At 67.5% G+C, this 55,377-nt stretch carries 53 protein-coding genes and 1 riboswitch (2 of these 54 cut by a window edge); of the genes, 32 read left to right on the plus strand and 21 right to left on the minus strand.

Annotation, left to right across the window (positions count from 1 at the left end):
• Positions 1-509, minus strand: partial view of a sensor histidine kinase gene (locus tag ACTIEF_RS14220; RefSeq protein WP_439472795.1) — the 5' portion only. 1,003 nt of this gene lie to the left of the window's left edge; the window shows 509 of its 1,512 coding nt (coding positions 1-509); the start codon lies at positions 507-509; its stop codon lies off the left edge, out of view.
• A gap of 151 nt (positions 510-660) precedes the next feature.
• Here ACTIEF_RS14220 and ACTIEF_RS14225 point away from each other — a divergent pair, with 151 nt between their 5' ends.
• The 8 genes from ACTIEF_RS14225 to ACTIEF_RS14260 all read left to right on the plus strand — a co-directional run bounded on the left by ACTIEF_RS14225 (position 661) and on the right by ACTIEF_RS14260 (position 14,312).
• Positions 661-2,175, plus strand: coding sequence for a carboxylesterase/lipase family protein (locus ACTIEF_RS14225; protein ID WP_439472796.1), 1,515 nt, complete (start codon positions 661-663; stop codon positions 2,173-2,175).
• Between the two features lie 287 nt (positions 2,176-2,462).
• A complete protein-coding gene (locus tag ACTIEF_RS14230; RefSeq protein WP_439472797.1) occupies positions 2,463-3,524 on the plus strand; it encodes a LacI family DNA-binding transcriptional regulator in 1,062 nt (353 codons plus the stop codon).
• Complete coding sequence (locus ACTIEF_RS14235; protein ID WP_439472798.1) at positions 3,524-6,391, plus strand: TonB-dependent receptor; 2,868 nt, start codon at positions 3,524-3,526, stop codon at positions 6,389-6,391. The genes ACTIEF_RS14230 and ACTIEF_RS14235 overlap by 1 nt, the downstream gene beginning before the upstream one ends.
• 135 nt (positions 6,392-6,526) lie before the next feature.
• Entirely contained in the window at positions 6,527-7,969 is a 1,443-nt protein-coding gene (locus tag ACTIEF_RS14240) for a glucoamylase family protein (RefSeq protein WP_439472799.1), read from the plus strand.
• Positions 7,966-9,240 (plus strand): extracellular solute-binding protein, encoded by a 1,275-nt coding sequence (locus ACTIEF_RS14245; RefSeq protein WP_439472800.1) that lies wholly within the window; start codon positions 7,966-7,968, stop codon positions 9,238-9,240. Before ACTIEF_RS14240 ends, ACTIEF_RS14245 begins: the two co-directional genes overlap by 4 nt.
• Entirely contained in the window at positions 9,237-10,142 is a 906-nt protein-coding gene (locus tag ACTIEF_RS14250) for a carbohydrate ABC transporter permease (protein WP_439472801.1), read from the plus strand. The genes ACTIEF_RS14245 and ACTIEF_RS14250 overlap by 4 nt, the downstream gene beginning before the upstream one ends.
• Complete coding sequence (locus ACTIEF_RS14255) at positions 10,139-10,954, plus strand: carbohydrate ABC transporter permease (protein WP_439472802.1); 816 nt, start codon at positions 10,139-10,141, stop codon at positions 10,952-10,954. The genes ACTIEF_RS14250 and ACTIEF_RS14255 overlap by 4 nt, the downstream gene beginning before the upstream one ends.
• Positions 10,955-11,099: 145 nt before the next feature.
• Positions 11,100-14,312, plus strand: a complete 3,213-nt coding sequence (locus ACTIEF_RS14260) for a discoidin domain-containing protein (protein ID WP_439472803.1) — start codon at positions 11,100-11,102, stop codon at positions 14,310-14,312.
• Positions 14,313-14,497: 185 nt separating this feature from the next.
• Here ACTIEF_RS14260 and ACTIEF_RS14265 read toward each other — a convergent pair whose 3' ends face one another.
• From ACTIEF_RS14265 to ACTIEF_RS14300, 8 genes are all read right to left on the minus strand, one after another.
• Positions 14,498-15,979 carry a replicative DNA helicase gene (locus tag ACTIEF_RS14265; protein ID WP_439472804.1) on the minus strand — a complete coding sequence of 494 codons (1,482 nt, stop codon included), beginning with the start codon at positions 15,977-15,979 and terminating at the stop codon, positions 14,498-14,500.
• Positions 15,980-16,096: 117 nt separating this feature from the next.
• Complete coding sequence (locus tag ACTIEF_RS14270) at positions 16,097-16,474, minus strand: hypothetical protein (RefSeq protein WP_439472805.1); 378 nt, start codon at positions 16,472-16,474, stop codon at positions 16,097-16,099.
• A gap of 54 nt (positions 16,475-16,528) precedes the next feature.
• Positions 16,529-16,903, minus strand: a complete 375-nt coding sequence (locus tag ACTIEF_RS14275; protein ID WP_439472806.1) for a hypothetical protein — start codon at positions 16,901-16,903, stop codon at positions 16,529-16,531.
• 94 nt (positions 16,904-16,997) lie between these two features.
• On the minus strand, positions 16,998-19,460 hold the full coding sequence (locus ACTIEF_RS14280) for a TonB-dependent receptor plug domain-containing protein (protein WP_439472807.1): 2,463 nt from the start codon (positions 19,458-19,460) through the stop codon (positions 16,998-17,000).
• Between the two features lie 291 nt (positions 19,461-19,751).
• Positions 19,752-19,859: riboswitch (SAM riboswitch) on the minus strand.
• Positions 19,860-20,091: 232 nt separating this feature from the next.
• A complete protein-coding gene (gene rplI, locus ACTIEF_RS14285) occupies positions 20,092-20,676 on the minus strand; it encodes a 50S ribosomal protein L9 (RefSeq protein WP_439472808.1) in 585 nt (194 codons plus the stop codon).
• A 1-nt stretch (position 20,677) separates the two neighbouring features.
• Entirely contained in the window at positions 20,678-20,953 is a 276-nt protein-coding gene (gene rpsR, locus ACTIEF_RS14290) for a 30S ribosomal protein S18 (RefSeq protein WP_092311918.1), read from the minus strand.
• 12 nt (positions 20,954-20,965) lie between these two features.
• The gene (gene rpsF / locus ACTIEF_RS14295; RefSeq protein WP_439472809.1) at positions 20,966-21,349 is read right to left on the minus strand and encodes a 30S ribosomal protein S6; all 384 of its coding nucleotides are present in this window, start codon (positions 21,347-21,349) and stop codon (positions 20,966-20,968) included.
• A gap of 207 nt (positions 21,350-21,556) precedes the next feature.
• Entirely contained in the window at positions 21,557-22,939 is a 1,383-nt protein-coding gene (locus ACTIEF_RS14300; protein WP_439472810.1) for a D-alanyl-D-alanine carboxypeptidase, read from the minus strand.
• A gap of 322 nt (positions 22,940-23,261) precedes the next feature.
• On the opposite strand from ACTIEF_RS14300, the gene ACTIEF_RS14305 reads away from it, so the two are divergent.
• Positions 23,262-23,741 carry a phasin family protein gene (locus tag ACTIEF_RS14305; RefSeq protein ID WP_439472811.1) on the plus strand — a complete coding sequence of 160 codons (480 nt, stop codon included), beginning with the start codon at positions 23,262-23,264 and terminating at the stop codon, positions 23,739-23,741.
• 93 nt (positions 23,742-23,834) lie between these two features.
• On the opposite strand, the gene ACTIEF_RS14310 is transcribed toward ACTIEF_RS14305, so the two are convergent.
• Positions 23,835-24,320, minus strand: coding sequence for a nuclear transport factor 2 family protein (locus ACTIEF_RS14310; RefSeq protein WP_439472812.1), 486 nt, complete (start codon positions 24,318-24,320; stop codon positions 23,835-23,837).
• Between the two features lie 438 nt (positions 24,321-24,758).
• Here ACTIEF_RS14310 and clpS point away from each other — a divergent pair, with 438 nt between their 5' ends.
• The 4 genes from clpS to ACTIEF_RS14330 all read left to right on the plus strand — a co-directional run bounded on the left by clpS (position 24,759) and on the right by ACTIEF_RS14330 (position 28,972).
• The gene (gene clpS, locus ACTIEF_RS14315; protein WP_439472813.1) at positions 24,759-25,091 is read left to right on the plus strand and encodes an ATP-dependent Clp protease adapter ClpS; all 333 of its coding nucleotides are present in this window, start codon (positions 24,759-24,761) and stop codon (positions 25,089-25,091) included.
• Positions 25,092-25,104: 13 nt separating this feature from the next.
• The gene (gene clpA / locus ACTIEF_RS14320; protein WP_439472814.1) at positions 25,105-27,417 is read left to right on the plus strand and encodes an ATP-dependent Clp protease ATP-binding subunit ClpA; all 2,313 of its coding nucleotides are present in this window, start codon (positions 25,105-25,107) and stop codon (positions 27,415-27,417) included.
• Between the two features lie 132 nt (positions 27,418-27,549).
• Positions 27,550-28,389: a hypothetical protein gene (locus ACTIEF_RS14325; protein WP_439472815.1), complete on the plus strand. Its 840-nt coding sequence runs from the start codon at positions 27,550-27,552 to the stop codon at positions 28,387-28,389.
• Position 28,390: 1 nt separating this feature from the next.
• Entirely contained in the window at positions 28,391-28,972 is a 582-nt protein-coding gene (locus ACTIEF_RS14330; protein ID WP_439472816.1) for a DUF4287 domain-containing protein, read from the plus strand.
• Positions 28,973-28,986: 14 nt separating this feature from the next.
• Here ACTIEF_RS14330 and ACTIEF_RS14335 read toward each other — a convergent pair whose 3' ends face one another.
• Complete coding sequence (locus ACTIEF_RS14335) at positions 28,987-29,295, minus strand: CsbD family protein (RefSeq protein WP_439472817.1); 309 nt, start codon at positions 29,293-29,295, stop codon at positions 28,987-28,989.
• Positions 29,296-29,485: 190 nt separating this feature from the next.
• Here ACTIEF_RS14335 and ACTIEF_RS14340 point away from each other — a divergent pair, with 190 nt between their 5' ends.
• Positions 29,486-30,070: a DUF2239 family protein gene (locus ACTIEF_RS14340; protein WP_439472818.1), complete on the plus strand. Its 585-nt coding sequence runs from the start codon at positions 29,486-29,488 to the stop codon at positions 30,068-30,070.
• On the opposite strand, the gene ACTIEF_RS14345 is transcribed toward ACTIEF_RS14340, so the two are convergent.
• The 4 genes from ACTIEF_RS14345 to cobS form a co-directional block, all read right to left on the minus strand.
• The gene (locus ACTIEF_RS14345) at positions 30,067-31,812 is read right to left on the minus strand and encodes a response regulator (RefSeq protein WP_439472819.1); all 1,746 of its coding nucleotides are present in this window, start codon (positions 31,810-31,812) and stop codon (positions 30,067-30,069) included. The genes ACTIEF_RS14340 and ACTIEF_RS14345 overlap by 4 nt on opposite strands.
• A 97-nt stretch (positions 31,813-31,909) precedes the next feature.
• Positions 31,910-32,305, minus strand: a complete 396-nt coding sequence (locus ACTIEF_RS14350) for a hypothetical protein (protein WP_439472820.1) — start codon at positions 32,303-32,305, stop codon at positions 31,910-31,912.
• Complete coding sequence (locus ACTIEF_RS14355) at positions 32,302-32,688, minus strand: hypothetical protein (protein ID WP_439472821.1); 387 nt, start codon at positions 32,686-32,688, stop codon at positions 32,302-32,304. Before ACTIEF_RS14355 ends, ACTIEF_RS14350 begins: the two co-directional genes overlap by 4 nt.
• Positions 32,688-33,692, minus strand: coding sequence for a cobaltochelatase subunit CobS (gene cobS / locus ACTIEF_RS14360; RefSeq protein ID WP_439472822.1), 1,005 nt, complete (start codon positions 33,690-33,692; stop codon positions 32,688-32,690). The genes ACTIEF_RS14355 and cobS overlap by 1 nt, the downstream gene beginning before the upstream one ends.
• Positions 33,693-33,816: 124 nt before the next feature.
• Between cobS and ACTIEF_RS14365 the strand changes: the two genes are divergently transcribed.
• The 4 genes from ACTIEF_RS14365 to ACTIEF_RS14380 are packed head-to-tail and all read left to right on the plus strand — an operon-like array spanning position 33,817 to position 37,470.
• On the plus strand, positions 33,817-34,449 hold the full coding sequence (locus ACTIEF_RS14365) for a TetR family transcriptional regulator (protein ID WP_439472823.1): 633 nt from the start codon (positions 33,817-33,819) through the stop codon (positions 34,447-34,449).
• Positions 34,446-35,408: an HlyD family secretion protein gene (locus ACTIEF_RS14370; protein ID WP_439472824.1), complete on the plus strand. Its 963-nt coding sequence runs from the start codon at positions 34,446-34,448 to the stop codon at positions 35,406-35,408. The genes ACTIEF_RS14365 and ACTIEF_RS14370 overlap by 4 nt, the downstream gene beginning before the upstream one ends.
• Positions 35,405-36,343 carry an ABC transporter ATP-binding protein gene (locus ACTIEF_RS14375; protein WP_439472825.1) on the plus strand — a complete coding sequence of 313 codons (939 nt, stop codon included), beginning with the start codon at positions 35,405-35,407 and terminating at the stop codon, positions 36,341-36,343. The genes ACTIEF_RS14370 and ACTIEF_RS14375 overlap by 4 nt, the downstream gene beginning before the upstream one ends.
• A complete protein-coding gene (locus ACTIEF_RS14380; RefSeq protein ID WP_439472826.1) occupies positions 36,343-37,470 on the plus strand; it encodes an ABC transporter permease in 1,128 nt (375 codons plus the stop codon). The genes ACTIEF_RS14375 and ACTIEF_RS14380 overlap by 1 nt, the downstream gene beginning before the upstream one ends.
• Before the next feature lie 7 nt (positions 37,471-37,477).
• Here the strand turns inward: ACTIEF_RS14380 and ACTIEF_RS14385 are convergent, their stop codons facing one another.
• Positions 37,478-37,906, minus strand: a complete 429-nt coding sequence (locus ACTIEF_RS14385; RefSeq protein ID WP_376863815.1) for an organic hydroperoxide resistance protein — start codon at positions 37,904-37,906, stop codon at positions 37,478-37,480.
• 129 nt (positions 37,907-38,035) lie between these two features.
• Here ACTIEF_RS14385 and ACTIEF_RS14390 point away from each other — a divergent pair, with 129 nt between their 5' ends.
• Positions 38,036-38,488 (plus strand): MarR family winged helix-turn-helix transcriptional regulator, encoded by a 453-nt coding sequence (locus ACTIEF_RS14390; RefSeq protein WP_439472827.1) that lies wholly within the window; start codon positions 38,036-38,038, stop codon positions 38,486-38,488.
• On the opposite strand, the gene ACTIEF_RS14395 is transcribed toward ACTIEF_RS14390, so the two are convergent.
• Entirely contained in the window at positions 38,485-39,156 is a 672-nt protein-coding gene (locus ACTIEF_RS14395) for a J domain-containing protein (protein ID WP_439472828.1), read from the minus strand. The two genes, ACTIEF_RS14390 and ACTIEF_RS14395, sit on opposite strands and share 4 nt — an antisense overlap.
• Before the next feature lie 45 nt (positions 39,157-39,201).
• On the opposite strand from ACTIEF_RS14395, the gene ACTIEF_RS14400 reads away from it, so the two are divergent.
• From ACTIEF_RS14400 to egtB, 7 genes are all read left to right on the plus strand, one after another.
• On the plus strand, positions 39,202-39,498 hold the full coding sequence (locus ACTIEF_RS14400) for a BolA family protein (RefSeq protein WP_439472829.1): 297 nt from the start codon (positions 39,202-39,204) through the stop codon (positions 39,496-39,498).
• Between the two features lie 110 nt (positions 39,499-39,608).
• Positions 39,609-41,438, plus strand: a complete 1,830-nt coding sequence (locus tag ACTIEF_RS14405; RefSeq protein ID WP_439472830.1) for an ATP-binding protein — start codon at positions 39,609-39,611, stop codon at positions 41,436-41,438.
• Between the two features lie 154 nt (positions 41,439-41,592).
• Positions 41,593-42,036, plus strand: a complete 444-nt coding sequence (locus tag ACTIEF_RS14410) for an RcnB family protein (RefSeq protein ID WP_439472831.1) — start codon at positions 41,593-41,595, stop codon at positions 42,034-42,036.
• Between the two features lie 107 nt (positions 42,037-42,143).
• Positions 42,144-43,835: a cisplatin damage response ATP-dependent DNA ligase gene (locus tag ACTIEF_RS14415; RefSeq protein ID WP_439472832.1), complete on the plus strand. Its 1,692-nt coding sequence runs from the start codon at positions 42,144-42,146 to the stop codon at positions 43,833-43,835.
• 53 nt (positions 43,836-43,888) lie between these two features.
• Positions 43,889-44,866, plus strand: a complete 978-nt coding sequence (locus ACTIEF_RS14420) for a mechanosensitive ion channel family protein (protein WP_439472833.1) — start codon at positions 43,889-43,891, stop codon at positions 44,864-44,866.
• A 3-nt stretch (positions 44,867-44,869) separates the two neighbouring features.
• On the plus strand, positions 44,870-45,883 hold the full coding sequence (locus ACTIEF_RS14425) for a threonine aldolase family protein (protein WP_439472834.1): 1,014 nt from the start codon (positions 44,870-44,872) through the stop codon (positions 45,881-45,883).
• Between the two features lie 102 nt (positions 45,884-45,985).
• The gene (egtB, locus tag ACTIEF_RS14430; protein ID WP_439472835.1) at positions 45,986-48,142 is read left to right on the plus strand and encodes an ergothioneine biosynthesis protein EgtB; all 2,157 of its coding nucleotides are present in this window, start codon (positions 45,986-45,988) and stop codon (positions 48,140-48,142) included.
• A gap of 61 nt (positions 48,143-48,203) precedes the next feature.
• Here egtB and ACTIEF_RS14435 read toward each other — a convergent pair whose 3' ends face one another.
• Positions 48,204-48,440: a general stress protein gene (locus ACTIEF_RS14435; RefSeq protein WP_439472836.1), complete on the minus strand. Its 237-nt coding sequence runs from the start codon at positions 48,438-48,440 to the stop codon at positions 48,204-48,206.
• 118 nt (positions 48,441-48,558) lie between these two features.
• On the minus strand, positions 48,559-48,714 hold the full coding sequence (locus tag ACTIEF_RS14440) for a hypothetical protein (RefSeq protein ID WP_439472837.1): 156 nt from the start codon (positions 48,712-48,714) through the stop codon (positions 48,559-48,561).
• Between the two features lie 132 nt (positions 48,715-48,846).
• On the opposite strand from ACTIEF_RS14440, the gene ACTIEF_RS14445 reads away from it, so the two are divergent.
• Positions 48,847-49,137 carry a hypothetical protein gene (locus ACTIEF_RS14445; protein WP_439472838.1) on the plus strand — a complete coding sequence of 97 codons (291 nt, stop codon included), beginning with the start codon at positions 48,847-48,849 and terminating at the stop codon, positions 49,135-49,137.
• A 3-nt stretch (positions 49,138-49,140) separates the two neighbouring features.
• Here ACTIEF_RS14445 and ACTIEF_RS14450 read toward each other — a convergent pair whose 3' ends face one another.
• Positions 49,141-49,854 (minus strand): MBL fold metallo-hydrolase, encoded by a 714-nt coding sequence (locus ACTIEF_RS14450; RefSeq protein ID WP_439472839.1) that lies wholly within the window; start codon positions 49,852-49,854, stop codon positions 49,141-49,143.
• A 186-nt stretch (positions 49,855-50,040) separates the two neighbouring features.
• Here ACTIEF_RS14450 and tig point away from each other — a divergent pair, with 186 nt between their 5' ends.
• From tig to ACTIEF_RS14470, 4 genes are all read left to right on the plus strand, one after another.
• Positions 50,041-51,384, plus strand: a complete 1,344-nt coding sequence (gene tig, locus ACTIEF_RS14455; RefSeq protein WP_439472840.1) for a trigger factor — start codon at positions 50,041-50,043, stop codon at positions 51,382-51,384.
• 144 nt (positions 51,385-51,528) lie between these two features.
• Positions 51,529-52,461 (plus strand): hypothetical protein, encoded by a 933-nt coding sequence (locus ACTIEF_RS14460; RefSeq protein ID WP_439472841.1) that lies wholly within the window; start codon positions 51,529-51,531, stop codon positions 52,459-52,461.
• Positions 52,462-52,566: 105 nt separating this feature from the next.
• Positions 52,567-53,214 (plus strand): ATP-dependent Clp protease proteolytic subunit, encoded by a 648-nt coding sequence (locus tag ACTIEF_RS14465; RefSeq protein ID WP_439472842.1) that lies wholly within the window; start codon positions 52,567-52,569, stop codon positions 53,212-53,214.
• Between the two features lie 76 nt (positions 53,215-53,290).
• The gene (locus ACTIEF_RS14470; RefSeq protein ID WP_439472843.1) at positions 53,291-53,614 is read left to right on the plus strand and encodes a hypothetical protein; all 324 of its coding nucleotides are present in this window, start codon (positions 53,291-53,293) and stop codon (positions 53,612-53,614) included.
• 6 nt (positions 53,615-53,620) lie between these two features.
• On the opposite strand, the gene ACTIEF_RS14475 is transcribed toward ACTIEF_RS14470, so the two are convergent.
• Positions 53,621-54,268: an HAD-IB family hydrolase gene (locus tag ACTIEF_RS14475; protein ID WP_439472844.1), complete on the minus strand. Its 648-nt coding sequence runs from the start codon at positions 54,266-54,268 to the stop codon at positions 53,621-53,623.
• Between the two features lie 189 nt (positions 54,269-54,457).
• Here ACTIEF_RS14475 and clpX point away from each other — a divergent pair, with 189 nt between their 5' ends.
• Positions 54,458-55,377 carry the 5' portion of an ATP-dependent Clp protease ATP-binding subunit ClpX gene (gene clpX / locus ACTIEF_RS14480; RefSeq protein ID WP_141626406.1) on the plus strand. It continues 358 nt past the right edge of the window, so the window shows 920 of its 1,278 coding nt (coding positions 1-920); its start codon is at positions 54,458-54,460; its stop codon lies off the right edge, out of view.

The following is a 55,377-nucleotide window of genomic DNA, read 5'->3' on the forward strand; positions in this document are numbered from 1 at the left end:
TCCTCGGCGCGGCGCAGGATCTGTCCGCTGAGAATGGAGTCGAGAGCCGAAGGGCCTTCACCGCCGGCGCCGCGTCGCTCGCTGGCCTGTCGCCGCAGGGTCTGCAGTTCGGTGATGTCGCTGGTGTGCTGCAGGATGTAGCGAAGCTCTCCGGCTTCATCGAGCACGGGGCTGTGGGTGCAACTCCAATAGCGGTCCACATAGCCGAGGTCGGGCAGGGGAATCGCGTAGTGCAGCATCGGGATGTGATCGACCTGCCGGGTCGCCAGCACCTTCTCGAACGAGGCCAGAAGACGAGCGGCATTCGCTTCGTCGCCTCCGGCGTCGAAGGCCGCCATAACGTGCTGGCCCAGCAAGTCCTCGCGCGACCTCTGGGTGACGTCCAGATAGGCGCGGTTCATTCCGGCGTAACGCAGGTCAGGGGTCAGCAGCATATAGGGATTGGGCGAGGCGTCGAACGCGCTCGCCAGATCGACCGACAGGCCGCCCGATTTCGCCAATTCCTTCAATCTGATCCCCACACTCCGCTTACGGTAACGCTTTGGCCTCTCGGCGGTTCCTCAGGGCGCGGCGAGAAATACAAACCGTCATTTGAGCCTGTCAGGCCGCCAAGGCTAGGGTGGGCGGATGTTAGCTTCACTTTTCGCGGCGGCGGCCCTCATGGCGACTTCCCCGGACACCCAGACCCCCGACGTCGAGGCGCCCCGGCCGACGGCCCGGATCACCCATGGCGCCCTGCTGGGGCGGCGGGTCGACGGGATCGACAGCTTCAGGGGCATTCCCTACGCCGCGCCACCGGTGGGGGAGGGACGCTGGCGCGCGCCGCGTCCGGCCGAGGTGTGGAGCGGCACGCTGGACGCCGGTCAGGTCGGGGCGATCTGCATCCAGCCGCCCTCGAACGGCGACAACGGCGTCGGTCCCCTGCCGATGAGCGAGGACTGTCTGACGGTGAACGTCTGGACCCCGGCCGACCATGCGGGCGAACCCCTGCCGGTCATGGTCTGGATCCATGGCGGCGGGCTGAACAACGGCTCGGGCACCGCGGCGCTCTATGACGGCGCCAGCCTGGCCCGGCGCGGGGCGGTGGTGGTGACGCTGAACTATCGCCTCGGACGGCTGGGCTTCTTCGATCATCCGGCGCTGGCGGTGGAGCGGGAGCCGGTCGAGCCTGCGGCCAACTACGGCCTGATGGATGTGATCACGGCGCTTGGCTGGGTGCGCGACAATGCGGCGGCCTTCGGCGGTGATCCAGCCAATGTCACCATCTTCGGCGAGTCCGCCGGCGGCGCGCTGGTCACTCGGCTGATGATCGCCCCGCAGGCGCGTGGCCTGTTCCACCGCGCCGTCGTCCAGTCCGGGCTGGGCCGGGATCAGGGCACGCCCCTGACCGAGCTGCGCCCCAACGGCGATCCGTCGATGCAGGAGCGCGGCGTGGCCTTCGCCGCTGGTCTGGGCCTGATCGACGCCACGCCCGCCCAGCTGCGCGCCATTCCGGCGGAGCAGTTCCTGACCCCGGCGCCCAGCTTCTACGGCGGTGATCTGCTGGTTCGCGATGATGTCTATATCTCCGAGGACGTCGAGACCGCCTTCGCCGCCGGACGCGAGGCGCCGACGCCGCTGATCATCGGCTCCAACAGCGCCGAGTTCTGGTGGATGAAGCCGACCGACCTCAGCCCCTACGGCGCCATCGACGACGCCATGACCCCGGACGAGCGCGCCGCCTTCCTCGCCGCCTATGGGGGGGAGGACGGCTACAACGCCCATGTCCTCAGCGATCTGGTGTTCCACGAACCGGCGCGTCATCTGGCGCGGCTGCACGCCGCCAACGGCCATCCGGCCTTCATCTATCGCTTCGACGTGGTCTCCGCCGCCATGCCCGAACCGCACGGCGGCGCCACCCATGCGTCGGAGCGTCAGTACGTCTTCGACAACCTGTCCGCCTCGCCTTGGCCGACCGAGGAGATGGACCAGCGGCAGGCGACGGTCATGGCCGACTACTGGACCGCCTTCGCCCGCACCGGCAGTCCCAACGGCGCGGATCGACCGGTCTGGCCCGAGGTCGGCGCCGACGGCGACCACCTGCTGGAGTTCACCAATGACGGACCGGTGGCCAGGCCAATTCCGTTCAAGGACCGGCTGGATCTGATCGAGGCCTATTACAAGCGAGTGCGCTGAGACGGCCTGATCCGCCACTGCGGAATGGGGCATAATCGTCCGTGCGCCACGGAAAAATGGGTTCCCACTGACAGCCTCGGCGACCCCTGAAGCCTGCGACAGACTGCCCTGAACCGGTTGTGGCGAAAATCCGGCCCTTGCGGGGCACGTGAATCATATGTCATGTAATCGGTTACACGGTGCTTCGAACGGACTCGCGGAAAGCGGGCCGGGATCGGGCGACCGCCCCAGGGAGACAGGATTTTGCTTCGTTCAACCACGCAGCCTCACGGCGCGGACGGTCAGGCTTGAAGGCCGCGACCATCCGGGACGTCGCCGAACGCGCGGACGTGTCCGTCGCGTCGGTTTCGCGTGTCCTGAACGGCGCCGGACCGGTCACCGAGGCCACCCGCCAGCGGGTGCTCGAGGCGGTCGAGGCCCTGCAGTACGTACCCCACTCGGGCGCGCGCAGCCTGTCCACCAGCAAGACCAGCACCGTCGGCGTGATTCTGCCCGACCTGTATGGCGAGTTCTTCTCCGAGCTGATCCGCGGCATGGATGTGGCCGCGCGGTCGCTGGGCTACCACCTGATCGTCTCCTCGTCGCACGACGACGCCGATGAGGCCTCCTCGGCCATTCGCTCGATGCGCGGGCGGGTGGACGGCCTGATTGTCCTGTCGCCCCACCTCGGCGCCGCCAACCTGGCCTCGGGCCTGGCCGGGCGCACGCCGGTGCTGCTGATGAACGGCGGCGCGGCGGCGGACGGGCGTCCCTCCATCGTGGTCGACAACCATGGCGGCGCGGTCGCCGCCGTCGAGCATCTGATCGCCATTGGCCGCAAGCGCATAGCCCACATCGCCGGACCGGCGGGCAACCTCGAGGCCGAGGCCCGGCTGGCGGGCTATCTGGAGGCCATGGCCAAGGCCGGCCTGCCCACCACCATCGTGGACGGCGCCTTCACCCGGGGCTCGGGTCAGGCCGCTGGCGAGACGCTGGTCGGTCACGCCGACCGCCCGGACGCCGTCTTCGCCGCCAACGACAATATGGCCGTCGGCGCCCTGCTGGCCTTCCAGGACGCCGGTTTCCGCGTGCCGGAAGACATCGCCATGGTCGGCTTCGACGACATCCCGCTGGCCGGGCTGGTTCGTCCGGGCCTGACCACGCTGAAGATTAATATCGCCGAGACGGGCCGCAACGCGCTCGAACGGCTCGTGAGACTCATCGGATCCGCCGCCGACACCGCCTGCGAGGTCGTGCGCCCGGAACTGGTGGTGAGGGCTTCCAGTAACCCGTTGATTTCGCCGTCCGGGCTGTCCGGCGCGGCATCCGACAACAAACAAACACTGTCTCTTGAAGGGGAGAAACTGTGATGACGAGCAAGACCGGGAAATATTTGGGGGCGGCGTCCGCTCTCGCCGTCGCGATCGCGCTGGGGTCCGCCGGGGCGGCCTTCGCGCAGGCCTCGACCTCGACCATTCGCGGTGTCGTCACCGACGGCGCGGCTGTTGAAGCCGGCGCGACCGTGACCGCGCGCGAGGTCGGTTCGGGCTACACCACCCGCGCCACCGCCAACGCCAGCGGCGCCTACGTCCTGACCGGCCTGCGTCCCGGTTCGTACGAAATCACCGTCAGCACCACGGACGGCCAGTCGGCGACCGAAAGCGTCACCATCGGCGTCGGTCAGGTCGGTGAAGTCGATCTGTCGGTGGGCGGCCGCGTCGCCGCCGCTGATCCGGGCGCGACCGACCTGGGCGAAGTCGTCGTCACCGGCGGCCGTCGTCTGGTCGAGATGCGCACCTCGGAAGTCGCGACCAACGTCTCGACCGCCCAGATCGACAACCTGCCGCAAAACTCGCGCAACTTCCTGAACTTCGCCGCCCTCGCCCCCGGTGTCCGGGTGTCGGACGATCCCGAGCGCCGCAACTTCTCGTCGGGCGCGCTGGGCGCCTCGCAGACCAACGTCTTCATCGACGGCCAGAACCTGAAGAACAACGTCCTGCAGGGCGGCATCGCCGGTCAGGACTCCAGCCGCGGCAACCCGTTCCCGCAGGCGGCGATCCAGGAGTTCCGGGTCTCGACCCAGAACCACAAGGCTGAGTACGAGCAGGCCGGCGCTGCGATCATCACCGCCGTCACCCGTTCGGGCACCAACGACTTCCAGGGCGAGATCTTCGGCTATCTCCAGAACGAGAGCATGGTCGCCCGAGACTATTTCGACGTTCGCAACAACGCCCCGAAGCCGGACTACAAGCGTGAACAGTTCGGCGGCTGGGTCAGCGGCCCGATCATCCGCGACGAGCTGCACTACTTCCTGAGCTACGAGGCCAACAATCAGGACCGGGCCACCCGCGTCGACCTGAACGACGCCATCCCGCAGGCCATCCGGGACCAGTATGAAGGCGCCTTCGTCGTGCCGTTCCGCAGCGAGCTGTACTTCGGCAAGCTGAGCTGGACCCCGGCGACGAACCACCAGGTCGATCTGAGCGTGACCCGCCGGACCGAGGATGACGTGCGCGGCTTCGGCGGCGGCACCACCTTCGACCGCGCTGAGAACATCCAGGTCGACACCACCAGCGTGAACCTGCGCTGGAGCTGGTCGGGCGAGAACTTCCTGAACGAAGCCTCGATCGACTATCTGGACGCCTTCTGGGCTCCCAGCGCCATCGGTTCGGGCCGCACCGAGGCGACCGACAACGGCCAGTTGCAGGTCGGCCGTCGCCCTTACACCCAGGACAAGGGCCAAACCGGCTGGACCTTCCGCAACGACCTGACCCTGCTCGGCGTCGAGAACCACCTGATCAAGATGGGGATCAAGGTCGCCCAGCTTGAGTATGAGGCGGTCCAGTACGACGCCTTCGAGGGCGAATACATCTACGCCCCGACCGACTACGGCTTCGCCGGCGATCCGATCCGCGCGCGCATCGGCCTGGGCGATCCGCTGTCCACCGGCGACAACACCCAGATCGGTCTGTTCATCCAGGACGACTGGGACATCACCTCGAAGCTGCAGCTGAACCTGGGCCTGCGTTGGGACTATGAGTCCAACATGCTCAACAACGACTTCGTCACGGCGCCCGCCCTGGCGACGGCGCTGCGGGGCTGGACCAACAACCGCGAAGTGAACTGGGATGACTACATCTCGACCGGTTCGAATCGCGAAAGCTTCACGGGCGCCTTCCAGCCGCGCGTCGGCTTCAACTACGACCTGAACGACGACGGCAATACCGTCATCTTCGGCGGCTGGGGTCGCTACTACGACCGCGTGCTGTACGACTACGCCCAGGTCGAGAACGCCAAGGCCAACTACCGCACCTACACGGTCAACTTCGGCCCGGGCACGCCCTGGAACGACGCCTACTATGACCGCGACGCCCTGCTGGGCCTGGTCTCCGCGACGGGCGGTCAGGAGGTCTACCTCCTGTCGAACGAAGTCGAGATGCCCTACTCGGATCAGACGACCCTGGGCGTTCGTCATCAGATGGGCGACTGGACCGCGACGGTCACCTACAGCCACATCGAGAGCTACAACGGCTTCTCGTGGGTGCTGGCCAACCGCTTCGCGGACGGCAGCTTCCGCAGCCCGACCGGCGACCTGCCGTGGGGCCAGGCGCCCGCCGGCTACGGCAACATCATCATCAGCGAGTCCGGCGACCGGGCCCGCTACGACGCCCTCTACTTCACCCTCGACAAGCCTTACTCGTCCGCGTCGGGCTGGGGCGTGAACCTCGCCTACACCATCGCCGAGGCTGAAGAGTACGGCGCGCGCGATCCCTACGTCCTGGACGAGCCGAACGCGGCCGCCTGGGGCTGGCACCGCGCCGATGCGGCCGAGCGTCACCGCATCGTCCTGAGCGGCATCAAGGACCTGCCGTGGGGCATCACGGGCTCGACACTGATCACCCTGGGTTCGGGTCAGGCCTACACCCAGATCCGCGACAACCCGGGCGGCGGCGTGACCTTCCTGCCGGGCCGCGGCCAGCCGAACGACGTGTTCGGTCCGTTCGCCTTCGCCCAGATCGACATGCGCCTGTCCAAGGACTTCACCGTCTGGAACGGCCACAGGATCGGGGTGGTGCTGGACGCCATCAACGTCACCAACGAAACGAACTTCGGTTACGAGCAATGGGTCGGCGGCTTCATCCCGCGCCCGGGCAACACCAACCCCAACTTCGGTCAGCCGAGCCGCCTGATCTCGCCGCCGCGCAGCTTCCAGGTCGGCCTGCGCTACCGCTGGTAAGCGGTGCGACCCCGGGGCGGCTTGCGGGCCGCCCGTCAGGGGCGACTATCTCCTGAGCCTGAACGGCCGCTCCCAGCCCAACACCGGGGGCGGCCATTTTTTTGATTTCAGTATCCGAGTTAAGAGGTGATCCCGATGAACCGCAGACGCTTTCTGATGGGATCGACCTTCGTGGGCGCGGCCGTGGCCGTGACCGGCTGCGCCACCACGCCGTCGACCGCCGCCATGGCCCCGACCGGCCCGCGTCTCGACGCCGGTTTCGAGGACCTGCAGCGCAAGACCTTCGACTGGTTCGCCCATGTCACCAATCGCTCGAACGGCCTGACGCCGGACCGCTGGCCGACCGAGTCCTTCTCGTCCGTCGCCGCCGTCGGCTTCGCCCTGACCTGCTGGCCCATCGGAGTCGAGCGCGGCTGGATGAGCCGGGAAGAGGCGCGCGAGCGCACCCTGACCACCATCCGCTTCTTCCATGAGCTGCCGCAGGGCCCCGAGCCAACCGGCAACGGCGGCTACAAGGGCTTCTTCTACCATTTCCTCAACATGCAGACGGGCCACCGCTTCGGCACGACCGAACTGTCCACCGTCGACACCGCCCTGCTGATCGCGGGCATGCTGTTCGCCGCCCGCTGGTTCGACGGCGACCACCCGCAGGAGCGCGAAATCCGCGAGCGGGCGCAGGCCGTCTATGAGCGGGTCGAGTGGGACTGGGCCGTGGTCCGTCCGAACCGCATCACCATGGGCTGGCACCCCGAGACCGGCTACATCCCGGCCGACTGGAACGTCTACAACGAGGGCATGATCGTCCTGCTGCTGGCCATCGGCAGCCCGACCCATCCGGTCCCGACCACGGTCTGGGACGAGTGGTGCAGCGTCTACGACCACAGCTGGACGGACGTCTGGGGGCCCAAACACCTGCATTTCGCGCCCCTGTTCGGGCACGAGTTCAGCCACATGTACATCGACTTCCGCGGCATCCACGACGCCTGGATGCGCGAACAGCAGGCCGAAATGCCCGGCTTCGACTATTTCCAGAACAGCGTCCGCGCCGTGGAGGCGCAGCGGAAATACGCCGTCGACAATCCGATGGGCTGGGCCGGCTATTCACAGGACGTCTGGGGCCTGACCGCCTGTGACGGCCCGGGCGACTTCCGTCAGGTGATCGACGGCCGCGAGCGTGAGTTCTTCAGCTATTCGGCTCGTGGCCCCGGCGACCGCGACGACGGCACCATCGCCCCGACCGCGGCCCTGGCCTCGCTGCCCTTCGCGCCGGATCACGTCCTGACCTGGCTGAACACGGTCAAGGCCCGCTACGGCGCGGGCGTCTACACCCGCTACGGCTTCCTGGACTCGTTCAACCCGACCCTGACCCAGCGCGACGGTCCGCTGCAGCATGGCAAGATCCTGCCGGGCATCGGCTGGGTCGCCGACGACTATCTGGGCATCGACCAGGGCCCCATCGTCATCCAGATCGAGAACCATCGCTCCGAGATCGTCTGGAAGACCATGCACCGCGAGCCGAACCTGGTCCGCGGCCTGAAGCGCGCGGGCTTCACCGGCGGATGGCTGGATAACGCATGAGCACCTTCCGGCCGGATCGACGGACAGCGCTCGGCCTGATGGCCGGGGCGGCCGCGACCGGTCTGTCGGCCTGTGGCGGATCGAACGACGGCCGCACCCGCCTGCGCTTCTGGGCCATGGGCTCCGAGGCCACCAATGTCGGTCAGATCCTGCCGGAGTTCGAGCGGCTGAACCCGGACATCAAGGTCGAGGTCCAGGCCCTGCCGTGGACCGCCGCCCACCAGAAGCTGCTGACCGCCTACGCCGGCGCCTCGCTGCCGGACGTCAGCCAGGTGGGCAACACCTGGGTGTCGGAGATGACCGCCATCGGCGCCATCAGCCCCATGCCGGCCGAGGCCGCGGACCTGCTGACCGACCAGTTCCCGGCGGTGCTGGACACCAACCGGATCAACAACCGGCCCATGGCCACGCCCTGGTACGTCGACACCCGGCTGATCTTCTACCGCACCGACCTGCTGCGGCAGGCGGGCTATGAGGCCATGCCGGGCGACTGGGCCGAGTGGAAGCGGGCCATGCATGCGGTCAAGCGGGTGGTCGGGCCGGACAAATACGCCGTTCTGCTGCCGCTGAACGAATTCGAACAGCTACTGACCTTCGGCCTGCAAGGCGATGCGCCGCTGCTGAAGGACCGCGACACGCGCGGCAACTTCGCCAGCCCGTCCTTCATCGCGGCGCTGGAGTTCTACAAGAGCCTGTTCGACGAGGGGCTGGCCCCCATCGCCTCGGCGGCCCAGATCTCCAACGTCTGGACCGAGTTCGAGCGCGGCTGGTTCAGCTTCTACTTCTCCGGCCCGTGGACCATCGGCGACTTCAAGGATCGCCTGTCGCCCGGCGTCCAGTGGATGACCGCGGGCGTGCCTGGCCCGACCGGTCCCGGCGCCTCGGCCCCCGGCGGATCGTCACTGGTGGTCTACCGCTCGTCGCCGCATCAGGAGGCGGCGTGGAAGCTGGTCCGCTATCTGTCCGAGCCGCGGATACAGGCTGTCTTCAATGGCGTCACCGGCAACCTCCCGGCCCGCGAGAGCGCCTGGGCCGCGCCGACGGTGGCGAACGACCCCTACATCGCCGCGTTCAAGGGACAACTGGCCCGCGCCAAGGCTGTGCCCAAGGTCCCTGAATGGGAGCGGATCGTGACCGAGATGCAGATCGTCGCCGAACGCATGGTGCGCGGCGAGTTCGCGCCCGCCGCCGCCGCCGCCGAGATCGACCGCCGCGCCGACCGCCTGCTGGAGAAACGCCGCTGGATGATCGAGCAGGGGAGGGCGGAGTGACCGCGACCACCTCATCCCTCCGCAAGCGCGAGCGCGCCGCCTGGGGCTTCGTCGCCCCGGCCCTGATCGCCATCGGCGTCTTCTTCGCCATCCCGGTCTTCGCGGCCCTGTTGCTCAGCCTGACCGACTTCGACATCTACGCCCTGGCCGACATCGGCAACATGCGCTTCGTCGGCCTGCAGAACTATGAGCGGCTGTTCGCCAACCCCCTGTTCTGGGGCGCGATGAAGAACACCGGCCTGTTCGCCGTCATCGGCGTGCCCCTGTCCATCGCCGCCTCCCTGGCCGCCGCCGTCATCCTCAACGCCCGCGTGATCAAATGGCGGCCGGTGTGGCGGGTGATGTTCTTCGCCCCCTATGTGACGACGCTCGTCGCCACGGCGGTGCTGTGGAACTACATGCTCCACACCCGCTATGGCGTCATCAACTGGGCGCTCGGCGCCTTCGGCATCCCGCCGGTGGACTGGCTGGGCGATCCCTCGACCTCCATCCCGGCCATCCTGATGTTCGTGGTCTGGAAGACCTTCGGCTACAACATGCTGATCTTCCTGGCCGTCCTGCAGACCGTACCGGACGAGCTCTATGAGGCCGCCCGCATCGACGGCGCCGGGCCGTGGAAGCAGTTCCGCCATGTGACCCTGCCGGCCATCGCCCCGACCCTGCTGCTGGTCTCGATCATCGCCGTCGCCAGCTTCTTCCAGCTGTTCGCCGAGCCGTATGTGATGACCCAGGGCGGCCCCGCCCAATCGACCGTGACGGTGCTCTACTTCATGTACGAAGAGGGCTTCAAATGGTGGAACCTCGGCTCCGCCAGCGCCGTCGCCTTCGTCCTGTTCATCTGCATCCTGGCCGTGACGCTGGTGCAGCTGGCCGTGGCGAAGAAGGTGGGGGCGTACGAATGAAGCTCCGCGCCGTCCTCCTCAATCTCGCCGTCGCCCTGATCGCGCTGGCGGTGCTGTTCCCGCTGGCCTGGATGGTCTCGGTCAGCTTCATGTCGACCGGCGAGGCCGCCGCCTTCCCGCCGCCGCTGTGGCCGAAGCACTGGACGCTGGAGCACTACCGCGACCTGTTCGTGACCCAGGGCATGGGACGCTACATGTGGAACAGCTTCGCCCTGGCCACGCTGGCGACCCTGCTGGCGCTGGGCTTCACCGTCCCCGCCGGCTACGCCTTCGCCAAGCTCAAGTTCCGGGGGCGTGAGCGCCTGTTCCAGCTGCTGGTCGCGGCCCTGGTGGTGCCCGCCCAGATCGGCACCCTGCCGCTGTTCCTGATGCTCAAGTCGATGGGGCTGGTGAACACCTACGCCGGGGCGCTGGTGCCTTGGCTGGCCTCCATCTTCGGTCTGTTCCTGGTGCGCCAATATGCGCTCAGCATCCCTGACGAGATGCTCGAGGCCGCCCGCGTGGACGGCGCCTCCGAGAGCCAGATCTTCCGCAAGGTGGTCCTGCCGACGATGCAGCCCATCCTCGTGACCTTGGCCCTGTTCGTCTTCCTGGGCAGCTGGAACGACTTCCTGTGGCCGCTGATCATCCTGACGGACCAGTCCAACTACACCCTGCCGGTGGCGCTAGCGGCCCTGTCGCGCGAGCACGTGCAGGACGCCGAGATGATGATGGCCGGCGCCGCCGTCACCGTGGCCCCGGTCCTGATCCTCTTCCTCGCCCTGCAGCGCTACTACATCCGCGGCATGCTCGCGGGCAGCGTGAAGGGCTAGCCGGTCCGTGCCTCCCCCCTTGGGGGAGGGGGACCGCGAAGCGGTGGAGAGGCGTGTCCGCTTCGCCGGTATCCGGGGCCGGCGCCCCTCACCATCCTTCGGATGGTCCCCCTCTCCATGAGGGGAGGAATGACGGAGTTGAGTTATGCGCACCTTCCTGCTGGCCACCACCGCCGCCCTCGCTCTGGCGACCGCTGCCCACGCTCAATCCACACGCCCGCTAGATGCCTTCGAGACCCTGACGCCCTGGGCCGCCGACGCCTCCACGGACGTCTCCTCGGCCATCTCCGAGGTCCCCGGCCACGACGGCAAGGCCATGCGGCTGACGTACGACTTCAACGGCCGCTCGGGCTACGCCTTCGCCGCCCGCGCCCTCGATCTGCGCGTGCCCGAGAACTACGAGATCAGCTTCTGGGCGCGGGGCGAAATGCTGCCCAATACGCTGGAGATCAAGTTCACCGACGCGTCGGGCGAGAACGTCCACTGGCGTCAGGTCCAGCGCTTCGAGGCGAACGGCGAATGGACCCGCTATGTCATCAAGAAGCGCCAGATCATCTGGGCCTGGGGACCTGAGCCGGACCGCACCTTTCGCGGCGCCGCCCGCATCGAGTTCGTGGTCACGGCGGGGCAGGGCGGTCAGGGATGGCTCGAGATCGACCAGCTCGAACTGCGCGAACTGCCGCCCGAACCTTCGGTCGCGCCGCGCCCCGTCGCCAGCGCCACCAGCGAGGACGGGCTGAATGTCGCCGCCCGCGCGGTGGACGACGACCCGCTGACCTTCTGGCGCACCACAGGCGCGGGCGAGCAGAGCCTGACGCTGGACCTTGGCTATGAGCGCGAGTTCGGCGGCCTGACCCTGCGCTGGGCCGAGCGGATGGCGGCCTCCCGCTATCGGCTGATGGCCTCTTCCGACGGCCGCGACTGGCGCGAGCTGGCGGCGGTAAGCGACGGCAACGGCGGGACCGATTGGCTGCGCACGCCCGAGGCCTCGGCCCGTTGGCTGCGGCTGGACCTGCTGGCCCCGCTGGACGAGAGCGGCGTCGTCGGTCAGGCGGGCGCGGGCCAGCGGCTGGGACAGGCGGCGGCCAATGCCTACGCCCTGACCGGGCTGGAGATCGAACCGCTGGCCTTCGGCGAGAGCCAGACCAGCTTCATGATCGCGGTGGCGGCCGAGAGCCGTCGCGGCCTCTATCCGCGCGGCTTCCATGGCGAACAGCCCTACTGGACCCTAGTCGGCCTCGACGGCGGCGGCGAAAGCGCCCTGATCGGCGAGGACGGCGCCATCGAGCTGCGTCGCGGCGGCCAGACCATCGAGCCCTTCGTGGTCGAGAACGGGCGGCTGATCACCTGGGCTGATGTCAACATCACCCAGTCGCAGGCGGACGGCGACCTGCCGATCCCGTCGGTGCTGTGGACCGGCGACGGCTGGACCCTGAAGACCACGGCCTTCACCGAGGGCGGGCGGCGACCGCCTTCCATCTATGGCCGCTATGACCTGAGCAACACCTCCGATCGGCCCCGGACCCTGACGCTGGCGCTCGCCGCGCGGCCCTTCCAGGTCAATGGCCCGCGCCAGTTCCTGACCACGCCCGGCGGGGTGTCGCCCATCGACGGTATGACCTGGCAGGCCCACGGGGTGTTGCCGCTCCAGGGCGGGGCGTCCATCCGGCCCATCGTGACGCCCGACCGCTACGTCGCCTCCACCTTCGCCGCCGGGTCGGACCCGCAGAGCCTGCTCGCCTCCGGTCGGACCAGCGGTCGCACGGTCGTCGATCCGACCGGCCTGGCCTCGGGCGCCTTCATCTATGAGGTCACCCTGGCGCCCGGTGAGACGCGGACCTTCGGCTTCATGTCGCCGCTCACGCGCGACCACCTGTATTTCTACGACACCCAAGGCGCGGACGATCCCGCCGCCTTCTTCAGCGCGCGTCAGGCCGAGACGGCCGCTGGGTGGCGCGAGAAGCTCGACCGCTTCGACGTCACCCTGCCGCCCGAGGCCGGGCCGGTCGAGGCGGTGATGAAGTCCTCGCTCGCCCATATGCTGATGTCGCGTCAGGGACCGATCCTGCAGCCGGGCACCCGCAGTTATAACCGCAGCTGGATTCGCGACGGGGCCATGATGGCTGAGGGGCTGAACCGGCTGGGCCACGCCGACCTGTCCGCCGACTATCTGCGCTGGTTCGCCCCCTATGTCTTCGACAACGGCAAGGTGCCCTGCTGCGTCGACGCCCGCGGCGCCGATCCGGTGCCCGAGAACGACAGCCACGGCGAGTTCGTCTTCCTCGCCGCCGAGACCTACCGCTATACCGGCGATCTGGAGCTCCTGCGCGCTACATGGCCGCAGGTGCAGGGCGCCATCCGCTATATGGACGAGCTGCGCGCCTCGACCCGCACGCCGGAGTTCGAGGCGGCGGACAAGCGCCACCTGTTCGGTCTGCTGCCCCCGACCATCAGCCACGAGGGCTATTCCGACCGACCGGCCTACAGCTACTGGGACGACTTCTGGGGCCTGCGCGGCTACGCCGACGCCGTCTTCATCGCCGAGACCCTGGGCGACGCCGCCGCCGCCGCCCGCTTCCGCGCGTCGGAGGCCGAGTTCAAGGCCGACGTCATCGCATCGATCAGCGCCACGGCCCGGACCCACGGCATCGACTGGATCGCCGGCGCCGCCGACCGGGGCGATTTCGACGCCACCTCGACCACCATCGGCCTGTCGCCCGGCGGCCTGATCGACGACCTGCCGCAAGAACTCCTGACCGGCACCTTCGACAAATGGTGGGACAATTTCACCGCCCGGCAGGAGAACCGCCAGGCGTGGAAGGACTACACCCCCTATGAGCTGCGCAACGTCGGGGCCATGGTGCGGCTGGGGCGGCGCGAGGAGGCGATCCGGGCGCTGCACTTCTACTTGGCCGACATCCGTCCGAGCGCCTGGAACGGTTGGGCCGAGGTCGTTGGTCGCGAGGAGCGCGAGCCCCGCTTCATCGGCGACATGCCCCACGCCTGGATCAGCTCGGACTACATCCGCTCGGTCATGGACATGCTGGTCTATGAGCGCGACCGCGACCACGCGCTGGTGCTGGCGGCGGGCGTGCCGACCCGCTGGCTGGCCGGGGAGGGCGTCGGCGTCCGCGCCGTCCGCACGGCCTATGGCCCGCTGACCTACAGCTTCCGCTCCGACCGCCGGGGCCATGTCCTCACGATCGAGCCGGGCGTCACGCCACCGGGCGGCTTCATGGTGCGATGGCCGGCGGGCGAGACCGCGCCGACGACCGTCAGCATCGACGGCCGCGTGGCGCGCTTCGTAGAGGGCGAGCTGGCGATCCCGGCGGGCGCGCGGCGGGTGGAGATGCGGTGACCCTCTCCCGGCGGGAGAGGGCTTGAGCCTCTGAGAGCGAAGCGATCAGTAAGGCGAAAGGGGAGGGGCTGCCAGCATTCGGCGTAAGCCGCGCCACTGTCCCGATCTGTCGGCTCACGCCGACTGAAACAGCCGACCCTCATCCGGCCCTTCGGGCCATCTTCTCCCATCGGGAGAAGGGTCATTTACTCGTAGTCGCTGTTATACCCGCCCTGCCCATGGGCCAGGTTGCCGAAGCGCGTCGTGTTGGCGTCGAACGCCAGCTTCACGATGCCGATGGGGCCGTGGCGCTGCTTGCCGATGACGACCTCGGCCTGGTGCTCCAACCGGTCCATGTCCTGCTGCCACTGCAGGTGCTCCTCAGTGCCTTCCTTGGGCTCGGCGCGGCCCAGGTAGTAGCTTTCGCGGTACACGAACATCACGCAGTCGGCGTCCTGCTCGATCGAGCCGGATTCCCGCAGGTCGGACAGCTGGGGCCGCTTGTCCTCGCGCTGCTCGACCTGACGCGACAGCTGCGACAGGGCGATGATCGGCACCGACAGTTCCTTGGCCAGGGCCTTCAGGCCGCCGGTGATCTCGGACACCTCCTGCACCCGGTTCTTCTGGCTGTTCTCGCCCGTGGTCACCAGCTGGAGGTAGTCGACGATGATCAGGTCCAGCCCATGCTCCATCCGCTTCAGGCGACGCGCCCGCGCGGCCAGCTTGGAGATGGACAGACCGCCGGTGGCGTCGATGTAGAGGGGGCTTTCGCCAATCTCGACCGCCGCGTCGCGGATCTTGCCGAAGTCCGAGGCGTCGATCTCGCCCTTGCGGAGCTTGTCGGACGACACGCCTGAGGCGTCGGCCAGCATACGCATGGCCAGCTGTTCGGCGCTCATTTCCAGCGAGTAGAAGGCGACCACCCCGCCCGAGACCGTCTTGCGGCCCTCCGGCGTCGGCTCCCAGCGATAGCTGCGCGCCACGTTGAAGGCGATGTTGGTGGCCAGCGCCGTCTTGCCCATCGACGGACGGCCCGCGAGGATCAGCAGGTCGGACGGATGCAGGCCGCCCAGCTTCTGGTCCAGATCGTCCAGCTGCGTCGCCAGACCGGCCAGCTTGCCGTCCCGCTGATAGGCTTCCGCCGCCATCTGAACGGCGCCGGACAAGGCGTGGGAAAAGCTGACGAAACCGGACGACGGCTTCCCCGTCTCGGCCAGCGAGTACAGCGTCTGCTCAGCCTGTTCGATCTGGTCCTCGGCGGGGCGCTCGGGGTCGGGGGCGTCCTTGATGATCTCACCGCCGATGCGGATCAGGTCGCGGCGCAGGGCCAGGTCATAGACCACGCGCGCATAGTCGGGGGCGTTGGCGCCGGGCGGGGCGCGGTCGACCAGATCGGCCAGATAGCGCAGGCCGCCGAACTGCTGGAACGCCGGGTCCTGCTTGAACCGCTCCATCAGGATGGTCGGCTCGGCCAGCATGCCCTGCCGGATGTGGTCCTCGATGGCCTCGAACAGCCGCTGATGGAAGGGTTCGTAGAAATGCGAGCCGCGCAGGCGGTCGCTCAGGCGCTCGAACACCCCGTTGTCGAACATCAGCGAGCCCAGCAGCGCCTGCTCGGCCTCGAGGTTGTGCGGCAGGGACGCGACGGAGGACGGATCGGCGAAGGCGGACGGAGCGAAGGCGTTCATGATCATTCTCATGCCCTCAAGGCGCTCTGGCGTCTTGTGCGTAGTAATCCTTGGTCGGGGAAAACCCGGGAGACGTTGTGGGCCGTCCGGAATTCCGTAGTCGGATCAGTTAACGCCTCAGGCCGAACAGGGCCAGCGCTCGATCATCCACTCGCGGATCGCCTGTCGCACCGAGATGTCGCGGCGACCGTTCGGCATGGCGCGGAAGCGGGCCAGCAGGCCTTCCGGCGTGATGCCGCTGCCCGCGGGCGGGATGCAGTAGGCGGGGCGGCGACCGGCGCGCACATCGGCGGCCTGTTCGTCGCGTACGGCGTGGACCGAGCGGCTGACTTCGCCGATCAGGCGGCGTCCATCCGGCCGCAGGGCCGAGGTGGCGTTCTGCGGCAGGCGGTCGGCGATGGCCAGGAATTCGCGCACGCTCATGGCGTTCGCGGCGCTGGCGCTGGCGAGCGAAAGGAACAGGGCGAGCCCGAGGGCGAACGCGATACGAAGCATGGGGAGGTCTCCGGCGGCTCAGTTAGGACGCCGGAGGCCCTATGGCAACGCTTGTCAGGCGGGGCAGGGGTATCGGTCGGCCATCCATTCGCGGATGCCGTCGGTGACCGTCATCCGCTGGCGGCGGGCCTGCGGAATGGCGTTCAGGTGGGCCAGCAACTGCCGGACGTTCAGGTTGATCCGCTCGGGCGGGCAGGCGGGGGGACGACGCCCGGCGCTGCGGGCGGTGTCGATCTCATTGCCGACCGTCCGGAAGGCCCGCTCGGCCTCGCCCTTCAGCCGGTGGGCGTCGGGCCGCAGCATGGCGGTGGCGTTCAGCGGGATGCGGTTGGCGCGGGTGACGAAGCTGTCCAGCGTCATCGGCGCCTGGGCCAGGGCCGACCCGGCGAAAACACAGACGGCCAGAACCGCCATCAAGATTGCGCGCATGAACCACTCCCTCCGAATGGCCCAGCTTGCCGTGTCGTTTGTGGCGAAACAACGGTCGGTGGCGCGGACGGCGAACCGCCCGCGCCAAGTCCGATCACCAGCTCAGGCCGACGCGGGCGTACAGGAAGCGCCCGTTGAAGCCGAACGGCGAGAAGTTGGAGAAGGGGAAGGCTCCCGAGGTGTTATTCGCGGGCAGGATCTGCGCGGTGTACTCGTCGAAGGCGTTATCGGCCCCGATGGCGAAGGTCACCCGGTCGCTGATCCGGTAGCGGGCCTCCAGATCGACCACGACGGACTCGCCCAGCTGCAGGTCGGTCGCCGCCGTCGCGCCGGGAGCCAGGACGTCTCCATAGCCGGTCACCCGCAGCGTCGCGCCGAAGCGATCCTTGCTCCAGTCCGCCTGGGTGACGATCTTCCACGGCGGCGTGCCTTCCTCGAACCGCAGGGTGGCCTGACGGGCGAACAGGTTCACCGGCGTCGGCAGGATGCCCGTGGCCGTGGTCGGGGTCTTGGTCACCTTGAAGTCGTTGACGTTGCCCGCCAGCGTCAGGTCCAGCCGCCCGAAGCCCTCGTCGATGCGATAGCGGGCCACGATATCCAGACCCGTCGTCTCGGTGTCCACCCCGTTGATGAAGAACCGCGCCGCCGAGGCGCCGTAGGGCTGCAGCAGGTCGAAGATGGTGCGGGCGTTGGTCCCGACCGCCGCCGTGGCGCTGCCGGTCAGGGTCTCGGACAGGACGATCCGGTCCTCAATGTCGATGCGATAGGCGTCGGCCGTCAGCTCGAACGGACCCTTCCGGTAGACCAGACCCAGCGAATAGTTGGTGGATGTCTCGGCCTCCAGCGGCGTCCCGCCCAGCGCCAGCCCGACCGGGCTCAGCGACGGGAAGGTGCCGGTCTCGTAGGGGACGTTGGAGATGTAGACGATGGCCGTCTGGGTGAAATACTGCTGCTGCAGGCTGGGCGCGCGGAAGCCGGTCGAGACCGCGCCACGCACGGCGAAGCTGGGCGTGAAATCATAGCGGGCGGCCAGCTTGCCCGAGATGTTGTCCCCGAAGTCCGAATAGTCCTCGTAGCGGACGGCGCCCGAGACGGTGAAGTTCTCGGCCACCTCGCCCTCCAGATCCAGATAGACGCCGACGTTGTGCCGGTCCTCGTCCACCTCATTGGCCGGGGTGAAGCCGGTGAAACCGCGCGAGCCCCAGCTCACGTCCGTGCCGCCGACGTTGGTGACTGACCCCCGCCGATAGGAGTCCGGCTCCCCGGCGCCGATCTGGTAGCTTTCCTGACGCGCTTCCAGTCCGAAGGCGACGTTCAGCGGGCCGTAGAGGCCGACCTCGTACTGGCGGGACGCATCGATGCCCAACACCAGCTGGTCGTAGGTCAGCGAGCCCGCGTCGAAGCTGGTGGGCGAGGTCACTCCCAAGGAGGGGTTCAGGGTGTTCTCCACTCCGAACTCAATCTCGTTGCGGCCGTAGCCGACGTTGATGTCCACGTCGAAGCCCGAGGCCTGGCCGCGCACGCCCGCCGCCGCTGTCCAGTCGGTGCTGTCGGTGAGAATGTAGGGCAGGTAGCCGTTCGGATAGACTCGCCCCGTGCCCGCATAGGCGGGGTTCTGGGCGTTGTCGTCCGGTGTCCGGTAGAAGGCCGCCGCTGAGGCGTCGCGCGTCTGGTAGCCGGCCCATCCGTACGCTTCCCAGCCCGCCGCCAGCGGTTTGCCCGCGTTCAGATAGACCGCCAGATCCTCGGATTCCGGATCGCCCTGTCCGCCACGCACCTGGGCCGGGGTGTAGCGAGGATCGATGTCGCTGCGGTTGGTGCGGGCGCGGTCGCGGTACTCGATCGAGGCGGTGATGAAGCCGTCCGCGCCCAGGCCGAAGCCCTGCCACCCCGACACCGTCAGGCTTTCGCCGTCATGCAGGTCGTCCCCGCCGCCGTAGTTGCCGTTGTAGTCGGTCAGATAGCCGCCGTAGGTCACGGTCGCGCCGCCGCCGCTGGACGCTTCGCGCAGACGAAGGTTCAGCACACCGGCGATGGCGTCCGAGCCGTACTGGGCCGCGGCGCCGTCCCGCAGCACCTCGACCCGCTCGATGGCCGAGCTGGGGATGGCGTTCAGGTCCACCGCCGCCGAGCCGCGCCCGACCGAGCCGTTGGTGTTCACCAGCGCGGTCGAGTGACGGCGCACCCCGTTCACCAGCACCAGCGTCTGGTCCGGCCCCTGTCCTCGCAGGGTGGCCGGTCGGATGGAGTCCGTGCCGTCGGTGGCCGACGGACGGGGGAAGTTCAGCGCCGGGACGCTGGCGGCCAGCTGGGTGGCCAGTTCGGTGGTCCCGCGCTGTTGCAGGTTCTCGGCGGTGACGACGTCGACCGGGGCCACGGTGTCGAGGCGCGAGCGGCCGGCCACGCGGGTGCCCGTGACGACGATCTCGTCCACCTCGGCGGCGGGCTCCTGCGCGGTCGATTGCGGGGCGGTCTGGGCGGCGGCGGCTCCGGCCAGCAGGGCCGAGGCCGAGGCGGCGGCGAACAGGGTCAGGCGGAAGCGGGCAGTGGTGGTCATGAGAGACTCTCTTCTCGATCAGGCGCAGGTCCTCGGGCGGCGTCGCGGGCAGCGATCGCCGATGAGCCGGGCTTGCGTTGTGGGTGTTCTGGTTCGGCGGAAAGCCGATAGGTCGTCAGCCGATTAAAGCGAACGGCGACATCGCATCGAACCCGCGCGACACATGTAAAGTCGATGCGCGGCGGGGGCGGCGGGAACGATCAGAAGCTGAGGCGTGCGATTACGCATGGTCGTCTCCTGCTTATCGAGAACGCCTGCGGTGACAGATGGGGGGAGTCCGGGCTTTCCGGCCTCTCATCTGCCGCGACCTCTAGGGTCCCGAAGGAGTTGGCACCTTACGGAAATCCGCAGGTTGCCCCGACGTCAAAGGGCCTATCCCTCAGCCGGTCTCGATGAGCAGATGCGATATTGCGATGCGTCATAAATGCGTCAAGGACGGCGCAGAAAAAAGTTCGGCGGCGCAGGGTCTCCCCCACGCCGCCGTGTCTTTCAGGCACCAGTAACGGTGTTAGAGCGAAATCGGTTCGGATGCTTTCGCATCCGAACTCAGATTTCGCTCCAACATAAATCTTGAGCCTGATTCACGTCCTCACCGGGATCGCGTCGCGATGCCGGTGAGGACGATCAGGCTCTAGGCTTCGCTGCCCAGACCGTCCTGTTGGCCGGCGCCGCCGGCGACCATGTCCGCGGCCTGTTCGGCGGCGGCTTCACGGTCTTCTTCGTAAGCCGACTTGATCACGTCCTCGCCCTTGGCTTGACGCTCGGCTTCTTCAGCCGAACGGGCGATGTTGATCTTGACGGTGGCCGTGACCTCGGCGTGCAGGCGGACCAGCACTTCGTGGACGCCCAGCGTCTTGATCGCCGTGTTGAGCACGACTTGCGAACGCTCGACCTTGCCGCCTTCAGCCTGAACGGCTTCAGCGACGTCGCGACCGGCGACCGAACCGTACAGCTGACCGGTTTCACCGGCTTGACGGATCATGACGTAGGTCTGGCCGTCGATCTTGTCGGCGACCTTCTGGGCGTCGGCCTTGTTCTTCTCGTTGCGGGCCTCGATGGCGGCGCGGTCGAGTTCGAACGCCTTCAGGTTCGCGGCGGTGGCCCGGCGGGCCTTGTCGCGCGGCAGAAGGAAGTTGCGGGCGAAGCCGTCCTTGACAGTGACGACGTCGCCGATGGCGCCGAGGTTATCGACGCGTTCCAGCAGAACGACCTTCATCTTACTTCACCACGTAGGGCAGGAGGGCCAGGTAGCGCGCGCGCTTGATGGCCTTGGCCAGCTCGCGTTGCTTCTTCTGGGAGACAGCCGTGATGCGCGACGGGACGATCTTGCCGCGCTCGCTGATGTAGCGTTGCAGCAGCTTGACGTCCTTGTAGTCGATCTTCGGCGCGTTCGGGCCGGAGAACGGGCACACCTTGCGGCGGCGGAAGAACGGGCGACGGGCCGGGCCGGAGCCGGCCGGCGCGCCCGGGGTCGGGGCGGTGGTATCGGTCATGTTCCGGGTTCCTTAGGCTTCGACCGCGGCGTCTTCGCGGGGACCGCGCTCACGCTCACGTTCGCGTTCACGTTCACGACGGGCCAGCAGCGGCGACAGTTCCAGGTCGAGTTCCTCGACGCGGACGGTCAGCCAGCGCAGCACGTCTTCGTTGATCGACAGCTGACGCTCGACTTCGGCCATGGCGGCCGGAGGGGCGTCGACGGCGAGCAGCGAGTAGTGAGCCTTGCGGTTCTTCTTCACGCGATAGGTCAGGTTGCGCAGACCCCAGTACTCGATCTTGGCGACGGCGCCGCCGTTTTCCTCGATCAGAGTCTTGATGGTGTCGTTCAGCGCTTCGGCCTGCTGCGCCGAGATATCCTGGCGCGTCATGACCGTGTGCTCATAAAGAGCCATGCGGCATTCTCCCTTGTGGACATCGGCGCGGGCGGACCGGGTTCAGTCCGTTCCACGATGGTTCCCGAGGCGGCGGCCGGACCGATTGTCCGAACCCTTTGGCGTTCCGCACCGGGACCGAGGTCCTGGAAAGCGGGCGCGTATAGGGGAAAAGCGGGCCGGGAGCAAGGCTCCGCGCCGATCCTGGGGGCAGGAGAGGGGGGCGGATTACTCCGGCCGCACGACCATGCAGGTCACGCGACGCTCGGACAGGGCCTCGCAGGCGGCGCGGGCGCCCGCCTCGGTCATGCCGGTAAAGCGCGAGCGGTACCAGCCCGAGGCGTTCTGCACATTGCGCTCGGCGCTGGCGAACTGGCTGCGGAAGCGGCGGTTGACCTCGGTCAGCCAGTCGCGGGCCACATTCTCCTCGCGGAAGGCGCCGACCTGCACGGCCCAGCGGCCGGCGGGCTCGCGCGCGGGCTCCCGGGCGGGACGGGCCGGAGCGGCGCGCGGCGGGGTGCGGGCGGGCGTCGGGGCCACGCCGCCGTTCAGGATGGCGGTCACGTCCGCCGGGCGGGCCTCGGCGCGCTGCACGGTGGCAGGGGCGGCGGCGCGCTCTGACGGGGGCGGGGTCACGCGGGTCGGCTGGGCGCCGATAGCGGGCAGGGCGGTATAGGCCACGCTGCTGTCCTCGCCGTCCTCGCTGGTGTTGGCCGAGGCGTACTGCACCGGGGCATTGTCCGGCCCCAGGCCGAAGCCGCGCTGTTCGAAGAAGGTCTGGGCCACCTGGATCTGCTGGCCGTTCGCGCGGGCGCGTTCGACTTCGAAGCCGGTGTCCATCAGAGCGGCGACGTGGGCGTTGCGGCTGGCGGTCGAGCGTCCGCCCAGCACCACGGTGATGATCCGCCTTCCGTCACGCACCGCCGAGGCCGCCAGATTGTAGCCCGAGGCGTTGGTGTAGCCGGTCTTCATCCCGTCATAGCCGTTGCCGCCGTGCAGCAGGCCGTTGGTGTTGCGATAGTCGCGACCGTTGTAGGCCCAGTCGTGCTGGCCGAAGAACCGATAGTATTGCGGATAGTCGCGCATGACCGCCCGGGCCAGGATGGCCAGGTCGCGGGCCGAGGTCAGCTGGCGCGCGTCCGGCAGGCCATTGGCGTTCACATAGCGGGTCTGGGTCATGCCCAGCTCATTTGCCTTCAGCGTCATCTGCGCCGTGAAGCGGGCTTCCGAGCCGCCGACGTGTTCGGCGATGGCAACGGCCATGTCGTTGGCGCTGCGCACCGCCGTGGCCTTCATGGCGTCTTCAAGGGTGATGGTCTGCCCGGCGGCGAGGCCCAGCTTGGACGGCGGCTGGCTGGCGGCATGGGGCGAAACGGTGATCACGTCGTCCAGCTTGACCCGGCCCTCGGCCAGCGCCTCGAACGTCATATAGAGGGTCATCACCTTGGTGATCGACGCGGGATAGCGGCGGCTGTCGGCATGGCGCGCGAACAGCACCTCGCCCGACTGGGCGTCCACCACGATGGCGGCGTAGCGCGCATTGTCGGTGGCCTGGGCGACCAGGGGCGTGGGCGTGGCGGCGGGCATGGCCGCCACCGCGGCAACCAGCATCAGCGAAAGCCATCCCCGGCGGAGCAGTGCAGTCAACGGCAAGCGGCGAGCCCTCGTTACATTAGCGCGACGACGGCCCCCCGGCGTGACGCTGACATGAAGGCTAACATGGGCGGGGCGGGTTTCGTGAGGGTAAACGCCGCGTCAACAACTTTGTGAAGCGGGGCCGTAACGGCGGTTCATGAAACTTTTGTGCGGTGCACCATAAACTCTTGACCGCTTTTCGCACTTGCACCATATGAGCGACGTCGCGGCGGATTCACCAGTCGCGTGAAAAAATTCATCAGCGGCCCCCGCCGCCCAAGGTTCAGGAGAGACTTCCATGGCCGACAGCGCCGAAACCGTGAAAAAGACCGTCGAAACCGTCAAGGCGACCGCCGAGAAGACCACCGCCCAGGCTGAAAAGTTCCAGGCCGCCGGCGCCAAGGCCTTCCGTGAAGGCGTGGACAAGTCGATCGCCGGCGTCGCCGAGCTGAACGCCGAGGGCAAGAAGAACCTCGAAGCCCTGGTCGCCTCGGCCACCGCCGCCCAGAAGGGCGCCGAAACCCTGTCGGCCGCCTCGCTGGCCTACGGCAAGAAGAGCTGGGAAGACGGCGTCGCCGCCGCCCAGTCGCTGACCGCCGCCCGTTCGGTTCAGGAGCTCATCGAGCTGCAGACCTCGTGGGCCAAGTCGGCCGCCGAAACCTATCTGTCGGAAGTCTCCAAGATGACCGACGTCTTCACCGCCTCGGTGAAGGACAGCTTCAAGCCGATCAACGAGCGCGTCACCGCCTCGGTCGAGAAGTTTCAGGCCGCCCGCTAAGGCGCTCTGACTTCTGATAAGCGTTGAGAAGGCCCCGGCGGAAACGTCGGGGCCTTTTGCTTTCCCCTGCTCCCCCGAGGGGAGAAGGACGTCCTATTCCGCCGCCGCGTGATCCAGGCTGAACGTCCGGGCCATGCGCCATTGCCCGTCCGCCTCCAGCTGCCACAGCACGACGAAACGCGCCCTGCCGACCAGGCTTTGCGGGCCTTCGCCCTGGCGTTCGTAGAACTGGTGCTCCCCCTCGGCGACCGCGCCGAAGCCGGGGATGGCCTGCACCTTGAAGGTCTCGGGGACCAGCACCCGCCGCGACCGGTACGCGTCCGGCGCCCGCTTCGCCTCACAGCTGCGGCGATAGTCGTCCACGAACACCTCGCGCCCCAGCATGGCGCCGCCCTTGTCGTGATAGAATTCCAGGTCGCCGGTCACGAGGTCCGCCAGCGCCGCAGGATCACATTCATCGAACATGACGTGGAACAGGGTCGCGTCCCGCGCCCGCAGCGCCTCCGTCAGGGCGGGCTGCTCCGGGATCGTCGGCGCCGTCTGCAGGGCGAGGGCGGCGAGCAGGGTGGGCAACAGCATCGGGTCGCTCCGGATGACGACGCCCGACGTTGGCCCGCGACGCGGGCGATGTCCCGTGAAACTTCGGTCATCCGGGATATCGGTCCCTCTCCCGACGGGAAAGGGAAACACACACGTCCAGATTCGACGCACCGGCATGCCACACTGCGCTCAGATCTTTGACATCACGGTTGAGCCGCCCCCGCACACCCCGCCTCACGCGAAAATGTGCACGATGTGCACTCCATTTTTTCCGAGTGCACATTTTCCCGCCTGACGGGGCAGCGTTCGCTCTGCACCACCACAACGGGGTGAGCCTGCGCCAAGCGCCACGCCGCGTCGAGTCGAGAAGGCGGAGCCTTCTGACCGCGGCCCACTCCAATGTGTGACTTGCCGCATCTGGAAAACCAGCGGACAGTTCCCATCTGTCCATCCGACTCCCCAAAAACCGGACAACGAATGCCGCCGTCACGAAAGATCGGCGATCAAGGCCAGGGCTCCGGCTCCGCCACGATCACCGAAACCAGGCCGAAACTTCAGAAGCCCTCGCTCTACCGGGTGCTGATCCTGAACGACGACTACACGCCGATGGAGTTCGTTATCTACGTGCTGGAGCGGTTCTTCCAGAAGAGCCGCGAGGACGCGACCCGCATCATGCTGCATGTGCACCAGCATGGCGTCGGGGTGTGCGGCGTCTTCACCTATGAGGTGGCCGAAACCAAGGTCGCCCAGGTGGTCGAGACGGCGCGCCGTCACCAGCACCCGCTGCAATGCACGATGGAAAAGGACTGAGAGGAACCTCCCTATGCCTTCGTTTTCCCGTCCTCTCGAAGAGACCCTGCACCGCGCGGTGCACTATGCGAACGAGCGCCGTCACGAGTACGCGACGCTTGAGCACCTGCTGCTGGCCCTCGTGGACGATCCAGACGCCGCCAATGTGATGACGGCCTGCAACGTCGATCTGACCGCGCTCAAGACCGCCCTGACCCTCTATGTCGACACCGACCTGGCCGCGCTGGCGACCTCGGACGGCGACGACGCCAAGCCGACCGCCGGCTTCCAGCGCGTGATCCAGCGCGCGGTGATCCACGTCCAGTCGTCCGGCCGCGAAGAGGTTTCGGGCGCCAATGTGCTGGTCGCCATCTTCTCCGAGCGCGAAAGCCACGCCGCCTACTTCCTGCAGGAGCAGGACATGACGCGGTACGACGCGGTCAACTTCATCGCCCACGGCATCGCCAAGAAGGCGGGCGCTGGTGAAACTCGCCCGGCCAAGGCCGCCGGCGTTGGTCCCGAGGACGCCGAGGACGCCGCCGCCGCCAAGACCGGCGGCGAGGCGCTCGAAGCCTACTGCGTCGACCTCAACGAGAAGGCCCGCAACGGCAAGATCGACCCGCTCATCGGCCGCCATGCCGAGGTCGAGCGCTCGATCCAGATCCTCTGCCGCCGGACCAAGAACAACCCGCTGCTGGTCGGTGATCCGGGCGTCGGCAAGACGGCCATCGCCGAAGGTCTGGCCCGCAAGATCGTCAACCACGAAGTCCCGGAGGTGCTGGAAGGCGCCACCATCTACTCGCTCGACATGGGCGCGCTGCTGGCCGGCACCCGCTATCGCGGGGACTTCGAGGAGCGCCTGAAGCAGGTGGTCAAGGAACTGGAGAACCACGAGAACGCGGTCCTCTTCATCGACGAGATCCACACCGTCATCGGCGCCGGCGCGACTTCGGGCGGGGCGATGGACGCCTCCAACCTGTTGAAGCCGGCGCTGGCGTCGGGCAGCCTGCGCTGCATGGGCTCCACCACCTACAAGGAGTACCGCCAGCACTTCGAAAAGGACCGCGCCCTGGTGCGCCGGTTCCAGAAGATCGACGTCAATGAGCCGACCGTCGAGGACACCATCAAGATCCTCAAGGGTCTGAAGACCAGCTACGAAGGTCACCACAAGCTGCGCTACACCGACGCCGCTATCCGCACGGCGGTGGAGCTGTCGGCCCGCTACATGACCGACCGCAAGCTGCCGGACAAAGCCATCGACGTGATCGACGAGGCGGGGGCGTCGCAGATGCTGCTGCCCGAGTCGAAGCGGAAGAAGGTCATCGGTCAGAAGGAAGTCGAGGCGGTCATCGCCAAGATGGCCCGTATCCCGGCCAAGTCGGTCTCCAAGTCCGACACCGAGAGCCTGCGCGAGCTTCAGACCGACCTGAACCGCGTCGTCTTCGGTCAGGACAGCGCCATCGATCAGGTGTCGGCGGCGATGAAGCTGGCCCGCGCCGGTCTGCGCGATCCGAACAAGCCCATCGGCTCCTTCCTGTTCTCCGGCCCGACCGGCGTCGGCAAGACCGAGGTGGCCAAGCAGTTGGCCTCGACCCTCGGCATCGAGATGCTGCGCTTCGACATGTCCGAGTACATGGAGCGGCACACCGTCTCGCGTCTGATCGGCGCCCCTCCGGGCTACGTCGGCCATGATCAGGGCGGCCTGCTCACCGACGCCGTCGACCAGCACCCGCACGCCGTGGTCCTGCTGGACGAGATCGAGAAGGCCCACCCGGACGTCTACAACATCCTGCTTCAGGTGATGGACAACGGCATGCTGACCGACGCGGTCGGCAAGAAGGTCGATTTCCGCAATGTCATCCTGATCATGACCACCAACGCCGGGGCCGCCGACAATGCCCGCGCGGCCATCGGCTTCGGCCGCGGCAAGGTCGAGGGTGAGGACGACAAGGCCATCCAGCGCCTGTTCGCGCCGGAGTTCCGCAACCGTCTGGACGCCATCGTCGCGTTCAAGGCGCTGGACTCCGAGACGATCAAGTCGGTGGTGTCCAAGTTCGTCATGCAGCTGGAAGCCCAGTTGGGCGACCGCAACATCACCATCGAACTGACCGACGAAGCCGCCGACTGGCTGGCCAAGAACGGCTTCGACGAGCTGTACGGCGCCCGCCCGCTGGCCCGAACCATCCAGGAGCACATCAAGAAGCCCCTGGCCGACGACATCCTGTTCGGTCGCCTGACCCGCGGCGGACACGTCAAGGTCCAGCTCAGGGACGGCAAGATCGACTTCGACATCACCCCGGCGACCGGCTCGGCCGCCAAGGTGAAGGAAGACGAGACGGCGGAGTAGTTCGCCGCCTAAGGCTGAAAGAGGAGGGCCGCCGGTCTCGCGACCGGCGGCCCTTCGTCTGACGACCTATCCGTTGGTGTGGATTGCGGCGCCGCCCGCTTGGCGGTTCAGTGCAGATGAGGGAGGACCCAGATGCCGAAGATCCTGCTGCAGACCACCATCCCCTTCACCGAGGATGACTGGCACATCGACCGCTTTTCCCGGCTGATCGACCACCTCGCCGATCTCGACGGGGTCGAGGTCACGGCCCGTGACCGCGCCGTTCCGGGCGGCCAGACAGATCCGGTCATCGGCGGGCTGGCCGACAGCGACTATGACCAGCTCTGGCTCTTCGCCGTCGATGTCGGCGACGGGCTGAACGCCGAGGAGTGCGCCGCCATCGCCGCCTTCCGCGCCCGCGGCGGCGGGCTGATGATCACCCGCGACCATATGGATCTGGGCTCGTCGGTCTGCACCCTCGGCGGGGTCGGCGACGCCCATTACTTCCACTCCAGCAGCCTCGACCCGGACGCGACCCGAAACGCCCGCGACGACGTCGAGACCGGCTACATCGACTTCCCCAACTATCATTCCGGCGCCAACGGCGACTGGCAGGCCATCACCCCACTGGGCGAGGTCCATCCGCTGCTGCGTGACGCCGACGGCGGAGTGCTGGATCGCCTCCCGGCCCACCCGCACGAGGGCGGCGTCGGCGCGCCTCCCGGAGCCGACGCCCGCGTCATCGCCACCGGCGTCAGCAAGGTCTCGAACCGCCCCTTCAACATCGCCGTCGCCTTCGAGGACGCGGGCAAGGGCAGGGGGCTGGCCCAGAGCACCTTCCACCATTTCGCCGACTACAACTGGGATCCCCGCCTTGGCTGCCCGACCTTCGTCAGCGAGGCGCCCGGCGACGGCATGATCCGCGACCCCGAGGGGTTGCGCCAGACGCGCCAGTACATGACCAACCTCGCCGCCTGGCTGTCGGGAGGCTGAGATGGGCGACGCGGTCCTGACCGAACGGCAGAAAAAGTGGTTCGCCACCGTCGAGGCGAATTTCGAGAAGGCGACCGGCCGCCCGGTCGCCGTCTGGGTTGATATCCTGAAGAAGGGTTGCCCCGAGACCCGGCCCAGGGCCCAGGCCGCCTGGCTCAAGGCCACCTACGGCATCGGCCAGAACCACGCCGCCCACATACTCAACGCCGCCCGCCCGGCGGATAAGATGGGCTGGGACGACGCGGAGGCCCTGCGCGCCGCCCTCTGGGCCGAACCGCGCTCGCTGGCCATCCTCGAGGCGCTGGAACGCAAGATCGCCGGGCTTGAGGGCGTCATCTCCGGCCAGCGCAAGGGCTACACCAGCTTCTCCCGCGCCGTGCAGTTCGCCGCCATCCGCCCGCTCAAGGGCGGCACGGCCCTGCTGGGGCTGAAGCTGGATCCGTCGGCGTCGGAACGCCTGTCCGCACCCGTGCGAACCGAGAGCTGGTCCGAACGGCTGATCGCCGTGGTCGAGCTGGACGGCCCCGGCGCGGTCAATGACGAAATCGGCCGCCTGTTCGCACAGGCGGCCGACAACGGTTAGCGAGGAGGAAGGGATCAGCGGCGGCGGCCGCTCAGGCTGCCCAGCACCAGCAGAGCGCCGGCCACGATGCCGGTGGTCAGCAGGGGCTTGCGGCGGGCGAAATCGAGGCCCTGACGGGCGCGGTCCTGATACTGGGCGGGAGCCTTCTCCACGAGGCCGTCCAGCCCGTCGATGACGCGGCCATAGGCGTCCAGCGCCTTGCCCTTCACCTCGTTCAGCTTGCCGTCGAACTGGAGCTTGGCGTCGCCGGTCAGGCGGCCGAGGCCGTTCTGGGCCTTGCCCTCGACCTGGGTGGCGAGGCCTTCGATGCGTTGGTCGGTCATGGGATCTCTCGTGATGATGCGGAGCCGGGGAGGCGTACCGGAACAGCGCGGAAGCGGGGCCGGAGTTCCGTCCCCGAGCAGGCTTCTTCGTCGCGGCCTCCAGATTGTGTCCGGGTAATATTGAAGCCGTCATTGTGTCCGGGTAATAACCCGGCCTCGCGCCGCTCCGGCCGCATGTTTGAGGTCCGTCATGTCCGCCCATCCCAACCCTTCCGTCCTCGCCTTCGCCGGTGACCGCCTGCTGGCCCAAGGATCTCTGGGCGAGGTCCTGCCGACGGTCCACGCGGCGGTCGGGGCCGGGGAAGCGGTGCTGGTTCTCGACGCCGTCTCGGGCAAGGTCATCGACCTGGACCTGCGAGGGACCGCCGCCGACGCCCTGGCCCGGCTGGCGCCCGCGCCCGAGCCGGAGAAGCGCGGGCCGGGTCGGCCCAGGCTGGGCGTCACCGCCCGCGAGGTCACCCTGCTGCCGCGCCACTGGGACTGGCTCTCGGCCCAGTCCGGCGGCGCCTCGGTCGCCCTGCGCAAGCTGGTCGAAGGCGCATTGAAGGAGGCCGAGGGGCCGGACCGCGCCCGGGCGGCCAAGGACGCGACCTACCGGCTGATGACCACCCTCGCGGGCGACCGGCCGGGCTACGAGGAGGCGACGCGGATGCTGTTCGCGGGCGATTGGACCGCCTTCGACGCGGCGGTCGCCGACTGGCCCGCCGATGTCCGGACGGCGGTTCTGGCGCTCGCCGAGCCCGGCTGGCGCAACGGGCTGGGCCGACCGGCCTAAGCCGCTTCCGCGACGGTGGCCAGCGCGCCGTGCAGGGCCTCGATCTCGATGGGCTTGCGCAGAACCCCGTCGGCCCCGGCGGCGCGATAGCGGGCCACGTCCTCATCGAAGACGTTGGCGGTCAGCATGTGGACGGGCAGGCGGGGGCGGCCGGTCTCGACCTCCTCGGCGCGGATGGCTGTCAGGGCCTGGACCCCGTCCATCACCGGCATCATCACGTCCATCAGGACCAGGTCGAAGCCGCCGCCCCGCGCCGCCTCGACCGCCTCGGCGCCGTTCTCGACCAGGGTGACCGTCGCGCCGAACTGCTCCAGCAGCATGCGCAGCAGGCGGCGGTTGGCCTCGTGGTCCTCGGCGGCCAGAACCGACAGGGACCGGACCTCGGCGGTCGGCGGGGCGGCCTCGGCGATCCGGGCGCGCGGCGCGGGCAGGTTGATGTGGAACAGGGCGCCGCCGGTTTGGCTGTCGCCCACCCCGATACGCCCGCCCAGCCCCTCGACATTGGCGCGGCAGATGGCCAGCCCCAGGCCGGCGCCCCCGGCGGCGCGCCCGGCCTCCAGCTGTTCGAACGGCTGGAAGATGCGCTCGCGCTGGGCTTCGGGCACGCCCGGCCCCTGATCCTCGACCTCGATGCGCAGGGCGACCGTGTCGCTGTCGCGCGGCAGGGCCATGGCGCGGATGCGGATGACGCCCGACGGCGTGAGCTTCAGCGCGTTGGACAGCAGGTTGATCACCACCTGCTCGATCCGTCCGGCGTCGGTGGCGACGATGAAGTCCTCGGGCGCGCCGTGGCAGTCGACCTCCAGCGTCAGACCCAGTTCCTCGCCGCGCAGCCGCCAGACACGGGCGACGGAGGCCAGCAGGGCGCGCACATCGGTCGGGGCCAACTGGGGCTCGCTCTGGCCGGACTCGATCTTGGACAGGTCCAGCGCGCCGTTCAGCAGGCGCAGCAGCATGCCGCCCGCGTCGCCCATGTCCTCGATCAGTCCGGCCTCTTCCTTGCCGCGCCGCTTGCGCCGCAGCACCTCGACGATGCCGAGGATGACGTTCAGCGGGGTGCGGACCTCGTGGCTGATCATGGCCAGGAAGCGGGACTTGGCGCGGTTGGCGGTCTCCGCCGCCTCACGATCCGCGCGGGCCTCCTCCAGCGCGGCGTGCAGGGCGACGGAGCTCTGGGTCAGGTCGACATAGAGTTCGACGGTCTCACGGTCGCTGGTCGCCTGCCGCCAGGCCGCGCCGGTGACGCCGAGGATGAACAGCAGGACGCTGGCCAGCAGGGGGGCGTCGAGGCCGAACTCGCCCCAGGCGATCAGGCCCATGGTGACGGACGGCGGCACGACCGCGACGGCGAAGCTGACCCGGCTGACGTGCACCTGCAGCGCCCCGACCATCAGATTGCCGACGATCAGCATGACGAACTGCGGTAGCAGTTCGGGCTCCAGCCTCCATGCCGCCAGCACGAACAGGGCGCAGTGCGTGGCCAGACAGAAGGTCAGGCCCTCCGTGTGCCGCTTCAGCCGTCGCCAGGCGCCGTCCTCTTCCGGGTTCAGCCGCGCCCGCTCCACCACCCGCCAAAGAAGGATGTAGAGGATCGACTGGATGACGGCGAAACTGACGGCCCAGGGCCAGGGCGCCAGCCACAGGGTGATGCCGAAGATGCCCGCGACGGACAGCAGGCGGATCAGGAACATGTCCCGATAGCGGGTCGCATAGGCCCGCACATGTTCGGTACTCTTGATCACTGGACGCCCGCCTGCACTTGCGGATGAAGGCTTTAAGCGGTGCAGCTTAAGGAGGGGTCAATCCGGGGCATACGTCGTGCACTCGCAGGAGTCGCAATCAGACTGGTTTTGAGAGCCTTCCGCGGATCGCCTCTTTTACTTTCTTGGCATCCAAGTGCGCTCTGATTGCAAAAAAACTCAAAACTGCACCTACGCAAAAGCAGGCTATCCAAAGACCAGCGTTCGAAGCGTCCCCCAAGGTAATTGTCTGGCCACTTCTGATTTTCTCAAAGGTGACCAAGAAGCTTGGTGTTAGTCCGATCCATGCGCCTATGGCGGTGGTAGATAAGGACGATGTTATCGGTCGAGATATATTGACGAGGGAATCTAGCTCGTAATCCCAAATTTTGTGCCACGTAATGGAATCTGGCGAGGTCTCGAGAATCGTGACCTGCGCCGGTTTCGATTCACGATTGTTGCCTTGCTGTGCTGCGTAGTCATTATCAACGGTCATGACGCTGGCTCGTCGGACGCTGTAAATGTGTACCACAGTGTCCGAATGCTAGCGGTGCCTTGAGCTAAGGACAGCATCATGAATGACATGTGCAAATGCCTGTCGCTCCCAAATTTGGCTATATTCTTTAGCTCTTGACCTAAGCCTGCAGGCGGTATTGCGCCAGAAATAGTAATTTTGGCAGTTTTATTGTCTATCTTTTCTCGGAATATATTGACGGGTTTGCTTTCGTCATATTGGACCTCTATAACATAGAATAGGTCGCGCACTTGGATGCGAGCGGAATGTTGTGCGAATCCGAAAACAACATGGCCGCTGGAAAGAACGGGTCGATCAGCAACCCAAGCTTTGCTTTCAGAAGAAAAGGCCCATTCTTCGTTCATTATCCCACCTTCACCCGTGTCGCCGCTTCCGGCAGGTCCTCGCCGAACGCGCGCTGGTAGAACTCCGCGATGGTCGGGCGTTCCAGTTCGTCGCACTTGTTCAGGAAGGTGAGGCGGAAGGCCAGGCCGATGTCGCCGCCGAAGATGCCCGCGTTCTGGGCCCAGGTGATGACGGTGCGGGGGCTCATGACGGTTGAGATGTCGCCGTTCATGAAGGCGTTGCGGGTCATGTCGGCGACGCGGACCATGGCGGCGACAGTGTTGCGGCCGTCGGCGGTGGCGTACTCGGGCGCCTTGGCGATCACGATCTCGGTCTCGACGTCGTGGTCGAGGTAGTTGAGCGTGGTCACGATGTTCCAGCGGTCCATCTGACCCTGATTGATCTGCTGGGTGCCGTGGTACAGGCCCGAGGTGTCGCCCAGACCGATGGTGTTGGTGGTCGAGAACAGGCGGAACCACTTGTTGGGGCGGATGACGCGGTTCTGGTCCAGCAGGGTCAGGCGGCCCTGCGCCTCCAGCACGCGCTGGATGACGAACATCACGTCCGGACGACCGGCGTCATACTCGTCGAAGACCAGAGCGATCGGGCGCTGCAGGGCCCAAGGCAGCATGCCCTCGCGGAACTCGGTGATCTGCTTGCCGTCCTTGAGGACGATGGCGTCCTTGCCGACCAGATCGATGCGGCTGACGTGGCTGTCGAGGTTCAGGCGGACCAACGGCCAGTTCAGTCTGGCGGCGACCTGCTCGATATGGGTCGACTTGCCGGTGCCGTGATAGCCTTGGACCATCACGCGACGGTCGAAGCTGAAGCCGGCGCAGATGGCCAGCGTCGTCTGCGGGTCGAAACGGTAGGCCTCGTCAATCTCGGGCACATGGCTGTCGCGCTCGGCGAAGACCGGCACGGTCATGTCGCTGTCGATGCCGAACAGCTCACGCACGGTGGCGTTGCGGTGCGGCTCCAGCGTCAGAAGGGGGTCGGGCGTCGAGTCGAGGAGGGAGGTCATGCGCCACCCTTAGAAGTCCCGCGCGGCGGGGTCCAGCCTGTCGGAACAGCTGTTGGGAGAACGATGCTTCACAGCATGATGGCGCCATGTTAATAACTGACTGGTCAGTTAGAAAGAGCTTGCGATGTTGCCTCCCGGGGAACCCAAATTCCGGCGTCGGCCCGCCGACCGGCCCGCCGAGATCCTCGCCGCGGCGCTGGAGGTGTTCGCGGCCTATGGCTTCCACGCCGCGCGGCTGGAGGAGGTGGCGAAGCGGGCGGGCGTCTCGAAGGGCGCGCTGTATCTCTACTTCGAAACCAAGGCCGACCTGTTCCGCGCGGTGATCCAGAATGCGGTCTCGCCCAATATCGAGCAGGTGAAGGCGATGGCTCTGGCCGCCGCCGCGCAGGGGTTCGAGACGGCTGTGCGGACCGGCGTGGGCCTGCTGGCGCGCAATGTGATCAGCGACCGGCGGATCAGCGGCGTGGTCCGGCTGGTCATCGCCGAGAGCCGGACCCACCCCGAGCTGGCGACAATCTGGCACGAGACGGTGGTGGCGCCTGGGCTGGAACTAATGACCCGCCTGATCGCCGAGGCACAGGCGCGCGGCGAGGTGAGGGCGGGGGATCCGCGCCTGTTCGCCTTCAGCATGATGGGGCCGCTGATCCTGTCGATCATCTGGCGCGAGACCTTTGAACCGGTCGGCGCCGAGCCCGTGGATGTGGCGGCGCTGGCGGACCAGCACATCGAGACCGTCCTGAAGGGAGTGCGGCCATGAAGCGCCTGCGACCGGCGTTGATCCTCGGGGCCCTGATCGCGCTGGGAGTGGCGGGGTGGTGGGTCTTCCTGCGGCCGGACCCGGCCATCACCCTGACCGGCTATATCGAGGGCGAGCGGGTCTATCTGTCGGCGCCGGTCTCAGGTGCGGTGGCTCAGCTCTATGTGCGCGAGGGCGGACGGGTGGAGGCGGGCGGCCGCACCTTCCTGATTGATCCGGGGGTGCAGCAAGCCCAGGCCGAAAGCGCGGCGGCGGGCGTCGGGGCGGCGCAGGCGCGGGTGGAGGACCTGACCAAGGGCCAGCGGGCCGAAGAGCTGTCGGTCTATGACGCCGAACTACAGGCGGCGCTGGCCAGCGAGCGGCAGGCGGACGCCGACTACAACCGCATCGCGCCGCTTGTGCGTCAGGGCATCTACGCCCCCGCGCGGCTGGATCAGGTGCGGGCGGCGCGCGACGCGGCCCGGGCCCAGACCGCCGCCGTGCGTCGCCGCCGCGAGGTCGCCACCCTGGGCGCGCGGCAGGACGCGGTGGCGCAGGCCCGCCAGCAGGTGGCCCAGGCCGAGGGCGGGCTGGCGGAGGCGAGCGTGCGCCTGCGTCAGCTGTCACCGGTCTCGCCGTCTCCGGCGCGGGTGGAGGAAGTCTTCTACCAGCCGGGCGAATGGGCGCCCGCCAACCAGCCGATCCTGGCCCTACTGCCGGACCGGGAGGTGAAGCTGGTCTTCTTCGTGCCCGAGGCCGAAATGGCGGGCTATCGGCCCGGTCGGACGGTGCGCTTCACCTGCGACGGCTGTGAGCGCGAGGGGATGGCGACGGTCAGCTGGATCAGTCCGCGGCCCGAGTTCACCCCGCCGATCCTGTACAATCGCGGCAGTCGCGACCGGCTGGTCTATCGCGTCGAGGCGCGGCCTGGGAACGCGGCGGATCTGAACCCCGGCCTGCCGGTGGACGTGCGGCCGTGACCGGCGTTGACCCCGTGATTGACGTGCGGGGGCTGAACAAGGCGTTCGGCGCCCTGCAGGCGGTCAAGGATTTCGGCATCACGGTCCAGCGCGGTCGCATCTGCGGTTTTCTGGGGCCGAACGGGGCGGGGAAGACGACGACCCTGCGCATGCTGTGCGGCCTGCTGACGCCGGACAGCGGGCAGGGGACGGTGCTGGGCTTCGACGTCATGAAGCAGTCGCGCGAGATCAAGACGCGGGTCGGCTACATGACCCAGAAATTCTCACTCTACGAAGACCTGTCGATCGAGCAGAACCTGATGTTCACGGCGCGGGTGCACGAGCTGCGGGACCGGCGGGCCACGGTGCAGGCGGCGCTGGAGCGGCTGGGGCTGGAGAAGCGGCGGGCGCAACTGGCGGGCAATCTGTCCGGCGGGTGGAAGCAGCGGCTGGCGCTGGCGGCTGCGACCCTGCATCAGCCGGACCTGCTGTTGCTGGACGAGCCGACGGCGGGGGTGGACCCCGAGGCGCGGCGCACCTTCTGGGACGAGATCCACGCGCTGGCGGCGGACGGCATGACCGTGCTGGTCTCGACCCACTACATGGACGAGGCCGAGCGCTGTCACGAGATCGCCTATATCGCGGGCGGGCGGACGCTGGCGCGCGGGACGGCGGATGAGGTGATCGACGCCTCGGGCCTGATCACCTTCCACGCCGAAGGGCCGGGCGCGGACCGGCTGGCGCCGCAGCTGCGCGGCAAGCCGGGCGTGGAGATGGTCGCGCCGTTCGGGACGGTGCTGCACGTCTCCGGCCGGGACCGCGCGGCGCTGGAGGCGGCCATCGCGCCACTAAGAAAGGCGCCGCTGGTGTGGAGCGAGACGCGGCCGACGCTGGAGGATGTCTTCATCCAGCTGATCCACGACATCGAGGCGGAGAAGGTGAGGGAGGCTACCTGATGTTCTCCTGGACCCGGACATGGGCCGTGATGGCCAAGGAATTCATCCAGCTGACGCGGGATCGGCTGACCTACGCGATGATCCTGGCCCTGCCGATCATCCAGTTGCTGCTGTTCGGCTATGCGATCAACGACGATCCCCGCAACCTGCCGACGGCGGTGCTGGTGCAGGACAACGGCGGCTTCTCACGCTCGATCCTGACGGCGCTCGACAACAGCGGCTATTTCCGGATCACGCTTCAGGCGCGCAGCCAGGGCGAACTGGACCGGGCGCTGGCGCGCGGCGACGTGCAGTTCGCGGTGATCATCCCGGCGGACTTCACCAAGCGGGTCGTGCGGGGCGACCGGGCGCAGATCCTGGTCGAGGCCGACGCGGCGGACCCTTCGGCGACCAGCGGGGCGGTGGCGGCCATCGCCAACCTGCCGCAACAGGCGCTGGCGCGGGAACTGACCGGGCCGCTGGCGAGCCGGGCGCCGGGCGTGCAGCCGTTCGAGGTGGTGATCCACCGGCGCTACAATCCCGAGGCCATCACGGCCTACAACATCGTGCCGGGCCTGCTGGGCGTGATCCTGTCGATGACGCTGGTGATGATGACGTCGCTGGGCATGGCGCGAGAGCGCGAACGGGGGACCATGGAGAGCCTGCTCTCGACCCCGGTCCAGCCGCTGGAGGTGATGATCGGCAAGCTGACCCCCTATGTGCTGGTGGGGCTGCTGCAGGCGGTGGTGATTCTGGTGATGGCGCGGGTGCTGTTCGCCGTGCCGATGAGCGGCGGCTGGATCGCGCTGATCCTGGGCCTGAACCTGTTCATCATCGGCTCGCTGGCGCTGGGCTTCCTGATCTCGACCCTGGCCAAGACCCAGCTGCAGGCGATGCAGATGAGCTTCTTCTACATGCTGCCGTCGATCCTGCTGTCGGGCTTCATGTTCCCGTTCCGGGGCATGCCGGAGTGGGCGCAGGCCATCGGCACGGCGATCCCCGTCACCCATTTCCTGCGGGTGGTGCGGGGATCGCTGCTAAAGGGCGTCGGCATCGAGAACGCCGGGCCCAGCCTGACGGCGCTGGGCCTCTTCGTGCTGGTGGTCGGGACGCTGGCGATGCTGCGCTACCGGACCACGCTGGACTGAAGATGGATCAGACCGCCTTCAGCGCCACGTCGACGTTGCCGCGGGTGGCGTTCGAATACGGGCAGACCTGGTGGGCCTTCTGGATCAGGTCGTCGATGACCGACTGCTCCAGACCGGTGTCCGACACAGTGATGGCGATGTCCAGGTTGAAGCCTTCACCGCGCGTGTTCGGGCCGATGCCGACGCTGGTGCTGATCTTGGTGTCGGGGCCGACCGGGGTGCCCGCCTTGCCCGAGACCAGACGCAGGGCGCCCATGTAGCAGGCGGCGTAGCCAGCGGCGAACAGCTGTTCCGGGTTGGTGCCGGCGCCGCCCTTGCCGCCCATTTCGGCGGGCAGGGAGAGCAGGACGTCGATCTTGCCGTCGTCGGTGGTCGAACGGCCTTCATCGCGGCCGCCGCCGGTGGAGGTGGCGTGGGCGGTATAGAGAACCTGCATGAGAAACTCTCCTTGAGCGCCGTCGCGTCGGCGAGTTGTTTATCGCGATAACGAATAGATAGGCGTGGGCGAGGCGGCTGTCCAGCGGAAAATTAGCGCGAAAGTGATTATTGTAATAAGTAATCGCTCATGGCCCAGACCGCTCTCCCGCCGCTGACCCTCGACGACCAGCTGTGCTTCGCCCTGTACTCCGCTTCCATGGCGGTGGGACGACTGTACAAGCCGCTGCTGGATGAAATGGGCATCACCTATCCGCAGTTCCTGGTGCTGACGGCCCTGAACGACGAGGGGACGCTGACGGTCGGCGGTCTGGCGGCGCGGCTGGGGCTGGAGCCGAGCACCATCACCCCGCTGGTCAAGCGGCTGGAGGCCGCCAGGCTGGTCCAGCGCAAGCGCGGGCTGAAGGACGAGCGTCAGGTCGAGGTCAGCCTGACCGAAGCCGGGGACGAGATCATCGCCCGCACGCCGTGTCTGGCCGAGGCCCTGCTGGGCAAGGCGGGGATGTCGGTTCCGGAGCTGAAGGCCTTCAAGGCGCAGGTGCGGGACTTCGGCGCGCGGATCGCCGCAGCGGCGAAGGATTAGGCCGCCAGCCCCGCCTTCTTCAGCGTCTTGTAGGCCTTGATGACGCGCTGGAGCTTCGCTTCGGCGCCGCGGTCGCCCTGGTTCAGGTCCGGGTGGAAGCGCTTGAGAAGCTCGTGATAGCGCGCCTTGACCGCCGCATTGTCGGTGCGGACGTCCAGATCCAGATCGGCGAGGGCGGATTGCTCGAGCTTGCCGATGCGCGGATCTTCCGGAGCCCGGGTCGCCTGCTCGGTGGTGCGGCGGCCGAACAGGCCGAAGCTGTCGCGCCATGAGCCCGCGCCCTGATTGTTGGACGTGCCCATCTTGGCGGCGAAGGCGGCGGCCTCGCGCGTGAACTTGCCCGCCTGCATTTCCCAGGTCGGGCGACCGCCGGTCATGGCTTCATTCTCCTGGGCGGCGCGGACCTCGCCCTCGCTCATCCCGGCGTAGAAGTTCCAGCCCTTGTTGTACTCGCCCGCGTGGCGCTGACAGAAATTGTAGAAGTCGTTCAGCCGCTCGCGGGACTTGGGCGCCTTGGCCGTGGCGGCGAGACGGCAATCCGGCCAGTCGCAGGGTTTCTCGCCCGGCTTGAGGTGCAGGACATCGGCTTCCGCCGCCTCCTCCTCGGGCTTTGGCGGCTTGATGCGCATATCCTTGAAGCGCGGCGTGTATTGAAAGGCGGACGACATCGCACGAAGTGTAGGGGCGAATTAGACCGCAACAAGGACTTGACGATGCCCGAAGGCCCCGTCGCGACAATTATCCGCGAGAAACTGACCGCCGGACTGGCGCCGGAGCGCCTGGAGATCGAGGACGACAGCTGGCGTCACGCCGGTCACCACCATGAAGGCGGCATGGACGCCAAGCCGGGCGGTGAGAGTCACTTCAATCTGACTGTGGTCTCGGCCGCCTTCGTGGGGCAGGGGCGGGTGCAGCGCCAGCGAGCGGTGAACGGCCTGCTGCGCGAGGAGCTGGCGGGACCGGTCCACGCCCTGTCGATCAAGGCCCTGACGCCGGAAGAGGTTGTATAAGGTCAAGCTTGGCGAACAATGGTTGTCATGAAAGCGTCAGCGTTCACTTCGTCTTAGGGGGTTCCACGTAGCGTCCGCGCCGGGTTGTGAACTCTCTAGGCGGGGCTGGGATGGTTGAATCGGACGGCATCGGAAAGCCCGCTGGCGGCGACCCGGATTCCGGGGAAGCCGCGCAGGCTTTGCGCGCCATCCTGCAAACCCAGTATCTGCGCTATCTGATCATCGCCAGTTGGGCGATCGGCCTGCTGGCCACGGTCGGCTGGACCGCCGCGACCCTGTGGTTCGTGGGCACCCTGGCCGCCGGCGCCATCCGCGGCGCTGTCGAGAAGCGCATCAGCCAGCGCGTCGGCACGGGCTGGGGTCTGGTCTTCCCGGCGGTCGCTACCGCCACCACCGCAGCCTGGGCCGTCGCCCCGCTGCTGGCATGGTTCTCGGACGCCACCTTTGGTCCGTCGCTGGGCATGACGCTTCTGGTCGCCGGCTATGTGCTGGTGTTTGCGCAGCTTAGAAGCTCGCCGCGTCAGGCCATCGTCATCTCTTCGCCCTACGGCGTCGCCGCGCTGATCATCGCCGGCAGCCTGTGGGGCAAGCCCGAGTTCTGGCAGTTCGTGGCCGTGGTGCCCTTCACCGCCGCCGGCCTGTTCGTGCTGGTCACCATGACCATGCTGCGCGAGGAGCGCATTCGCGCCTTCCAGGAGCATCAGGCCCATCTGATCGAGGAGCTGGAATCGGCTCGTGACAAGGCGAACGCCGCCAACGACGCCAAGTCGAACTTCCTCGGCGTCATCTCGCACGAGCTGCGCACCCCGATGAACGGCGTGCTGGGCGCGGCCCAGCTGCTGGGCGCGACGCGGCTGGAGCCGACGCAACGCGAATATCTGTCGATCATCCGTAACTCGGGCGACAACCTGCTGAGCCTGCTGAACGACATCCTCGACATGACCAAGATCGAGGCGGGCAAGATGACATTCGAGGTCGTGGACGTGAATGTCGAGGATCTCGACAAGCGCGTCACCGGTCCGTTCCAGGCCCAGGCCGAGGCCAAGGGACTGGATTTCGTGGCCGTCCGCGAGGGCGAGATCCCGGCCGTGGTGCGCGGCGATCCGCTGCGCGTCTGCCAGGTGATTCACAACCTGCTGTCCAATGCGGTCAAGTTCACCGACGCCGGCCAGATCACCTATACGGTGCGCGGCGAGCGTCTGGACGATCAGCACGTCCGCTTCGACTTCCTGATCCGCGATTCGGGCTCGGGCATCGCGCCGGAAGATCTGGCGCGGCTGTTCCAGCCCTTTACCCAAGTCGACGCCTCCTCGACGCGTCGGTTCGGCGGCACGGGGCTGGGCCTGACCATTTCGCGCCGCATGGCCAACATCATGGGCGGCGACATTACCGTGGAATCGACCGTGGGCGAGGGCTCGACCTTCACCTTCAGCGTCGAGGCCGAGGTCGTGCGCTGGGTTGAGGAAGACGAGGCCGAGGCCATCGTCGCCGAGATCGAGGGCGGCCAGTCGCTGAACGTGCTGGTGGTCGAGGATCATCCGGTCAACCGCATGATCCTGGAAGCCTGGATGTCGTCGGCCAGCCACACCTCGGCCACCGCCGAGAACGGCCAGATCGCCATCGAGGCCGCCGGCGAGCAGCGCTTCGACCTGATCATCATGGACGTGAACATGCCGGTGATGGACGGCCTGACCGCCACCCGCGCCATCCGCGCCGGGAATGGGCCGAACCGCGAAACGCCGGTGGTGGTGCTGTCCGCCTCGGCCCGGATCGAGGACCATCAGGCCGGCCTGGACGCGGGCGCCGACGCCTATCTGAACAAGCCGATCGATTTCGCGGCCCTGGCCATGGTGATGAACCGGGTCAACGCGGGTCGGGCGGGCGTGCGCGCCCTGTCGATGCAGCAGGAAGCCGCCGCGCAGTCCGCACAGGCCGCCTGAGGCGCGTCCTGTATCACCGGTGAAACACTGCGGTCTGAAATCCGGCGCTCCGCTGAACGTCGGGTGAGGCGCGCCGTTCAGGCCGGGCTCAAGGCGCCGGGTCCAGTGTGGGGACAAGCCGAAGTCGTTCGGCCCCACGAACTGGAGACAGACCATGAAAAAGGTTCTCACCGCCGCCATCGCCGCGACCCTGGCTCTGGGTTCGGTCGGCGCCGCCCACGCCGCCGCGCCGCAGGTGCGTGGCCATGACCGCCATGAACAACGGCAGGACCGCCGCGACGATCGGGCCGAGCGCCGCGATGATCGCCGCGAGGCCCGCCAGGATCAACGCGCCTACGCCCGCTGGCAGCAGTCGCAGCGCCGCTACAGCGCGGGTCGCTACACCCCGCCGCGCGGCTACCAGACCCGGGCCTGGTCCTATGGCCAGCGGATGCCCGCGAACTATCGATCCAGCGCCTATGTGGTCCGCAACTACAGCGCCTACGGCCTGCGCCAGCCGCCCTCGGGCTATCAATACGTCCGCACCGGCAATGACGTGGTCCTGACGGCCGTCGCGACCGGGCTGATCACCGCCGTCATCGCGGGGCTTTTCAACTAAGGGCCTAAAGCTCGATGCACGGCTTGAGGCCGATCAGCGACTTCACCCCGGAGGGAGACTTCCGGGGTGTTTCGCGTTTGGATGGGACTGTCGCTGACCGGGGGCCGATGCGCGCTTTCGCTGAACTGCTGGATCGCCTGTCGCTGACGGGATCGCGCAACGCCAAGCTGGTGTTGCTGCGCGACTATCTGCGGGCGACGCCGGACCCGGACCGGGGCTGGGCGCTGGCGGCCCTGACCGGCGATCTGAGCTTTGACGCGGCCAAGCCCGCCATGATCCGCAAGGCGGTGGAGGCGCGGATCGATCCGGTGCTGTTCCGCTGGTCCTATGACTATGTCGGCGATCTGGCGGAGACGGTGGCGCTGATCTGGCCCGCTGATCCCGCGCACCGGCCCAACCGCGAACCGGAACTGGCCGAGGTGGTCGAGGCGCTGCGCATGGCGAAGCGGGGCGAGGTCGAGGGGCTGCTGGTCGGCTGGCTGGATGCGCTCGAGCCGAAGGCGAGGTGGGCGCTGCTGAAGCTGATGACCGGGGCGCTGCGGGTCGGGATGTCGGCCCAGCTGGCGCGGACGGCGGTGGCGATGATGCGGCCAGAGACCTTCAGCGCGCCGCCGGAGCCGGGCGGCGAGGAGACGGTTCAGGCGCTGGAGCCGCTGACGACCGCCGACATCGTCGAGGTCTGGCACACGGCGGAGCCACCTTATGCGCCCCTGTTCGCCTGGGTCGAGGGCCGGGGAGAGCGGCCGGACACCGAGACGCCGGGCCGGTTCCGCCAGGTCATGCTGGCCGTGGCGCTGGATGAGGCGGCGGATTTCGGGAAGCTGGATCCCGCCGACTATCTCGCGGAATGGAAGTGGGACGGCATCCGGGTGCAGGCGGTGCGCGAGCAGGGCGTGGCGCGGCTGTTCTCCCGCCACGGCGACGAGATCACCGGAGCCTTTCCCGATGTGATGGACGGCCTGACCTTCGAGGGCGCGGTGGATGGGGAGTTGGTGGTCTGGCGAGACGGGGCGGTGGCGCCCTTCGGGGACCTGCAGCAGCGGCTGAATCGCAAGACGGTGGATGCGAAGACCATGGCGGCCCATCCGGCGGCCATCGTCGCCTATGACCTGCTGGCCGAGGGGGGCGAGGATCTGCGCGGCCTGCCACTGACCGAACGACGGGCGCGGCTGGAGGCGATGTTGACGGACGGCGGGGAGCGGCTGCACCTCTCTCCCATCGTGTCCTATGCGGATTGGGACGAACTGGCGGTTCTGCGGGCTGACCCGCCGGTGGGCGCGGCGGCCGAGGGGCTGATGCTCAAGCGCCGGGACAGCGCCTATGTGGCCGGCCGCCCCAAGGGGCCGTGGTTCAAGTGGAAACGCGATCCACACGTCATCGACGCGGTGCTGATGTACGCCCAGCGCGGCCACGGGAAGCGCTCCAGCTTCTATTCCGACTACACCTTCGGGGTCTGGACCGAGGATGGGACGCTGAGCCCGGTCGGCAAATCCTATTTCGGCTTCACCGACGAGGAGCTGAAGCAACTGGACAAGTTCGTGCGGGATCACACGGTCGAACGGTTCGGGCCAGTGCGGTCAGTGAAGGCGACGCGGGACTTCGGTCTGGTGCTGGAGATCGCCTTCGAGGGGTTGCAGCGTTCGACGCGGCACAAGTCGGGGGTGGCCATGCGCTTCCCGCGCGTCAGCCGAATTCGCTGGGACAAGCCCGCGCGCGAGGCCAACACCCTGAACGACGTCATGGACCTGCTGGACGCCATCGAAAGCGGTGGCGGGCGGGTGGCGAAGCCCAAAAGCTGAGCAAATTCGGTCTTCGGGGTTCCAATCCGGGACTCGTGCGTTAGACCCGGCCCATGTCGAACCTCGTCGCTCCCCTGAACGAGGCGGTCGCCGCGGGCCAGAAGGCCGCCACGCTGGACGCCGCCATGATCGCCAAGCTGACCGATATGGCCGGCGACTTCGCGATCAATCTGTCGATCGCCGTCCTGATCCTGGTGATCACCGTCTTCGCCTCGCGCTGGGCGTCGGGGGTGACCCGGCGGGCCCTTTCGCGGGTGCGCGGCTTCCGCCACGACCCGACCGTTCTCAGCTTCGCCGTGCAGGTGGTGCGGGTCGTGGTCTTCCTGATCGGCTTCATCGCCGTGCTGCAGCGGCTGGGCGTCCAGACGACCTCGATCATCGCCGTTCTGGGCGCCGCGTCGCTCGCGGTCGGCCTGGCCCTGCAGGGCACGCTGTCGAACGTGGCGGCGGGGGTGATGCTGCTGATCCTGCGACCCTATCGTGTGGGGGATGTGGTCGACATCGGCGGACGCGCGGGCACGGTTCAGCGGCTGGACCTGTTCCTGACCCAGATGGCGGACGCCAACAACGTCAAGATCGTGGTGCCCAACTCCAAGGTCTTCGGCGACACCATCCTGAACCTGTCCGGGCAGAAGACCCGCCGGATGGAGCTGAAGATCGGCGTCGGCTACGGCGATAATCTGAACACCGCGCGCGACGCCCTGATCGGGGCGGCGGCGGCGCACAACCTGGTTCTGACCGACCCCGCGCCCTGGGCCGGGGTGACGGCCCTGCTGGACAGTTCGGTCGAGATGACACTGCAGGCGTGGACCAGGTCCGAAGACTACTGGCAGACCAAGGCTGATGTGCTTCAGGCCGCCAAGGAGGCGCTGGACGCCGCCGATATCGAAATTCCGTTCCCGCATCAGGTCGCCGTGCCTTATGGCGAAGATGACAAGCCCGAGCCGCCCAAGCCGTGGAGGGCTCGCAAGGCACCGGTCGGCGACGCTGCGCCCTCGACCGGTCCGACCGACACCGCCAGCGAGGGGTAGGCCGTGCGTTACGATTTCGGGTCCGACAACACCGCCGGCATGGCGCCCGCGGCCCTTGAGGGGCTGATCGCGGCCAATGCGGGCTATGCGCGGGCCTATGGCTCGGACGACATCACCGCCCGCGCCGCCGACCAGATTCGCCAGCGACTGGATGCGGACGCCGAGATCCGCTTCGTGTTTTCGGGCACGGCGGCGAACGCTATCGCCCTGTCGATGCTGGCCTGGCCGCATGAGGCGGTGCTGGCCCATCACGCCGCCCATATCTGCACCGACGAGACCGGCGCGCCCGGCTTCTTCGGTCAGGGCGTCGGCCTGATCGGCCTGCCGGGCTTTTCCGGCAAGATCGAACTGGCCTCGCTGCAGGCGGCGCTAGACGAGCCGGAGGTCGGCCACCGGCAGCCCGCGGCGGCGCTGAGCCTGACCCAGGCGACCGAGTACGGCGCCGTCTACACTGAGGAAGAACTGCGCCACCTCATCGAGCCGGTGAAGGCGCGCGGCTATGGCGTGCATATGGATGGGGCGCGGCTGGCCAACGCGGCGGCGGCGGGCTTCGACCTGACCCAGATCGCCCGGCTGGGCGTGGATATCCTGGTCTTCGGTGGGGCCAAGGCGGGCGCCAACTGCACCGAAGCCATCGTGATGTTCGACAAATCGCTGGCGCGGCGGATCGACAACCGGCTGAAGCAGGCCGGGCAGGTAGCCTCCAAGAGCCGGTTCCTGGCCGGGCCGTTCCTTGGGCTGCTGGAGAGCAAGGCCTGGGAGGATGGTGGGGCCCACGCCAATCTGATGGCCCAGCGGCTGGCCGAGGGCATTGTCGCCAACACCCCCTTCGTCCTGGCCCATCCGGTCGAGGCCAATGCGGTGTTCGTGCGCATGCCGCCGCGCGCCCATCAGCGGCTGAACGAACTGGGCTGGGCCTGTTACCGCTTTGACGACGGCTCGGTCCGCTTCGTCTGTTCCTGGGCGACCCGGGAAGAGGTGGTCGACGAGGTGATCGAGGCCATGCGCGGCCTGTAAGGCCGGGTCTGGCGCCAGACTGCTGACAGGAACGGGACCGGCGGGTGGCAGTTAAGCTCAAGCCGTCCCATGTTTCGGGTTCACGGCGGGGAGCCAGTCCGCATGAATGTCCATCTGCCTGCACGCACCCTCCTTCAAGGGGATATCGACCTGTACCGCGAGGTGCGGGCGGCGATGCCGGCGTTGGCGGAGGGCCTGTCGCCCGAGGACCTGTCGGCGCAGTCCATGGCCGACTGCAGCCCCGGCAAATGGCATCTGGCGCACACCAGCTGGTTCTTCGAAGCGATGATCCTGTCGCGGGAGCCCGGCTATCAGCCGGTCGATGAACGCTGGCAGGTGCTGTTCAACAGCTATTACGAGGCGCTGGGCGAACGCGTCGCGCGGCACGAGCGCGGACTGATGACCCGACCCTCGCTGGACGAGGTGCTGGCCTACCGGCGCGAGATCGACCGCCGGATGGTGGCCTGGCTGGGGCAGGGGGATATGGACGCCCGCGCCCGCTATCTGTTCACGCTGGGCCTGCATCACGACCAGCAACATCAGGAGCTGTTCCTGATGGATATTCTGAACCTGATGTGCCGCTCGCCCCTGTTCCCGGCGGCCTATGCGGAGGAGCCGCGCCGGCGGGCGTCGGAGCCCGCACGGGGCGGAGAGACAGCCTTCGACGGCGGGCTGGTCCAGATCGGTCGTGACGGCGAGGACTTCGCCTTCGACAATGAGGGACCGCGCCACAGAGCCTGGCTGGAACCCTATGGGCTGGCCAACGATCTGGTGACCAACGGCGACTGGCTGCGTTTCATCGCAGCCGGCGGCTATGCGCGGCCCGAGCTGTGGCTGTCGGACGGCTGGGCGACGGTGAAGGCCGAGGGCTGGACCGCGCCCCTGTACTGGTCGCGCGAGGGCGACGACTGGTCGGTGATGGGCCTTACGGGCCGTCATCCGGTCGATCCGGACGCGCCGGTGCGCCACATCAGCCTATACGAGGCCGACGCCTACGCCCGCTGGGCCGGCAAGCGCCTGCCGACCGAGGCGGAGTGGGAGCATGCGGTCGCCACCCGGCCCGAGGCGTTCGGCAACGCCTTCGGCGAGGTCTGGCAATGGACGGCCTCGGCCTATGCGCCCTATCCAGGCTTCCGCCCGACCGAGGGGACGGCCTCGGAGTACAATGGCAAGTTCATGATCAACCAGGCGGTGTTGCGGGGCTCGAGCTTCGCGACGCCCGAGGGGCATGCGCGGGCGACCTATCGCAACTTCTTCTATCCGCATCAGCGCTGGGCCTTCGCGGGTCTGCGGCTGGCGTCGGACAGACCTTCGGAGACGGCCCGCGTGACCGATGACGACAGCGCGGCCTTCCGCGACGATCTGATCGCGGGGCTGTCGGGCTCGCCCAAGCACACCTCGCCCAAATGGTTCTATGACGCGGCGGGGTCGGACCTGTTCGAGGACATCACCCGCCTGCCGGAATATTATCCGACCCGGCAGGAGGCGGCCTTGCTGCGGGCCGTGGCGCCGGAATGGACGCCCCTGTTCGGGCCGGGCGCGGTCTTGGTCGAGTTCGGCTCGGGCGCCAGCGAGAAGACCCGGATCGTGCTGGACGCCGCGCCGGACCTGTCCGCCTATGTGCCGGTGGACATCAGCCCGGAGGCGCTGGAGGCCGCCGCCGCCCGCATCCGCGCGGCCTATCCCAATCTGTGCGTCAGTCCGGTGGTCGGGGACTTTCTGGCGCTGGGCGATCTGCCGCAGGGTCTGGGGCAGGGGCGCAAGATTGGCTTCTTCCCCGGTTCGACAATCGGCAATCTGGCACCGGAGGAGGCGGTGGCCTTCCTGAGCGGCGCGCGTCGCCTGCTGGGCGAGGACGCCCTGTTCGTACTGGGGGTCGATCTGGTGAAGAATCCGGCGGTTCTGATCGCCGCCTATGACGACGCCCAGGGCGTGACTGCTGACTTCAATCGCAACCTGCTGGTCCGCGCCAATCGCGAACTGGGCGCGAACTTCGATCTGGACGCCTTCGCGCACCGGGCGGTGTGGAACGCCGAGGCCTCGCGCATCGAAATGCACCTGCAGGCGATGCGGAATATGGTTGTGAACATCGATGGGCGGCGCATTGCGTTTGGTCGGGGCGAGACCATTCACACGGAGAATTCGCGGAAATTCACCCAAGGCGCGGTCCGCGATCTGGCCGCCGCCTCAGGCTGGCGCGTCGCCGCCTTCCGCGAAGGACCCGCGCCCTCCGTGGCGCTGGCGCTGCTGGAAAGCTGAAACGGCAAAGGGCGGCGCCGTTCAGCGCCGCCCTTCACAAAGGCCTTCGGGGGAAGAAGGCTTACTCGACGCCGGTGTTCGTGCCGGTTTCCGGCTTTGGCGCGCGGGAACCGTGGGAGGCTTCGCCGCCCTTGCGCCCGGCCTGTGCGGCCAAGCTGCGGTCCTGCGAGAAGCTGCGTTTTTCACTGGGTACGCTTGCCCCGCCCTTGCGGGCGATCTCGCGCTGACGTTCCGGGTCCATCGAGGCGAAGCCCCGCTTGGAGACACCGGAGGCGCGGGTGGGCTGACCTTGGGCCATCGGAATTTCCTTTCGTGGCGACGGTGGCGGTTGCGAAATGAACCCTCTGACTCCCGTCCGGTTCCGACGCTTCGGTCACGGAAATGCGAACGAATCACAGCGCTTCCGGAAACCGCGATTACTCGTAGGGGCGCGAATCACCGGGGTTGCCGCCGCCGGGGTCCTGTTGCGGGACCTCCTCGGGCGTGGCTCCGGGCTCAAGGTCCGGACCCGGCGTATCGGGTGGCAGGATTTCCGGTTCGCCGGTCGGGCTGTCGGGTTCGATGTAGGTCATGGCGACCTCCTTTCACCGGAACCAACGCCACGGCGACGGGGCTGTTTCATCACGATCGCCCGCGCGGAACCCCCGGCGGACGCGGCGGATTGAGACGGAAACCATCCTCCCCGAAACCATGGAGCGCCTGACATGACCGAGACCTACGCCGGACAGACCCTGGCCGATGACATCGTCGATGAGTTCGACAGCCCGGCCAGCCGCCTCGACCGCGAGGCGGACGCCATCCTGCAGCGCGAGGAGATGCGATCGCTGGGCGTGCGTCCGATCCGGCAGGCATTGAAGGAAGACGCCCGCGCGGTCGGCGATTGGGGCAGGGCGCGGGCCGGACGCCTGCGCCACACGGTCGAGGAAGAGCCGGTGCGGTATTCGCTCTATGCGCTGGGCATCGGCGTGCTGATCGGTCTTCTGGCCGCGCGATAACCGTCAGGACGGGCCGGACGCGGGGCGCACGATGGGCGCGCCCTTCATAGCCTGATCCGAGACGAAGGGATTGCTTCGCCGTTCGGCTCCGAAGGTCGAGTGCGGGCCGTGGCCCGGGATGAAGGTCACGTCGTCGCCCAGCGGCCACAGCTTGGTGACGATGGCCTGCAGCAGGGCGCCGTGGTCGCTGCGCGGGAAGTCGGTGCGACCGATGCTCCCCTGGAACAGGACATCGCCGACCTGGGCGAAACGGGCTTCGCGGTTGAAGAAGATCACATGGCCGGGCGTGTGGCCGGGGCAGTGGAAGACCTCCCACGTCGTCTCGCCCAGCGTCACAACGTCGCCGTCATCCAGCCAGCGGGTCGGCGTGAAGCTGCGACAACCCGGCATGCCGTAGCGCAGGCCGTTCTCCGGGATCTGGTCGATCCAGAACTGGTCGGCCTCGTGGGGGCCGATGATGTCCAGCCCGGTCTTCTCCTGCATCTCGGCCGCGCCGCCCGCGTGGTCGAGGTGGCCGTGGGTGATCCAGATCGCGTCGAGCGTCAGTCCGTTTTGGGTCACGGCGGCCAGCAGGCCGTCGACCGAACCGCCCGGATCGATGATCGCGGCCTTCTTCGTCTTCTGACACCAGACGATGGTGCAGTTCTGCTGAAGCGGGGTAACGGGAACGACGCTGACGCCGACGGGGGAGGGGGCCGGGGGAGGGGACTGGCTCATGCCCCTACAGATAGCGGCGGGGACGCCGTACTGAAACCGCCACCTCACGTTGACCTTTGGGACGGTCATCGACATAAGGGCGGGCTTCAAAGGCGCCGCCCCCCGAAAGGGCGGCCCTTATTGCATTTCCCACACCGCGCGCGCCGGCCTCATTGGCGCCGCCCCAGAGCGTCAGATATCCCGACCATGCAAGTCGTCGAAAAGTCCTCCGAAGGCCTGAGCCGCGTGATCGCGGTGACCATTCCCGTCGCCGAGCTGAACGAAAAGCTGGACGCGCGCCTGAAGGAAGTCGCCCCGCAGATGAAGCTGAAGGGCTTCCGTCCGGGCAAGGTGCCGGTCGCGCACGTCAAGAAGACCTTCGGCCGTGACTTCATGGGCGAGATCATCAACGACTCGCTGAACACCTCCAGCCAGTCCGCCCTTGATGAAGCCAAGATCCGTCCGGCCGCTCCGGCCGAGATGAAGCTGGTCTCGGACATGGACAAGGTCATCGCCGGTCAGGAAGACCTGACCTACGAAATGTCGCTGGAAGTCATGCCGGAATTCACCCCGGTCGACGTCAAGACCCTGAAGCTGGATCGCCCGACCTATGAAGCGTCGGACGCCGATCTGGACGAAGCCCTGACGGAACTGGCCGGTCAGGCCAAGTCCTACGAGGACAAGAAGGGCAAGACGGTCAAGGCCGCCGAGGGCGACCAACTGACCATCGACTTCGTCGGCAAGCTGGACGGTGAAGTGTTCGAAGGCGGTTCAGCCGAGGACGCCGAGCTGGTCATCGGCTCGAACCGTTTCATCCCGGGCTTTGAAGAGCAGCTGAAGGGCGCCAAGGTCGGCGAAGAGAAAACTATCGAAGTTAGTTTCCCCGAGGACTACCAGGCCGCTCACCTGGCCGGTAAGGCCGCGACCTTCGACATCACCGTCAAGGCCATCAAGGCCGAGGCCGAAGCCAAGGTGGACGACGAGTTCGCCAAGCGCATCGGCCTGGAGTCGCTGGACAAGCTCAAGGAGCTGCTGTCGGCCAACCTGAACCAGCAGTACGCCGGCGCCGCCCGCTTCAAGCTGAAGCGCGCCCTGCTGGACCAACTGGACAAGGCCCACGACTTCCCGCTGCCGCCGAAGATGGTGGAAGCCGAGTTCGACGGCATCTGGCAGCAGGTCGAGGCTGACAAGGCCGCCGGTCGCCTGCCGGAAGACGACGCCAAGAAGTCGGAAGACGAACTGAAGACCGAGTATCGCAAGATCGCCGAGCGCCGTGTCCGCCTGGGTCTGGTCCTCGCCGAGATCGGCCGCGCCAACAACGTGACCGTTTCGGATCAGGAACTGAACAACGCCATCATGAACGAGGCCCGCAACTATCCGGGCCAGGAGCGTCAGGTGCTGGACTTCTACCGCCAGAACCCGAACGCCGCCGCCCAGATGCGCGCCCCGATCTATGAAGAGAAGGTCTGCGACCTGATCTTCTCGACCGCCGAAGTGACCGACAAGCCGATCACCAAGGAAGAGCTGCTCAAGGAAGAAGACGAGATCTGATCCCGGCCCGAGCCGACCTGATCCGGAAGAGCCGCCGCTGCCCTCGCAGCGGCGGCTTTTTCTTTGCCGTGGCGGCGAACGCTGGGCTGCCATACAAACGTTCGATGCGGGAAAGGGCCCGCGTTTCCATCTCCGGGATCAGTGATGAGTTTCCTGTCTGCGTCTCTCCTGGCGTTCAGCCTGCTGGCTCAGGACCCGGCCACGCCAACGCCGCAGGAGGGGACGCCGGCCGAGTTGGAGGACGTGGTGGTGCAGCGGCAGCGGCTGGAGCGCACCGTCCGCAACTTCGTCGATGACGTCACCGCTCCCTCGATGGGGCGAGGCCCCGCCCGCTGGGACCGGCAGGTCTGTGTCGGCATCGCCAACGTCCGCAATCCGGCGGCCCAGTACATCGTCGACCGGGTGTCGCAGGTCGCCATGGAGATAGGGCTGGAGCCCGGCGAGCCGGGCTGCCGGGCCAATGTGCTGATCATCGGCGCCTCGGATGGTCAGGCGCTGGCGCAGGGACTGGTCGAGGCGACCCCGCGCGCCTTCCGTCCGAACTGGGGCGGGGCGGATCGCGGCGCTCAGGCGCTGGAGCGATTCCAGCAGACCGACGCCGCCGTGCGCTGGTGGCATGTGGCCCTGCCGGTTGATTCCCAGACCGGCGCGCCCGCCGTCCGGATCCCCGGCGAGGAGGCCCGGATGATTTCGGTGTTCGCCGCCGCGCGCCTGCGCACCCAGGTCCAGAATAATCTGGAGAAGGCCATCGTCATCGTCGATTTCAGCCGGGCCGAAGGGCTGAACATCCAGCAGCTCGCCGACTACATCGCGATGGTAGCGCTGGCGCAGGTGGACCCGGAGGCGACCACGGGAGGGTTTGACACGGTCCTGAACATGTTCACGCCGGGCGTCGAAGTGGCAGGCCTGACGGACTGGGACCGCAGCTATCTGACGGCCCTTTACGGCGCGGAGCTGAACCAGGCCCGGCCGAGCCATCAGTCGGGCAGCGTCGCCAATGTCATGGTCCACGACCGCCGGGCGGCCAATGCCGTGGCCGCGGCAGCGGACAACCCCGAGCCGGCCCAGGGCGAGTGACGATCCGTCGCCCCCGCCTTGCGTCAACGCTTCGGCAAGACGATATCCTGTCCAAGAGGGACGGCGACTGCTGAGTCGCGCCCAAAAGCATCCGAGAAGGCCTGAATGCGCGATCCGATCGAACTGATGAACATGAATCTCGTCCCCATGGTGGTCGAGCAATCCAGCCGGGGCGAACGCTCGTTCGACATCTTCTCGCGCCTGCTGCGCGAGCGGATCATCTTCCTGACCGGTCCCTTCGAAGACGGCATGGCGTCGCTGATCTGCGCCCAGCTGCTGTTCCTGGAATCGGAGAACCCGAAGAAGGAGATCTCGATGTACATCAACAGCCCCGGCGGACAGGTGTCCTCGGCGCTCGCGATATACGACACCATGCAATACATCCGCTCGCCGGTTTCAACGGTGTGCATGGGCATGGCCGCCTCGGCCGGTTCGCTGATCCTGACGGCCGGCGCCGCCGGTCAGCGCGTGGCCCTGCCGAACGCCCGCGTCATGGTGCACCAGCCTTCGGGCGGCTTCCGCGGCCAGGCCTCGGACATCGAGCTGCATGCCGCCGATATCCGCTACACCAAGAAGCGCCTCAATGAGATCTACGTCGAGCACACCGGCCGCACCTATGAGGAAGTCGAAAAGACCCTCGACCGCGACCACTTCATGTCGGCCGAAGAAGCCAAGGCGTGGGGCATCGTGGACCACGTCTACGACCGCCGCGAACAGGCCGACGCCGACGGCGTGAAGACGCCCGGCAGCTGATCGAGGGCTTCGGTACGAAATGACGAAGGGCGCGCTGGAGACGGCGCGCCCTTTTTGTTTGTGCTATCAGCCCGGCATGCAGAATCTGACGCGTGACGCCGAAGGGACCGTCGAGGTCGAGGGCGAAATCTATCACTGGGCGCTTCGACGCCAGCCGCGGCCGACCCATGGCGGCCAGTGGGAGGGCATCGCCGTGACCCTGCGCCACGCCGACTACAAGCGCGAGGCGGTGGTCCAGTTTCCGCCGCCCCTGCGTCCGAACGGGCGTCCGGACACGGAGAAGCAGTTCGTGAACCTCGAATACGTCCGTAACGCCGTGACGGCGATCATCGAGGCGGGCTGGGAGCCCACCTCGCGCGGCAAGGCCGTCAGCTTCGACGTCGACGAACAGGGTCGGTGAGGGCGTTCAGGGGCGTTCTCTGAACACTCGGAAGCCCTTCTCGGCGGCGGCGGCGATCATTTCGGTGTCACCGGAGGTATCGCCGTAGGCGGCGGTCAGATGGACGTCGTCGCCATAGGCTGCGCGCAGACGTCGCACCTTCTCCTCGCCTCGGCAGTTTGGGGTGTCGAAGGCGCCCGTGATCCGGTCGTCGGAATCAAACGACAGATGGGTGCCCAGCAGGCCCTCGGCGCCGAGCCGACGGGCGAAGGGAGCGACCGTGGTCTCGGGACTGGCGGTCACGATTACGCGATGGGCGCCGCGTTTTCCCCAGTCATTCCAGACCTTGAGCGCATCCGGGCGCATGAAGTCGGCCCACATCTGTTCCGCGAACCGCTCGGCCTCCGCTTCCAATTCGGGACGGCTGACGCCCTTGAGGAATTCCTTCACCGAGGCGGCCTTGATCCGGCCCCGGTCCCGATCGCGGGCGTAGGCGGCGACCGCAGGCGCCATCTTCACGAGGCCCAGGGCCCAACCGCCCGGTCCGGCCCGCCAGCGCAGGAAGGCGGTGAAGCTGTCGCGGATGGTCAGGGTGCCGTCGAAGTCGAAGGCGACGACCGGCACGCCCTTTGCAACGATCTGGCGAAACTCATTAAGGGTTCCCATGTCAGACATTCGCCGTGATCCCCATCAACAGTGAACGTCCCAAAACCGGCAAAGGCCACGCTTTGGCGGGCTTGTGGCGGACGCGGGGATGGGTGATTGTCAATTTTTGAAGACCTTTGCGCCCAATGTTCGGGAATCAACGCGGAGGAAGCGCGTTCCGCCTCATATCGGGGTGAACCGCGGGAGTGAGAAGGGTCTATGACCAAGGCAGCCGGCACCGACGCCAAAAGTACGCTCTACTGCTCGTTCTGCGGTAAGAGCCAGCATGAGGTGCGCAAGCTTATCGCCGGACCGACGGTGTTCATCTGTGATGAATGCGTCGAGCTGTGCATGGATATCATCCGCGAAGAGCACAAAATCTCCTTCTCGAAGGCCAAGGACGGCGTCCCGAGCCCGAAGGAAATCCGCGAAGTCCTGGACGACTACGTCATCGGCCAGGGCCACGCGAAGAAGGTGCTCTCCGTGGCGGTTCACAACCACTACAAGCGCCTGAACCACGCGACGAAGAACAACGACGTCGAACTGGCCAAGTCGAACATCATGCTGATCGGGCCGACCGGCTCGGGCAAGACGCTGCTGGCCCAGACGCTGGCGCGCATCATCGACGTGCCCTTCACCATGGCCGACGCCACCACCCTGACCGAAGCCGGTTACGTGGGTGAAGACGTCGAGAACATCATCCTGAAGCTGCTCCAGGCCTCGGACTACAATGTCGAGCGGGCCCAGCGCGGCATCGTCTACATCGACGAAATCGACAAGATTTCGCGTAAGTCGGACAACCCGTCGATCACCCGCGACGTGTCGGGCGAAGGCGTGCAGCAGGCCCTGCTGAAGATCATGGAAGGCACCGTCGCCTCCGTGCCCCCGCAGGGCGGCCGCAAGCATCCGCAGCAGGAGTTCCTGCAAGTCGACACCGCCAACATCCTGTTCATCGTGGGCGGCGCCTTCGCCGGCCTCGAGAAGGTGATCTCGGCGCGCGGCGAGGGGGCCTCGATCGGCTTCGGCGCCAAGGTCAAGGAAATCGACGAGCGCCGCACGGGGGACATCCTGAAGGGTGTGGAGCCGGACGATCTGATGCGCTTCGGACTGATCCCCGAGTTCATCGGCCGCCTGCCGGT

Origin of the sequence: Brevundimonas sp., assembly GCF_051858995.1 — a bacterium.
In the GTDB taxonomy this organism is placed as follows: domain Bacteria; phylum Pseudomonadota; class Alphaproteobacteria; order Caulobacterales; family Caulobacteraceae; genus Brevundimonas.

Bases quoted from the DNA above. Each gene is read 5' to 3' on its own strand.
- ACTIEF_RS14225 (WP_439472796.1), top strand. From the start codon at position 661: ATGGCGACTTCCCCGGACACCCAGACCCCCGACGTCGAGGCGCCCCGG.
- ACTIEF_RS14235 (WP_439472798.1), top strand. From the start codon at position 3,524: ATGACGAGCAAGACCGGGAAATATTTGGGGGCGGCGTCCGCTCTCGCC.
- ACTIEF_RS14240 (WP_439472799.1), top strand. From the start codon at position 6,527: ATGAACCGCAGACGCTTTCTGATGGGATCGACCTTCGTGGGCGCGGCC.
- ACTIEF_RS14245 (WP_439472800.1), top strand. From the start codon at position 7,966: ATGAGCACCTTCCGGCCGGATCGACGGACAGCGCTCGGCCTGATGGCC.
- ACTIEF_RS14255 (WP_439472802.1), top strand. From the start codon at position 10,139: ATGAAGCTCCGCGCCGTCCTCCTCAATCTCGCCGTCGCCCTGATCGCG.
- ACTIEF_RS14260 (WP_439472803.1), top strand. From the start codon at position 11,100: ATGCGCACCTTCCTGCTGGCCACCACCGCCGCCCTCGCTCTGGCGACC.
- ACTIEF_RS14265 (WP_439472804.1), bottom strand. From the start codon at position 15,979: ATGAACGCCTTCGCTCCGTCCGCCTTCGCCGATCCGTCCTCCGTCGCG.
- ACTIEF_RS14270 (WP_439472805.1), bottom strand. From the start codon at position 16,474: ATGCTTCGTATCGCGTTCGCCCTCGGGCTCGCCCTGTTCCTTTCGCTC.
- ACTIEF_RS14275 (WP_439472806.1), bottom strand. From the start codon at position 16,903: ATGCGCGCAATCTTGATGGCGGTTCTGGCCGTCTGTGTTTTCGCCGGG.
- ACTIEF_RS14280 (WP_439472807.1), bottom strand. From the start codon at position 19,460: ATGACCACCACTGCCCGCTTCCGCCTGACCCTGTTCGCCGCCGCCTCG.
- rplI (WP_439472808.1), bottom strand. From the start codon at position 20,676: ATGAAGGTCGTTCTGCTGGAACGCGTCGATAACCTCGGCGCCATCGGC.
- rpsR (WP_092311918.1), bottom strand. From the start codon at position 20,953: ATGACCGATACCACCGCCCCGACCCCGGGCGCGCCGGCCGGCTCCGGC.
- rpsF (WP_439472809.1), bottom strand. From the start codon at position 21,349: ATGGCTCTTTATGAGCACACGGTCATGACGCGCCAGGATATCTCGGCG.
- ACTIEF_RS14300 (WP_439472810.1), bottom strand. From the start codon at position 22,939: ATGCTGGTTGCCGCGGTGGCGGCCATGCCCGCCGCCACGCCCACGCCC.
- ACTIEF_RS14305 (WP_439472811.1), top strand. From the start codon at position 23,262: ATGGCCGACAGCGCCGAAACCGTGAAAAAGACCGTCGAAACCGTCAAG.
- ACTIEF_RS14310 (WP_439472812.1), bottom strand. From the start codon at position 24,320: ATGCTGTTGCCCACCCTGCTCGCCGCCCTCGCCCTGCAGACGGCGCCG.
- clpS (WP_439472813.1), top strand. From the start codon at position 24,759: ATGCCGCCGTCACGAAAGATCGGCGATCAAGGCCAGGGCTCCGGCTCC.
- clpA (WP_439472814.1), top strand. From the start codon at position 25,105: ATGCCTTCGTTTTCCCGTCCTCTCGAAGAGACCCTGCACCGCGCGGTG.
- ACTIEF_RS14325 (WP_439472815.1), top strand. From the start codon at position 27,550: ATGCCGAAGATCCTGCTGCAGACCACCATCCCCTTCACCGAGGATGAC.
- ACTIEF_RS14330 (WP_439472816.1), top strand. From the start codon at position 28,391: ATGGGCGACGCGGTCCTGACCGAACGGCAGAAAAAGTGGTTCGCCACC.
- ACTIEF_RS14335 (WP_439472817.1), bottom strand. From the start codon at position 29,295: ATGACCGACCAACGCATCGAAGGCCTCGCCACCCAGGTCGAGGGCAAG.
- ACTIEF_RS14340 (WP_439472818.1), top strand. From the start codon at position 29,486: ATGTCCGCCCATCCCAACCCTTCCGTCCTCGCCTTCGCCGGTGACCGC.
- ACTIEF_RS14350 (WP_439472820.1), bottom strand. From the start codon at position 32,305: ATGACCGTTGATAATGACTACGCAGCACAGCAAGGCAACAATCGTGAA.
- ACTIEF_RS14355 (WP_439472821.1), bottom strand. From the start codon at position 32,688: ATGAACGAAGAATGGGCCTTTTCTTCTGAAAGCAAAGCTTGGGTTGCT.
- cobS (WP_439472822.1), bottom strand. From the start codon at position 33,692: ATGACCTCCCTCCTCGACTCGACGCCCGACCCCCTTCTGACGCTGGAG.
- ACTIEF_RS14365 (WP_439472823.1), top strand. From the start codon at position 33,817: ATGTTGCCTCCCGGGGAACCCAAATTCCGGCGTCGGCCCGCCGACCGG.
- ACTIEF_RS14370 (WP_439472824.1), top strand. From the start codon at position 34,446: ATGAAGCGCCTGCGACCGGCGTTGATCCTCGGGGCCCTGATCGCGCTG.
- ACTIEF_RS14380 (WP_439472826.1), top strand. From the start codon at position 36,343: ATGTTCTCCTGGACCCGGACATGGGCCGTGATGGCCAAGGAATTCATC.
- ACTIEF_RS14385 (WP_376863815.1), bottom strand. From the start codon at position 37,906: ATGCAGGTTCTCTATACCGCCCACGCCACCTCCACCGGCGGCGGCCGC.
- ACTIEF_RS14390 (WP_439472827.1), top strand. From the start codon at position 38,036: ATGGCCCAGACCGCTCTCCCGCCGCTGACCCTCGACGACCAGCTGTGC.
- ACTIEF_RS14395 (WP_439472828.1), bottom strand. From the start codon at position 39,156: ATGTCGTCCGCCTTTCAATACACGCCGCGCTTCAAGGATATGCGCATC.
- ACTIEF_RS14400 (WP_439472829.1), top strand. From the start codon at position 39,202: ATGCCCGAAGGCCCCGTCGCGACAATTATCCGCGAGAAACTGACCGCC.
- ACTIEF_RS14405 (WP_439472830.1), top strand. From the start codon at position 39,609: ATGGTTGAATCGGACGGCATCGGAAAGCCCGCTGGCGGCGACCCGGAT.
- ACTIEF_RS14410 (WP_439472831.1), top strand. From the start codon at position 41,593: ATGAAAAAGGTTCTCACCGCCGCCATCGCCGCGACCCTGGCTCTGGGT.
- ACTIEF_RS14415 (WP_439472832.1), top strand. From the start codon at position 42,144: ATGCGCGCTTTCGCTGAACTGCTGGATCGCCTGTCGCTGACGGGATCG.
- ACTIEF_RS14420 (WP_439472833.1), top strand. From the start codon at position 43,889: ATGTCGAACCTCGTCGCTCCCCTGAACGAGGCGGTCGCCGCGGGCCAG.
- egtB (WP_439472835.1), top strand. From the start codon at position 45,986: ATGAATGTCCATCTGCCTGCACGCACCCTCCTTCAAGGGGATATCGAC.
- ACTIEF_RS14435 (WP_439472836.1), bottom strand. From the start codon at position 48,440: ATGGCCCAAGGTCAGCCCACCCGCGCCTCCGGTGTCTCCAAGCGGGGC.
- ACTIEF_RS14440 (WP_439472837.1), bottom strand. From the start codon at position 48,714: ATGACCTACATCGAACCCGACAGCCCGACCGGCGAACCGGAAATCCTG.
- ACTIEF_RS14445 (WP_439472838.1), top strand. From the start codon at position 48,847: ATGACCGAGACCTACGCCGGACAGACCCTGGCCGATGACATCGTCGAT.
- ACTIEF_RS14450 (WP_439472839.1), bottom strand. From the start codon at position 49,854: ATGAGCCAGTCCCCTCCCCCGGCCCCCTCCCCCGTCGGCGTCAGCGTC.
- tig (WP_439472840.1), top strand. From the start codon at position 50,041: ATGCAAGTCGTCGAAAAGTCCTCCGAAGGCCTGAGCCGCGTGATCGCG.
- ACTIEF_RS14460 (WP_439472841.1), top strand. From the start codon at position 51,529: ATGAGTTTCCTGTCTGCGTCTCTCCTGGCGTTCAGCCTGCTGGCTCAG.
- ACTIEF_RS14465 (WP_439472842.1), top strand. From the start codon at position 52,567: ATGCGCGATCCGATCGAACTGATGAACATGAATCTCGTCCCCATGGTG.
- ACTIEF_RS14470 (WP_439472843.1), top strand. From the start codon at position 53,291: ATGCAGAATCTGACGCGTGACGCCGAAGGGACCGTCGAGGTCGAGGGC.
- ACTIEF_RS14475 (WP_439472844.1), bottom strand. From the start codon at position 54,268: ATGTCTGACATGGGAACCCTTAATGAGTTTCGCCAGATCGTTGCAAAG.